At 66.8% G+C, this 57671-nt stretch carries 46 protein-coding genes and 2 pseudogenes (2 of these 48 running past the window's edge); 29 read left to right on the top strand and 19 right to left on the bottom strand.

Translation table 11 applies throughout. The features are described from left to right. The 3 genes in view from KHN96_RS00950 to KHN96_RS00940 are tightly spaced (each overlapping or abutting the next) and all read left to right on the top strand, a layout consistent with a single transcriptional unit that may run on beyond the window. On the top strand, nt 1–557 hold the 3' portion of the coding sequence (locus KHN96_RS00950; RefSeq protein WP_062738913.1) for a TonB-dependent receptor. Its footprint begins 1759 nt before the window's first position; 557 of the gene's 2316 nt are visible here — the last part of the coding sequence; the start codon falls outside the window, past its left edge; the stop codon is at nt 555–557. After that, the gene (locus KHN96_RS00945) at nt 557–1810 is read left to right on the top strand and encodes a sialidase family protein (RefSeq protein ID WP_062738914.1); all 1254 of its coding nucleotides are present in this window, start codon (nt 557–559) and stop codon (nt 1808–1810) included. Before KHN96_RS00950 ends, KHN96_RS00945 begins: the two co-directional genes overlap by 1 nt. After that, nucleotides 1807–2313, top strand: coding sequence for a TlpA family protein disulfide reductase (locus KHN96_RS00940; protein WP_062738915.1), 507 nt, complete (start codon nt 1807–1809; stop codon nt 2311–2313). The genes KHN96_RS00945 and KHN96_RS00940 overlap by 4 nt, the downstream gene beginning before the upstream one ends. 571 nt (nt 2314–2884) lie before the next feature. Here the strand turns inward: KHN96_RS00940 and KHN96_RS00935 are convergent. Continuing rightward, nucleotides 2885–3643 (bottom strand): sulfite exporter TauE/SafE family protein, encoded by a 759-nt coding sequence (locus KHN96_RS00935; RefSeq protein WP_062738916.1) that lies wholly within the window; start codon nt 3641–3643, stop codon nt 2885–2887. 130 nt (nt 3644–3773) lie between these two features. Here KHN96_RS00935 and KHN96_RS00930 point away from each other — a divergent pair, with 130 nt between their 5' ends. The 3 genes from KHN96_RS00930 to KHN96_RS00920 all read left to right on the top strand — a co-directional run bounded on the left by KHN96_RS00930 (nt 3774) and on the right by KHN96_RS00920 (nt 7126). Further along, nucleotides 3774–4658 (top strand): LysR substrate-binding domain-containing protein, encoded by an 885-nt coding sequence (locus tag KHN96_RS00930; protein ID WP_045219771.1) that lies wholly within the window; start codon nt 3774–3776, stop codon nt 4656–4658. A gap of 141 nt (nt 4659–4799) precedes the next feature. Next, nucleotides 4800–5309 (top strand): hypothetical protein, encoded by a 510-nt coding sequence (locus KHN96_RS00925; protein WP_045220450.1) that lies wholly within the window; start codon nt 4800–4802, stop codon nt 5307–5309. A 128-nt stretch (nt 5310–5437) separates the two neighbouring features. Next, nucleotides 5438–7126, top strand: a complete 1689-nt coding sequence (locus KHN96_RS00920; protein ID WP_045219773.1) for an AMP-binding protein — start codon at nt 5438–5440, stop codon at nt 7124–7126. A gap of 68 nt (nt 7127–7194) precedes the next feature. Here KHN96_RS00920 and KHN96_RS00915 read toward each other — a convergent pair whose 3' ends face one another. Continuing rightward, nucleotides 7195–7536 carry a DUF1488 family protein gene (locus KHN96_RS00915; protein ID WP_045219776.1) on the bottom strand — a complete coding sequence of 114 codons (342 nt, stop codon included), beginning with the start codon at nt 7534–7536 and terminating at the stop codon, nt 7195–7197. Between the two features lie 271 nt (nt 7537–7807). After that, on the bottom strand, nt 7808–8014 hold the full coding sequence (locus tag KHN96_RS00910; protein ID WP_082062929.1) for a hypothetical protein: 207 nt from the start codon (nt 8012–8014) through the stop codon (nt 7808–7810). Nucleotides 8015–8413: 399 nt separating this feature from the next. Between KHN96_RS00910 and KHN96_RS00905 the strand changes: the two genes are divergently transcribed. From KHN96_RS00905 to KHN96_RS00895, 3 genes and pseudogenes are all read left to right on the top strand, one after another. Continuing rightward, nucleotides 8414–9463: a serine hydrolase family protein gene (locus KHN96_RS00905; protein WP_045219778.1), complete on the top strand. Its 1050-nt coding sequence runs from the start codon at nt 8414–8416 to the stop codon at nt 9461–9463. Between the two features lie 107 nt (nt 9464–9570). Beyond that, the gene (locus KHN96_RS00900; RefSeq protein ID WP_062738918.1) at nt 9571–11160 is read left to right on the top strand and encodes a S53 family peptidase; all 1590 of its coding nucleotides are present in this window, start codon (nt 9571–9573) and stop codon (nt 11158–11160) included. Between the two features lie 24 nt (nt 11161–11184). Further along, nucleotides 11185–12762 (top strand): annotated as a pseudogene (locus KHN96_RS00895) (S10 family peptidase); the annotation flags it as partial. A 19-nt stretch (nt 12763–12781) separates the two neighbouring features. Here KHN96_RS00895 and KHN96_RS22890 read toward each other — a convergent pair. After that, nucleotides 12782–12913 carry a hypothetical protein gene (locus tag KHN96_RS22890; RefSeq protein ID WP_045219783.1) on the bottom strand — a complete coding sequence of 44 codons (132 nt, stop codon included), beginning with the start codon at nt 12911–12913 and terminating at the stop codon, nt 12782–12784. A gap of 433 nt (nt 12914–13346) precedes the next feature. On the opposite strand from KHN96_RS22890, the gene KHN96_RS00890 reads away from it, so the two are divergent. After that, nucleotides 13347–13493, top strand: a complete 147-nt coding sequence (locus KHN96_RS00890; protein ID WP_180964197.1) for a hypothetical protein — start codon at nt 13347–13349, stop codon at nt 13491–13493. Nucleotides 13494–13604: 111 nt separating this feature from the next. Here KHN96_RS00890 and KHN96_RS00885 read toward each other — a convergent pair whose 3' ends face one another. Next, entirely contained in the window at nt 13605–14219 is a 615-nt protein-coding gene (locus KHN96_RS00885) for an FMN-dependent NADH-azoreductase (RefSeq protein WP_045219785.1), read from the bottom strand. A gap of 136 nt (nt 14220–14355) precedes the next feature. Between KHN96_RS00885 and KHN96_RS00880 the strand changes: the two genes are divergently transcribed. Both KHN96_RS00880 and KHN96_RS00875 read left to right on the top strand, forming a co-directional pair. Then, on the top strand, nt 14356–15300 hold the full coding sequence (locus KHN96_RS00880) for a LysR family transcriptional regulator (protein WP_062738919.1): 945 nt from the start codon (nt 14356–14358) through the stop codon (nt 15298–15300). Nucleotides 15301–15390: 90 nt separating this feature from the next. Then, entirely contained in the window at nt 15391–16962 is a 1572-nt protein-coding gene (locus tag KHN96_RS00875; RefSeq protein ID WP_062738920.1) for an MDR family MFS transporter, read from the top strand. Between the two features lie 63 nt (nt 16963–17025). Here KHN96_RS00875 and KHN96_RS00870 read toward each other — a convergent pair whose 3' ends face one another. Next, nucleotides 17026–17931, bottom strand: a complete 906-nt coding sequence (locus tag KHN96_RS00870) for an oxygenase MpaB family protein (protein WP_373994666.1) — start codon at nt 17929–17931, stop codon at nt 17026–17028. Between the two features lie 157 nt (nt 17932–18088). Between KHN96_RS00870 and KHN96_RS00865 the strand changes: the two genes are divergently transcribed. Continuing rightward, nucleotides 18089–19003, top strand: coding sequence for a hypothetical protein (locus KHN96_RS00865; protein WP_045219791.1), 915 nt, complete (start codon nt 18089–18091; stop codon nt 19001–19003). Between the two features lie 9 nt (nt 19004–19012). Here the strand turns inward: KHN96_RS00865 and KHN96_RS00860 are convergent, their stop codons facing one another. Then, nucleotides 19013–19444: a PGDYG domain-containing protein gene (locus tag KHN96_RS00860; protein WP_062738967.1), complete on the bottom strand. Its 432-nt coding sequence runs from the start codon at nt 19442–19444 to the stop codon at nt 19013–19015. A gap of 213 nt (nt 19445–19657) precedes the next feature. On the opposite strand from KHN96_RS00860, the gene KHN96_RS00855 reads away from it, so the two are divergent. Together KHN96_RS00855 and KHN96_RS00850 are read left to right on the top strand one after the other, a co-directional pair. Continuing rightward, a complete protein-coding gene (locus tag KHN96_RS00855; protein WP_062738921.1) occupies nt 19658–21310 on the top strand; it encodes a hypothetical protein in 1653 nt (550 codons plus the stop codon). Between the two features lie 286 nt (nt 21311–21596). Continuing rightward, nucleotides 21597–22718 (top strand): helix-turn-helix transcriptional regulator, encoded by a 1122-nt coding sequence (locus KHN96_RS00850; protein WP_062738922.1) that lies wholly within the window; start codon nt 21597–21599, stop codon nt 22716–22718. 191 nt (nt 22719–22909) lie between these two features. Here the strand turns inward: KHN96_RS00850 and KHN96_RS00845 are convergent, their stop codons facing one another. From KHN96_RS00845 to KHN96_RS00835, 3 genes are read right to left on the bottom strand one after another with little or no spacing between them, the layout of a single operon-like run. Further along, the gene (locus tag KHN96_RS00845) at nt 22910–23941 is read right to left on the bottom strand and encodes a cytochrome d ubiquinol oxidase subunit II (RefSeq protein WP_062738923.1); all 1032 of its coding nucleotides are present in this window, start codon (nt 23939–23941) and stop codon (nt 22910–22912) included. After that, nucleotides 23938–25311, bottom strand: coding sequence for a cytochrome ubiquinol oxidase subunit I (locus KHN96_RS00840; protein ID WP_062738924.1), 1374 nt, complete (start codon nt 25309–25311; stop codon nt 23938–23940). Before KHN96_RS00840 ends, KHN96_RS00845 begins: the two co-directional genes overlap by 4 nt. A 26-nt stretch (nt 25312–25337) precedes the next feature. After that, nucleotides 25338–25898 carry a GbsR/MarR family transcriptional regulator gene (locus tag KHN96_RS00835; RefSeq protein ID WP_045219801.1) on the bottom strand — a complete coding sequence of 187 codons (561 nt, stop codon included), beginning with the start codon at nt 25896–25898 and terminating at the stop codon, nt 25338–25340. Between the two features lie 460 nt (nt 25899–26358). On the opposite strand from KHN96_RS00835, the gene KHN96_RS00830 reads away from it, so the two are divergent. The 10 genes from KHN96_RS00830 to KHN96_RS00785 all read left to right on the top strand — a co-directional run bounded on the left by KHN96_RS00830 (nt 26359) and on the right by KHN96_RS00785 (nt 39745). Next, on the top strand, nt 26359–27903 hold the full coding sequence (locus KHN96_RS00830) for a methyl-accepting chemotaxis protein (RefSeq protein ID WP_062738925.1): 1545 nt from the start codon (nt 26359–26361) through the stop codon (nt 27901–27903). Nucleotides 27904–28022: 119 nt separating this feature from the next. Then, nucleotides 28023–28277: a GlsB/YeaQ/YmgE family stress response membrane protein gene (locus KHN96_RS00825; RefSeq protein WP_062738968.1), complete on the top strand. Its 255-nt coding sequence runs from the start codon at nt 28023–28025 to the stop codon at nt 28275–28277. Nucleotides 28278–28442: 165 nt separating this feature from the next. Further along, nucleotides 28443–28733 carry a hypothetical protein gene (locus tag KHN96_RS00820; protein ID WP_045219805.1) on the top strand — a complete coding sequence of 97 codons (291 nt, stop codon included), beginning with the start codon at nt 28443–28445 and terminating at the stop codon, nt 28731–28733. 331 nt (nt 28734–29064) lie between these two features. Then, nucleotides 29065–30387 (top strand): MFS transporter, encoded by a 1323-nt coding sequence (locus KHN96_RS00815; RefSeq protein WP_045219807.1) that lies wholly within the window; start codon nt 29065–29067, stop codon nt 30385–30387. 14 nt (nt 30388–30401) lie between these two features. After that, a complete protein-coding gene (gene nirB, locus KHN96_RS00810; protein WP_082062931.1) occupies nt 30402–32957 on the top strand; it encodes a nitrite reductase large subunit NirB in 2556 nt (851 codons plus the stop codon). A 14-nt stretch (nt 32958–32971) separates the two neighbouring features. Then, nucleotides 32972–33310, top strand: a complete 339-nt coding sequence (gene nirD, locus KHN96_RS00805; RefSeq protein ID WP_045219809.1) for a nitrite reductase small subunit NirD — start codon at nt 32972–32974, stop codon at nt 33308–33310. Further along, a complete protein-coding gene (locus tag KHN96_RS00800; protein WP_062738926.1) occupies nt 33307–34527 on the top strand; it encodes an NAD(P)/FAD-dependent oxidoreductase in 1221 nt (406 codons plus the stop codon). Before nirD ends, KHN96_RS00800 begins: the two co-directional genes overlap by 4 nt. A 304-nt stretch (nt 34528–34831) precedes the next feature. Next, nucleotides 34832–37567 (top strand): nitrate reductase, encoded by a 2736-nt coding sequence (locus KHN96_RS00795; protein ID WP_062738927.1) that lies wholly within the window; start codon nt 34832–34834, stop codon nt 37565–37567. A 127-nt stretch (nt 37568–37694) separates the two neighbouring features. Beyond that, nucleotides 37695–38306, top strand: coding sequence for a DUF2239 family protein (locus KHN96_RS00790; RefSeq protein WP_062738928.1), 612 nt, complete (start codon nt 37695–37697; stop codon nt 38304–38306). Nucleotides 38307–38377: 71 nt separating this feature from the next. Next, on the top strand, nt 38378–39745 hold the full coding sequence (locus KHN96_RS00785) for an MATE family efflux transporter (RefSeq protein WP_045220472.1): 1368 nt from the start codon (nt 38378–38380) through the stop codon (nt 39743–39745). Nucleotides 39746–39757: 12 nt separating this feature from the next. Here the strand turns inward: KHN96_RS00785 and KHN96_RS00780 are convergent, their stop codons facing one another. Beyond that, nucleotides 39758–41026, bottom strand: coding sequence for an MFS transporter (locus tag KHN96_RS00780; protein ID WP_062738929.1), 1269 nt, complete (start codon nt 41024–41026; stop codon nt 39758–39760). Between the two features lie 89 nt (nt 41027–41115). Further along, nucleotides 41116–42549 (bottom strand): cardiolipin synthase, encoded by a 1434-nt coding sequence (gene cls / locus KHN96_RS00775; protein WP_045219820.1) that lies wholly within the window; start codon nt 42547–42549, stop codon nt 41116–41118. Nucleotides 42550–42734: 185 nt separating this feature from the next. Between cls and KHN96_RS00770 the strand changes: the two genes are divergently transcribed. Further along, on the top strand, nt 42735–44456 hold the full coding sequence (locus tag KHN96_RS00770; protein ID WP_062738930.1) for a phospholipase D family protein: 1722 nt from the start codon (nt 42735–42737) through the stop codon (nt 44454–44456). A 102-nt stretch (nt 44457–44558) separates the two neighbouring features. Here KHN96_RS00770 and KHN96_RS00765 read toward each other — a convergent pair whose 3' ends face one another. Further along, entirely contained in the window at nt 44559–44699 is a 141-nt protein-coding gene (locus KHN96_RS00765) for an entericidin A/B family lipoprotein (RefSeq protein ID WP_045219824.1), read from the bottom strand. Nucleotides 44700–44996: 297 nt separating this feature from the next. Between KHN96_RS00765 and KHN96_RS00760 the strand changes: the two genes are divergently transcribed. Beyond that, nucleotides 44997–46571 carry a methyl-accepting chemotaxis protein gene (locus KHN96_RS00760; RefSeq protein ID WP_062738931.1) on the top strand — a complete coding sequence of 525 codons (1575 nt, stop codon included), beginning with the start codon at nt 44997–44999 and terminating at the stop codon, nt 46569–46571. Nucleotides 46572–46580: 9 nt separating this feature from the next. Here KHN96_RS00760 and KHN96_RS00755 read toward each other — a convergent pair. Next, a pseudogene (locus KHN96_RS00755) lies at nt 46581–47892 on the bottom strand (EAL domain-containing protein). A 224-nt stretch (nt 47893–48116) separates the two neighbouring features. Continuing rightward, nucleotides 48117–49022 carry a flagellar brake protein gene (locus tag KHN96_RS00750; RefSeq protein WP_045219830.1) on the bottom strand — a complete coding sequence of 302 codons (906 nt, stop codon included), beginning with the start codon at nt 49020–49022 and terminating at the stop codon, nt 48117–48119. A gap of 127 nt (nt 49023–49149) precedes the next feature. Here KHN96_RS00750 and KHN96_RS00745 point away from each other — a divergent pair, with 127 nt between their 5' ends. Then, nucleotides 49150–49668, top strand: a complete 519-nt coding sequence (locus KHN96_RS00745) for a GtrA family protein (RefSeq protein ID WP_045219832.1) — start codon at nt 49150–49152, stop codon at nt 49666–49668. On the opposite strand, the gene KHN96_RS00740 is transcribed toward KHN96_RS00745, so the two are convergent. After that, nucleotides 49665–50147, bottom strand: coding sequence for a hypothetical protein (locus KHN96_RS00740; RefSeq protein WP_045219834.1), 483 nt, complete (start codon nt 50145–50147; stop codon nt 49665–49667). The two genes, KHN96_RS00745 and KHN96_RS00740, sit on opposite strands and share 4 nt — an antisense overlap. Nucleotides 50148–50790: 643 nt before the next feature. Between KHN96_RS00740 and KHN96_RS00735 the strand changes: the two genes are divergently transcribed. Then, nucleotides 50791–52158, top strand: coding sequence for a sensor domain-containing diguanylate cyclase (locus tag KHN96_RS00735; RefSeq protein WP_115044490.1), 1368 nt, complete (start codon nt 50791–50793; stop codon nt 52156–52158). Between the two features lie 64 nt (nt 52159–52222). Here KHN96_RS00735 and KHN96_RS00730 read toward each other — a convergent pair whose 3' ends face one another. The 3 genes from KHN96_RS00730 to KHN96_RS00720 all read right to left on the bottom strand — a co-directional run. Next, a complete protein-coding gene (locus KHN96_RS00730) occupies nt 52223–52786 on the bottom strand; it encodes an acyloxyacyl hydrolase (protein WP_045219837.1) in 564 nt (187 codons plus the stop codon). 305 nt (nt 52787–53091) lie between these two features. Continuing rightward, a complete protein-coding gene (locus tag KHN96_RS00725; protein WP_062738992.1) occupies nt 53092–54600 on the bottom strand; it encodes an efflux transporter outer membrane subunit in 1509 nt (502 codons plus the stop codon). A gap of 1 nt (nt 54601) precedes the next feature. Further along, nucleotides 54602–57671 carry the 3' portion of a multidrug efflux RND transporter permease subunit gene (locus tag KHN96_RS00720; RefSeq protein ID WP_062738991.1) on the bottom strand. Its footprint extends 32 nt past the window's final position, so 3070 of the gene's 3102 nt are visible here — the last part of the coding sequence; its start codon lies beyond the right edge, outside the window — the gene reads right to left on this strand; its stop codon occupies nt 54602–54604.

The following is a 57671-nucleotide window of genomic DNA, read 5'->3' as shown; positions in this document are numbered from 1 at the left end:
TGCGCACGAGCCTCTTCCAGAGCGACGTGCGCGACAGCATCTATACGCAGACCAACATCCTCGTCACGCCGAATGTGACGAATGTGCAGAACGTCGACCGCGTGCGCACGCGCGGCATCGAGCTTGCGTATTCCGGGCAGAACGTGCTGCAAGACCTTGGTGTGCGCGGCGTCGATGTGGAAGCCAATGTCGCGTTCACGCAATCGAAGACGCTGGCCGACGCAGCCAACCCCACGTATGTCGACAAGACGTGGCCGCGCATGCCGCGTGTGCGCGCCAACCTGTTTGCCAGCTGGCATGCGACGCCCGACTGGACACTGGGCGCGGGCGTGCGCTATTCCGGCCGGCAGTACGGCACGCTCGACAACACCGATGTGCTGCCGAATGTCTACGGCGGCACCAGCAGTTTCTTCACCGTCGACCTCAAAGCCAGCTACCGTATCGACAGGCATTTCACGCTGGCGCTGGGCGTCGACAACCTGACCGATCGGCGGTACTTCGTGTACCACCCGTATCCGTCGCGCACGTTCTATGGACAACTGAAATGGCGTCTGTAATGCACTCGATTCCGCGCTGGGCGGCCGGCCTGTTCCTGGCCCTGGCCGTGATGGCGGCCGGCGCTCACGAAGGCCACGACCACGGTGCGATGGCCGGAAAGGGGGTCGCCAAGCCGCAACTCGCGACCACGGCCGCGTTTGACAAGGCCGGTCGCCTTTGGGTGACGTGGGCGGAAGGGCAGCATGTCGTGGTGGCCTCGTCCGATGACCTCGGCAAGACGCTTTCCAGGCCGCAGCGCGTGAACCCGCAACCCGAGCCGATCTACACCGACGGCGAGAACCGCCCGAAGGTCATCGCGAGCCCGGACGGCGCGCTGTATGTGAGCTGGTCGCGGCCGCTCGATGCGCCGTACACGGGTTTCGTGCGCTTCTCGCGCTCGCTGGACGGCGGCAGGACATGGAGCGTGCCGGTCACGGTGCACCATGATCGCCAGCCCATCACGCATCGCTTCGACTCGATGGCGGTGGACAGCGCGGGCCGCATCTTCGTCACGTGGATCGACAAGCGCGACCTGCTGCGTGCGCAGGCCGCCCGGCAGCCGTATGACGGGGCGGCGGTCTACTACACGGTGTCGACCGACCGCGGCGCCACGTTCGCGCCCGAACGCAAGGTCATCGACCAGACCTGCGAGTGCTGCCGCATCGCGCTGGTGCCGGACGCCGACGGGCACATGCTGGCGCTGTGGCGCAACGTGTTTGCCGGGCAGATCCGCGACCATGCGCTGACGACATTGCCAATCGGTAACACGCCGCCGGTCATCACGCGCGCGACGTTCTCGGACTGGCGTGTGGATGCGTGCCCGCACCACGGCCCCGCGCTGGCCGTCACGCCCGACGGTGTGCGGCACATGGCGTGGTTTTCCGTGGTGAACGGCAAGCCGGGTTTGTTCTACAGCCGTCTTGCCGCTGACGGCAAACCGATCGGCGGCGCGTGGCCATTTGCCGGTTCGGCACAGGCGGGTGCGCAGGCATCGCATCCGGCGCTGCTGGCCGCAGACGGCGCGCTGTGGCTCGCGTGGAAGCAATTTGCCGGCGACCGCATGCAGATCGTGCTGCGCAAGTCCACCGACGGCGGCGCGCATTGGACGATGCCCGTAAACGTGGCCGACGCCGCTGGCGGAAGCGACCACCCGCAACTGCTCGCGGGCAACGGGCACGTCTACCTGTCGTGGCGCACGCAGGTCGAGGGCTACCGGCTGATCGACGTGGCGGGCGTGGTTCCGGCCACCGCAACCCAGGAGGCATCGCAATGACCGTACGGTACCAATCGTTGGCGTTGGGAATGGCGCTGTGGGCCGCAGCCGTTGCGGTGCAGGCCGCCGAAGCGCTGCAGTTCCGGCCGTTGCATGCACGCGATGTGCCGGCCTTGTTGCAGACGCCGCAAGCGCGGCCGCGCATCGTCGAGATCTGGTCGCTCGACTGCAGCTACTGCCGCGAGAACATCGCCCGCATCGCCCAGTGGCGGCGCGCTGCCGGGCGCAACGTCGATGTGGTGATGGTCGCCATGGACGGCCCCGAACAGGCCGAGATGCTGAACCGCGCGCTCGCGCCCCTGGCCCGCGACAGCAAGATCGGCCTTGCCCATGTGCCGCAGTACGCGAATGCGGAGGACATACCGGAGCGCCTGCGTGCCGCACTCGACCCCGGCTGGCAGGGCGAGATGCCGCGCACGATCATCCTGCGCCCCGACGGCAAGCGTCATGCATCGAGCGGCTTGCTCACGCCGCAGGCCTTGGATGCCGCGCTCAGGGATTGACCAGGAAATGGCGCAGACCCCCCTCGTTGTTGGGGTATGGCGGGGTGGGCGCCCTTTTTATAATGGCGACGCTTTGTGAATTCCGGCGCATTGCTCGTTCACAAAGCACACCCGACCATCTTTCGTCGTCAAAGGCTGAAGATGTTAAGCCCGCCCGCCCCCCGGCCCGCGGGCTTTTTCTTTGCCTCGCGTGTGCGCATGGAACGGTCCGCGCGTTGGGTATGTGAACACATCCTCATCTGCGCCGTGGCGCCAGCGACGCCGCGCGTTCAACGCGCTGGGGTCTGCGATGAAGCCGAGGATGGCGCCGATGTCGGGCCGGCTCCCTCGGACGCCGCGCCCAGGCCAAGCGCGGTTGCAGCGAGCAGGACCGCCACACCGCGTGCGAGGTAAAACACCGTCTGTGCGCCGACGCTGTCGGGCTTGCGCGGCGCTGGCTCGCCCGCGTGCCCATGCCAGGCACCCCGCGCGGCGTAGCGGGACGCATGCAAGGGGGCCACATCTCGGCAGGCGCGTGGCGCGGTTGTGCGGTGATTCGGATGCCGTGGCGCGTGCGGCATGGCAGTGCTCCTCAAGCGTGCGACCAGGCGCGCCAGAACAGCAGCGCCGTCATCGAAAAGCCGAAGGTCGAAATCAGTGCCCGAACCACGGGTGCCGGCAAACGCTTGCCCACGTGCGCGCCGAGGTAGCCACCGAGCGCGGCGGCCACCAGCATGATGAGCGTCTGCGGCCACCACACCATCCTGGCCAGCGCAAAGCACAGCACGGCGACGAGGTTGGTCGCCCCCACCAGCAACGTACGCGAGGCGTTCAATGCTCTGATGTCGTCGTGGCCGAACAGTGCCCACACCGCCATCATCATGATGCCGACCGCGCCGCCAAAGTAGCCGCCGTAGATGGCCAGGCCGCCTTGTGCGACCAGCAGCGTCGTGCGGCCGATGTGTACGCGCCGGCGCAGCCACGCACCCGCCTGCCTTCCGAAGGTAAACGCGAGCGACCCCACCAGCAGCAGCCACGGCACGATGAAGTCGAACGCGCGCGACGAGGTGTTCATCAGCAACAGCGCGCCGAGCAGGCCGCCCGCCAGGCTGACCCCCACCATGGCCCGCATCGGCACGTGCTGGAAGCCACGGTAGTCGGAGCGATAGGCCCATGCCGATGTCGCCGCGCCGGGCAGCAGCGCCACCGTGCTCGACGCATTGGCGAAGACCGACGGCACACCTGCAAACATCAGCGCCGGCAGGGTGACGAACGAGCCGCCGCCGGCCAGCGCATTCATCATGCCGGCAAGCAGGCCGGCGCCAAAGAGCAGCAGCGGGGCAGATTCCATGGGGCGCAGGGTCTCGTTGTCGTTCTGGAGGATGGCTCAGTTTCTGCCACTGGCAGCCACGAGACAATCTGCGATACATTGACCGAGCCTCAGGCTGACACTGAGGCTGATGCCTCTCCTGAGACTTGCCGTGCGCTTCGACCTGACCGATCTGCGACTCTTCCTGTACACCGCCGAGGCCGGCAGCATCACCGCCGGCGCCGCGCGCGCGCATCTCACGCTGGCCTCGGCCAGTGCGCGCATCCGCGGCATGGAAGACGCGCTCGGCGTGCCGCTGCTCACGCGCAACCGCCGCGGCGTCGAGACCACGGCGGCCGGCCGCACGCTCATGCACCACGCCCGCGTCGTGCTGCAGCAGATGGACCGCATGCGCGGCGAGCTCGGCGAGTATGCGCGTGGCCTGAAGGGCTACGTGCGGCTGCTGTCCAACACCGCCGCCATGACGGAGTTCCTGCCCGAGGCGCTCAGCGCGTTCCTGGCGGCGCACCCGGAGGTCGACATCGACCTGGAGGAGCTCGTGAGCCACGAGATCGTCGAGGCGATCGCGCAGGGGCGGGCCGATGTCGGGATCGTCAATGACGCGGTGGACCTGTCCGGGCTGGAAACCTTTCCGTTTCGGCATGACAGGCTGGTGCTCGTCACCGCGCGCAACCACCCGCTCGCCAAGCGCCGCGAGCTGGCCTTCGTTGAAACCTTGCAGGAGGATTTCGTCGGCCTGACCGGCGACAACGCCTTGCAGGCCTACCTGGCCGGCCACGCGGCGCGCGCAGGCTTCCGGCTCAAGTACCGCGTACGCTTGCGCAGCTTCGATGCCGTCTGCCGCATGGTGGAGCGCAATGTGGGCGTGGGCGTCATCCCCGAGCATGCGGCCATCCGGTTGCAGCGCTCGATGGGCATCCGGCGCGTGCGGCTGACCGATGCCTGGGCGACGCGCCTGCTGCGCATCTGCGTGCGCCGCTTCGACGACCTGCCCGCATTCGCGCGCCAGCTGATCGGGCATTTGCGCGAGGCGTGACACCGGTGCGCGTCCGCCATTCGGTGGAAGCGCGCGGCGGGCGCTCGCACACGTTCCGGGCCATCGGTACACTGCACGCAGTAGCGGCCCACGGCCATGCGATGCGGCGCCGCACCAACCTGCCTGCTGATGGAGTACACGATGGCGTCTGCCGGTGTTCCCCCGATTGGCCTGCTGCATGCGGCACGCGCGCTGCGCATCTATCGCCGCCACGAAATCAACGCGCTGGCGTGGATCGCCTGCGGTGTCTGCCTGCGCAGCCCGGCGTTCCTTGCTTCCGTCAGCATCGCGCTGCTCATGGTATGCGCGTGGTCGCTCACGCGGCATATCCAATATCTCAAACCGCTGTATGAACTGCCGGTGTTCAGCCGCGCGCTGTCGCATGGCGGCATGGCGTTTGCGGCGCTCAATGCGGCGGCGCTGGCCGCAGAGCTGGCGACAGGGGCGGGCCGCGGCGGCTGGTTCGAGGCCAGCGGCTGGCTCGGGCCCGCGTGGCCGCACATCCTGCCCGACATTGCCAGCACGATCGAGCTGATGCTCGTATGCGCACAATGGACGGCCGTACTCGGTGCCGTGGCCGCGGCAGCGGCATGGGCGTGGCTGAGCCTGGGCGGCGGCCGGACGCTGCGTTTTCCGCCACGCCCGCGATGACGCGGCGGCTCGGGTGAGTCCGGGCTGGTCTGGCGCGGAAAATCCTCCTATGAGTGGCGATGTCGGTTGCAGGTGTGTTTTGGTCGCGCCCGGACGAGGCGCGTGCAGCCAAACCACGGGAGACACGCATGACATCGCTGGACGCCTTCCTGCGGTGCCGCGACTTTCTGCTCGCGCACCGTGAGGATTACGACACCGCCGTACGCGATTTCGCATGGCCGGAGCTGGACCGCTTCAACTGGGCGCTCGACTATTTCGACACCATGGCGCGCGGCAACGAGGCCATCGCCCTCTGGGTCGTCGACGATCAGGGCAACGAGACGCGCCTGTCATTCGCGCAGATGGCCGAACGTTCGTCTCGCGTGGCCAACCACTTGCGCGCACTCGGCGTGCAGCGCGGTGACCGCGTGCTGCTCATGCTCGGCAACGTGCCCCCGTTGTGGGACGTGATGCTCGCCAGCATCAAGCTTGGCGCCGTCATCATTCCCGCCACCACGCTGCTCACCGCCGAAGACCTGCGCGAACGCATTGCCATGGGCGATGTGCGGCACGTGGTGGTGGGCGCAGCCGATTGTGCCAAGCTCGATGCGGTATCGGGCACGTTCACGCGCATCGCGGTCGGGGCCGACAGGCCGCTGGCAGGCTGGCACCGGTTTGAAGACGCGTACGGCGCACCGGCCGGGTTCGGCCCCGACGCGCCAACGCAGGCCAGCGACCCGCTGCTGCTGTATTTCACATCGGGCACCACGTCCAAGCCCAAGCTCGTCATGCACACGCATGCGAGCTACCCGGTCGGACATTTGTCCACGCTGTACTGGATCGGCCTGCGCCCCGGCGATGTGCATTGGAACATCAGTTCGCCCGGCTGGGCCAAGCACGCGTGGAGCTGCTTCTTCGCGCCGTGGAATGCAGGCGCCACCGTCTTCATCTACAACTACGCACGCTTCGACCCCAAGGCTGCGCTCGATACGCTTTGCCGCGCGAAGGTCACCACGCTGTGTGCGCCGCCGACGGTATGGCGCATGCTGATCCAGGAGGATCTGGCGGCCTGGAAGCCCGCGTTGCGCGAGCTCGTCGGCGCGGGCGAGCCGCTGAACCCCGAGGTGATCGAGCGCGTGCGCGCGGCGTGGGGCATCACCATCCGCGATGGCTACGGCCAGACCGAGACGACCTGCCAGATCGGCAACAGCCCGGGTCAGCCGGTCAGGCCCGGTTCCATGGGCAGGCCGCTGCCCGGCTACCGCATCACGCTGCGCGACCCCGACGGCAACGAGGCGGAAGAGGGCGAAATCTGCATTGAGCTGGACCCCCGGCCGACCGGGCTGATGGAAGGCTATGCCGGCAACGCCGGCAAAACGGCAGAGGCCATGCGGGACGGCGTGTATCACACCTCCGACATCGCCGCGCGCGACGCCAGCGGTTATCTCACCTACGTTGGCCGCGCCGATGACGTGTTCAAGGCCTCGGACTATCGCGTGAGCCCGTTCGAGCTGGAAAGCGTGCTGATCGAACACCCCGCCATCGCCGAGGCCGCCGTGGTGCCGAGCCCCGACCCCGTGCGGCTCGCCGTGCCCAAGGCGTTCCTCGTCCTGCGCACGGGCCACGAAGCCGGCCCGGAGCTTGCGCGCGACATCCTGCGGTTTTGCCGCAACCGGCTGGCGTCATACAAGCGCGTGCGGCGCATCGAGTTTGCCGATCTGCCCAAGACCATTTCGGGCAAGATCCGCCGCGTCGAGCTGCGCATGCGTGAAGCCGGCCGCCCGGAAGCAGCACGCAACGTTCACGAATACTGGGAAGAGGATTTTCCCGCCGACTGAGCAGACTTGGGCACTTGGCGGAACGCGCGCCCCCGACCGCACGTTCCGCCGCACCCGCGCCGTTTGCTTCAGCGCGATGATCGGGGAACCAGGCGCAATTGGCGCGCGCGGTCCAGGTCATAGGACGGTACGCCGCCATGCGGCAGCGACGCGCGGGAGGCCGCCAGGTCGCGCCCGCGCACGATGACCGGGGCCAGAGCGCCGGCGCGGATCAGATCCGACGCCGCCTGCTCGATCCAGTCACGGTAGTTGCGATACACCTCCTCGGCGGTCGCTTTCTGGTGCGCGCAGTCGCACAGCGATAGCGCTTCGGATGTGACAAAACAACTGACGGCCTTGCCGTCGACGATGGCCTGGAAAAACAGGTCGCCTACGGACCTGAATGTCTTGCCGGTGAACGAGATGTTCATGATGCTCCCCCCAATTGACCGGACACGCCAATCGGCCAACGTGTCCTACATGCCGCTTTCGCGGCGCAGTGATCACGTGCGGGAGCCTGGGTTCCGAATGGAGGGATGACGATGCTCCGGATGCAGAATCGATCCGGATGCGGTAGACCCAGTGAAGCGGGTCAGACTATCCCTCGGCGCCGTTATACGGTCTGTCAGTTCGGTGTTTGACTGCGGATTGCTCTCGCGCTGTGACCTTCCCCGTACAAATTCGTCTTCAATGACGTTATGGTCACCACCATCGGTGCAAAACAATGTGGCCCAGGCCCAAGGCGATCGAAACCGCGGCCAGCCACAGCAAAATCGTCGGAATACGCGTTGCCGGAAGGCGTGTCAGGAACAGGCGCCGCCGTGTCGGAATGACCTGCCAGTCGGCAGCATGGCGCTCCCAACCCAGGCGGGATGTCCACCCTGCCGTTCCCCGTTTGATTGCGCTCATGACCCGGAACCTCGCCTCGTGTATTTAGTTTTATTTAATTCTGCTTTTCTCTTCGGTTGCATTCTAGGAACAGTCGGTGCAGAACGCTAGTGCGCCTTGGCATGATTCTTCTCGTCCATTTGGCTCATAAACGGGTGGCCTAGGACAATTTGGGGGATGAAATATCGAGCGATTTTTCCGGTGCTAAAGTCAGTTAATCGATACGCAAACGCTTACGTTTCAAACGCCTGCCCGCAGATTTTTCAATCTGCATGCAGCCAGGCCGGTAGAGTCCGGGCTGCCCGTCGGCACCTCGGGTTTTTACCCCAGGCCCGCGCGAGGCCAACACGGAAGAAATGCGTGCCGTACGGTACAGTGCGGCCCAAAAGCCGTGGCATACCGAACAAGCAGGACATCGACATGACGCAAGCAAGACGCGCCCGGAAGGCAAGGGCGCACGTAGGGCACGTTCTACGATTGACCGCTGCCCTCGCGGCCGTGGTCACGACGACGGCGCACGCTGAACCGCCCAGCCTGGCGACGCGGCGGGCCGCCGTGGAATCCACGCTGGCGCGTGCCAGCAGTTGCCAGCATCTGGGCGACTACTACTGGGAAATCGGCGACGCCGGCGGCGTGCTGATGCACGGCCAGCATGGGCAGCGCATCGGCGCCGACAAGACGGTGCGGCTCGCATCGGCATCCAAATGGGTGTTCGGTGCCTACGTGGTCGAGCGTGCCCAGGGCAAGCTCACCAAGGCCGAGATCGACGCGCTGACGATGCGCTCCGGTTACGACGGCCTCAACCCGCTTCAATGCAACCGCAACGACACCGTGCAGAGCTGCTTTGATCGCGGACGCAACAGCACCTTCACGCCCGGCCATGTCGGCCGCTTCAGCTACAACGGCGGCCACGACCAGAAGCTGCTGATCGACCTCGGATTTGGCCGTGCCGATGCCGCCGCGCTCACCGATGAGCTCGACCGCCAGCTGGCGAACACGCCCGGCCTGCGTGACGCGGGCCTGCCGCTTGGCATCCGCTATCTGGCGCCGGAGCCGGCGGGGGGCATGATTGGCACGCCGGCCGCGTATGGGCAGTTCCTGCGTCGGCTGATTCGCGGCGAATACCGGCTCGGCAGGATGCTGGGCCAGCATGCGGTATGTACCGAACCGGGGACGTGCCCCACCGCCGTCAGTACGCCGGCCTCGCTCCCGTGGCACTACGCGCTCAACTACTGGATCGAAGACCACCCCGGCGGCGACGGCGCCTTCAGTTCGGCCGGCGCGTTCGGCTTCTATCCGTGGATCACTGCGGACAAGCGCCACTACGGCATGCTCGTGCGGGAAACGCTCGCGCCCCGCGCCTACGTGCGCAGCACCGCCTGTGGTGCGCTCATGCGCCGCGCCTTCGCCGAGGGGCGGCCGCAGCATCCTCCCGCAGACACTTCCGCCAACACCGAACCGGCCGACTGATCAGCCGGGCAGGGTATCGCCTACCTTGAAGACGATGGCCCTGCAGCGGCGTGCCAGGCGGCACGCCAGTTGCGACGCACGGGCCACCTATCTGCATGGAGAAGGCGATGGCTCGGCAACCCCTGCGCGGCAGCGAACGGACGATCCCGCAAGACGCACGCATCCTGGGCGATGCGCCGCCCGCGGAGCAGCTTCGGGTGCTGGTGCAATTGCGCCGCCCCAATCAGGCCGCGCTGGAGGCGCACCTGTCCGGCTTTGCGCAATCCCACGCGGCCGGCACGCCGCCGCCCGCTCCGCTCACGCGTGAAGAATGGGCCGCGCAGTTTGGCCCCTCTGCGGGCGACGTCGATGCCGTGCGTGCCTTCGCGCGCGACCATGGCCTGCACGTGGCACAGGTCGATCCGGCAGCCGCGACGGTCACGCTGGAAGGCTCGGTCCAGCAGTTCTGCGGCGCGTTCGACACGCACCTGCACCGCGTGATGCACGGCACGTGCGAGTACCGGGGGCGGTCCGGGCCGCTGCGGCTGCCCGAGAGCCTCCAGGATGTGGTCGTCGCGGTGCTGGGGCTCGATTCCCGTCCGCAGGCCGATCCACATTTCCGCTTCATGCCGCTGCCGCCCGCGCCGGTGTCCTTGCGGCCCGCACGCGCCGCGCCCATGGCGTCGTATACGCCGGTGCAACTGGCAAGGCTCTACGGTTTTCCGCAGGGCGACGGTGCGGGCCAATGCATTGCACTGATCGAACTGGGCGGCGGCTATCGGGAGGAAGACCTGCGCGCGTATTTCCATGAACTCGGCGTGCCGATGCCGAAGGTGACCGCCGTGCCGGTCGGGCAGGGCGCCAACCGCCCGACCGGCGATCCCAACGGCCCCGACGGCGAGGTCATGCTCGACATTGAAGTGGCGGGCGGCGCTGCACCGGGTGCCACGCTGGCGGTGTACTTCGCGCCCAACACCGATGCGGGCTTTCTGCAGGCCATCAACGCGGCCGTCCACGACACCACGCTGCGGCCGTCGGTCGTGTCCATCAGCTGGGGCGCGCCGGAGAGCCGCTGGACGCCGCAGGCCATGCAGGCCGTGAACGCGGCGCTGCAAAGCGCGGCCACGATGGGCGTCACGGTGTGCGTCGCTTCTGGTGACAACGGCTCCAGCGACGGCTTGTCCGATCACGCGGATCACGTCGACTTTCCTGCCTCAAGCCCCTACGCATTGGCGTGCGGAGGGACCAGCCTGCATGCCACCGATGGCCGCATCGCCGAGGAAACCGTCTGGAACGATGGTGCGCAGGGCGGTGCCGGGGGCGGCGGTGTGAGCAGCGTGTTTGCGTTGCCGGCTTGGCAGCGCGGGCTGAGTGCCCCGCAGACGCATGGCAAGAGCGTGCCGCTGGAACGGCGCGGCGTGCCCGACGTGGCGGGCAATGCCGACCCGCTCACCGGCTACGTCGTGCGGGTCGACGGAGAGACGGGCGTCGTAGGCGGCACCAGCGCCGTCGCGCCGCTCTGGGCCGCGCTTGTGGCGCGCATCAATGCCAGCAAGCGCGGGCCGGTCGGGTATCCGCACGTACGGCTGTATCAGAACCCGGGCGCCTTCAATGATATCCGGCAGGGCAACAACGGCAGCTTTGCCGCTGCGCCAGGGTGGGATGCCTGCACTGGCCTGGGCAGCCCCAAGGGCGACGCGATCGCCGATCTCTTCTAGACAGAGGCGAACATGACGACCAAAGATCAGCCTTTCTTCGACCCGACCGCCTATGGCAACGGCCCCGACGACAGCGTGACCGACACCAGCGAGGGCATGGCGGTCACGCACCACACCGTGCGCATCGGCGGACGCAACATCCCTTACACCGCGCATGCCGGCCATCTCGTCATCGTGGACCCGAGTAGCTCGCAGCCCGTGGCGAAGATGTTCCATGTGGCGTTCCTGGCCGATACGCCGGCCGCGTCGCCGGGGAGCAAGGACACGCGGCCCGTGACGTTCTTCTATAACGGCGGGCCGGGCTCGTCGGCAGTGTTCGTGCTGCTGGGGTCGTTTGCGCCACGGCGCATCGTGACGTCGATGCCGTCGTTTACGCCCCCTGCGCCGTACCGCATGGAAGACAACCCCGACAGCCTGCTCGACCGGTCTGACCTGGTGTTCATCAATCCGGTAGGCACGGGGTATTCCACGGCCATCGCGCCCAAGCGCAATGTCGATTTCTGGGGCGTGGACCAGGACGCGCGCAGCATCGCGCAGTTCATCAAGCGCTGGCTGACGGCCAACGGGCGGTGGAATTCGCCCAAGTTCCTGTTCGGCGAATCGTATGGCACGGCACGTTCGTGCGTGCTGTCGTACGTGCTGCACGAAGATGGCATCGACCTGAACGGCATCACGCTGCAGTCGTCGATTCTGGATTACACGCAGGCGGGGAACCCGGTCGGGCTCCTGCCCACGTGCGCAGCCGACGCGTGGTTCCACAAGCGCGCGAAATCCCCCAGCGGTGGGGCGCTGCCGGCCGACGTCGGCGACTTTGCCGAAGCGGCCGCCGTGTTTGCCAGCACCGATTACGAAAAGGCGCTCGCCAAGCCCGCGCATGCTGATCCGGCCGTGGTGAAGACGCTCGCCGCCTACACCGGCATCGATGCGGCGACGCTGCAGGGCTGGCGCCTGGACGTGGCTGCGTACGACGGCGCCGGCACGTCGCTGTTCCTGACGACGCTGCTGGCAGACAAGGGCCTGTCCGTGGGCGCCTACGACGGCCGTGTGACGGGCATCCACACCGGCATCGCCGCGAGTGTCGATCCGAACTCCGGTGGCAACGACCCGACCATGACGGCGGTATCGGGCGTCTACACCACCATGTGGAACACCTACCTGAACCAAGACCTGAAGTTCACTTCGAACTCCGCCTTCACGGATCTGAATGACCAGGCGTTCCGGCACTGGGATTTCGGGCACATCGACCCGACCGGGGCACAGAAGGGGCTCGATGCCAACGGCAACGTCGCGCTCTATACCGCCGGCGACCTGGCGGCGACGATGAGCCTGAACGTCGACCTGAAGGTGTTCTCCGCCAACGGCTACTACGATTTCGTGACGCCGTTCTACCAGACCATGCTCGACCTGAAGGCCATGCCGCTACTGGATGCCGACGTACGCAAGAACCTGTCGGCCGGGTTCTACCCGTCGGGGCATATGGTGTACCTGGATGGCGGCTCCCGCACGGCCTTGAAGGCGGATCTCGCGCGTCTGTACGACACCGCCACGGCGGATCACCAGGCCATGGCGCGCATCCGCATGCTGCAGATGCGCAAAGCCTGAGCGGCGGGCGGGCTGCCGCTCAGTAACCGCGGTAATACGGGCGGTAGTGCGGGCGGTCGTAGTAATAGCCGCCTGCCGGCACCACCACACACGCGCTCAGCGCGGAAGCAGCGGCGGCGGCAAGCATGAGCAGGGCGATGGTGCGTTTCATGATGAGCTCCGTGGTTGTCTTGACCTGCCTCGACTGTATGGAAACGCCTCGCAACCGCGCTTTACCGTTTGTAAGCAAAACTGCGGCGCCCGCCTACCGATTTGCCGGCCCGCCGCGTGTGCGCCACGCGTGGGCCCGGTGCCGCCGTAATCCGCCGTTACCTTTGCGCAGCGATTGTGCGGCGCCGGTGCGTGTGTCAGCGCAGCGCCACAATGTTCTACAAACTTATCGGCACGCTATTGACAGATCGTCGGGATAGGTCGGAAATAGAGCAAACGGCAAACGTTGGGCATTCAGGTTTTCCGCCCCGCGCCGATAGCCGTCCATATAGATGTCAGGGCGCTTTCAGCAATGGAGGCAAAGCCCTGCGGGGACTACACGATGCGCGCCACCCTTATCGCGCATTGGCAACATGTGTCGGGGGGAACGCATCATGACGACTTTTCTGGAATCCACCATTGCCTGGGTTGCGCCGTGCCTGGTCGCCACCGCGATTGTCGTGCCGGTCATGTGGCGCAAGCTGCGTACGCGCCGTCTGCTCGAGGCCATGCACCAGGCCCGCGAGCATCGCGACGAGTGATGCGCAGACCGGCCCGCCGGCCGATCGTTCCGGTGTCCGCCGTTTCCGTGCGCCCATAAAAAACGGGCGCTGCATGGCTGCAGGCGCCCGTCTGGTATTGCGTGGAGCGAATCAGGCGGCGACGACGTCGCGCAGGGCTGCATGGGCGGCTTCCATCGCTTGCGTACGCGCATCGGCGCCCATCCCCAGCCGCTCGGCGCGCACGAACTGCACATCGGTGATGCCCAAGAAGCCGAACACGGTCTTCAGGTACGCCTCCTGAAAGTCCATGGCCGCTGCGGGGCCCGCGGAGTACATGCCGCCGCGCGTCGAGGCGACGATCACCCTCTTGCCGCCCGCCAGGCCGACCGGGCCATTCTCGGTGTACTTGAACGTGCGGCCGGCTTGCGCCACGCGGTCGATCCATGCCTTGAGTTGGCTCGGCACCGAGAAGTTGTACATCGGCGCGCCGACCACGATCACGTCGCTGGCCAGCAGTTCATTGACCAGCGCTTCGGAGCGGGCGTGCTCGGCGCGGGTGGCTTCGTCGAAATCATTGGCACCCGTGGCGCGGAAGCCCGCCGCGATGGCGCCGTCCAGGTGCGGAATCGCTTCGACGGCCAGGTCGCGGTGGGTCACGGTGGCATCGGGGTTGACGCGGCGCAGTTCGTCGACGATGGCGGCGGTCAGGATGCGCGAGGCCGAGGCGTCGCCGAGGATGCTGGAATCGATGTGAAGGACTTGCATGGCGTCTCTCCAAGAAAAAGGTGGGTTGACGCAAAGATAGTGCGGTGCGGCGAGTCCCACTAGTGGTGCGAATCGACACACATCGTTCCATCAGTGGGACAATGCGCGGATTACCGCGATGCGCCCCGGAGCCGCCATGGAAGACCTGAACGACCTTGTCCTGTTTGCCAGCGTAGTCACGCATGGCAGCTTTTCCGGCGCGGCGCGCGCGCTTGGCATCCCCAAATCGCGCGTGAGCCGGCGGGTGGCCGATCTGGAGACGCGCCTCGGCGTGCGGCTGCTGCAGCGCTCCACGCGGGCGGTCCACGTGACCGACGTCGGCTCGGCGTTCTACCAGCATTGCGAGGCGATGACCCAGGCGGCGCGCGCCGCCTTCGAGGTGGCCGAGCATGCGGGCGAAAAGCCTTCTGGCCGGCTGCGCGTGAGCTGCCCGGTGGGCGTGGCGCACGTCTTCATCGCGCCGGTGCTGTCCAAGTTCCTGCGCGCGCAGCCCGACGTACGCCTGGAACTCGACGTCACCAACCGCCGCGTCGACGTGATCGGCGAGGGCTATGACGTGGCGTTGCGCGTGCGCTCGACGCTGGAGGATTCCAATCTGGTCGTGCGCAGTTTCGGGGTGAGCGACCAGGTGCTGGTGGCCAGTCCGGCCTTCGTGGTCGAGCATGGGCCGTTCGACACGCCGGAATCGATGCGCGGCGCTGCAGGCGTTGGCTTTGGCCGCCCCGGCGAGCGCGCACGCTGGCGCCTGACCACACCCGAGGGCGGCTCCGTCGACATCGAGTTCACCCCCGCGCTGGTGACGGACGACCTCTACCTCATGGGGCAGACCGCCCTGGAGGGCGTGGGCATCGCGCAGTTGCCCTTCAATCTGTGCGCAGACGCGATCCGCGACGGGCGGCTGGTGGTGCTGCTGCCCAACTACCGGCTGCCGGCGCACCAGTTTCATGCAGTGTTCCCGTCACGCCGGGGCCTGGTGCCGGCTGTGCGCGCCTTTATCGAATTCCTGGCTGAAGAGCTGCCCGATGTGACTGCGCGGGTCAGCCGCTGCTATGAAGACATCGCCCGCCAGCCAAATCGTTGACCCTGCAACGATTACCGATCAGCAGTATCATCGGCGGTTTCGCTCCAGCCATTTGTGTGGACGTCTGTGACGGCGTTCGCGCACGCTCCCATGTCCTCGCGCCCCAGCATCGAACCGCCCCAGCCAGACACCGCCGTCGCATCGCTGAGTGACCCGCTTGGCGCGCGGCCGGCGCCCGAGATCCCGGTGATGGCCGTCATGGGTGGCCTCATGCTGGCCATTCTGCTGGGCGCGCTGGAGCAGACGATCGTGGCCGTGGCGCTGCCCGTCATCGCTGGCGAATTCAACGGCTTTGCGCTGATGGCGTGGGTTGTTTCGGCGTACCTGGTCGCGTCGACCGTGGTCACGCCCATCTACGGCAAGTTGAGCGACCTGTACGGCCGCCGGGCCATGCTGACCACCGCCATCGTCCTGTTCGTGCTGGCGTCGGTGGCGTGCGCGATGGCCAGCAGCATGCCGATGCTGTTGCTGGCGCGCGTGCTGCAAGGGCTGGGCGGCGGCGGATTGATCTCGGTGGCGCAGGCGACGATCGCCGACGTGGTGCCACTGCGCGAGCGCGGCCGGTACCAGGGCTACGTGAGCGGCATGTGGGCCATGGCGAGCCTCGCGGGCCCCGTGATCGGCGGCTACCTCACGCATTACCTCTCGTGGCGCTGGATCTTCTGGATCAACCTGCCGCTGGGCATCGTCGCGCTGTTCGTCGTGCGCCGCACGCTGCGCCACCTGCCGGTCGCGCACCAGCGCCGCCCCATCGACGTGCCGGGTGTGGTGCTGTTTGCGCTCGGCCTGACTGCGCTGCTGCTGATGATCACGCGTGTGGGTCAGGGCGTGTCGCTGGCGCAGCCGGACAATCTCGGCCTGCTGGCGGGGGCGGTGGTGTTGCTGGGCGCCTTCGTCTGGCAGGAAAACCGCGCGGCGGAGCCCATCATTCCGCTGTCGATGTTCCGCGTGCGTACGGTCACGATCTGCTGTCTCGCGCTGTTTCTGTGCTTCTTCCAGCTGATCGCCACGTCGGTGCTGATGCCACTGCGCTTCCAGATGGTGGCGGGCGCCAGCCCCGATGCCGCGGCGCTGCGCCTCGTGCCGCTGACGCTGTCGATCCCATTCGGCGCCTTCGTGGCCGGCAAGTGGATGACGCACAGCGGCCGCTACAAGCCGCTCATGCTGGGCGGCGCATGCGTGGTGCCGTTTGCCCTCGTCGCCCTGGGCCTGCTGGACCCGCACAACGTGGCGGCCCTGACCCTGGCGATGATCGTGCTGGGCCTGGCCATCGGCGTGCAGTTCCCGACCGGCCTGGTGGCCACGCAGAACGCCGTGCCGCCGCAGACGGTGGGGCTGGCGACGGCGCTGACCGCGTTCTCGCGCCTGCTCGGCGGTGCGGTCGGGGTGGCGGTGCTGACGTCGGTGCTGATCGCGCTGCTCCGCCAGGCCGCGCCGCAGGCCGAGGTGGGCGCCGGCGGCGATGTGCTCATGGACCTGTTCCACGCCGCGCTGGCCAGCACCGGCGCCGATGCGCAGGCGCTGCAGCGCGCCGGCGAAAGCGCGTTCCGGCACCTGTTCTTTTTTGCGGCGGCCGTCTCCGTGATCTCGCCTTTGCTGGTCGGGCGGCTCAAGGAAAAGGCCTTGCGCGGCAAGGTGTCGGTGGCCGAAGCGATCGAGTAGGCGCGGCCGATGAAAGCGGCGGGGTGGCGCTTCGCTAGCGTTGTCAGCGGGGCGTGCGCGCGGTCAGGTCGTAGCCGGCGCGAGCGCACGCAGCCGTGCACGCCGCGCGACACTGCCTTCTGACAAGGCCCAGCGCAGCGTCGGCGCGACAGTCCGCATGGCCGCCGCTGCAAGCGCCGCCTGCAGAGGCGGCCGCTTCAGGTCGAGCATCTGCATGGCCCACGGCGGCAGCAGCTGGATGCCGGCGTCCAGAAACAGCCGCACGGCGGGCCGCAGCCCCGGGCGTGGCGCCTGCCACGTCATCAGGACTTCCACCACCGTTCGCGTGCGGTCGCTGGCCACGAGCTCGGCGCGCATCGCGTTCAGGTAGGCATGGACGGCCGCGCGCGATTTCGGCACATCGCGCGCGCCGAGCAGCTCAGCCACCAGCGCGGTTTCCTCAAAATACCGATCCTGCCGCGCGGGGCTCAGCTGGCTGTCGACGTAACGCAGATAGCCGGCCAGGAAGCTCGACATTTCGGCCACATGGACCCACGTGAGCAGGTCGGGATCATTGGCGGAGTAGGGCCGGCCATCCGGCGCGATGCCCTGTACGCGTTGATGGATGTCTTTGACGCGCGCAATGAGCGCCAGCGCGTCGTGGCGGCTGCCGTAGGTGGTGCCTGCCACGAACTGCGCGGTGCGGCCGAGGCGGCCTTGCAGGTCTTCACGAAAGTTGGAGTGATCCCACACGCCGGCGAGGGCGCGCGGATGCAAGGCCTGCAGCAGCAGCGCACTGATGCCGCCCGCCATCATGGCCGGAAAATCGGCGTGGACCTGCCAGCAGACCGCATCCGGCCCGAACAGCCCCGGATCGCCCGGCGGGGAGCCGATGTCGAGCGACAGGCCGCCCGTGGCACGGGTCAGGCCGCGGACCTGGTTGGCGATGCGTTCGCGAAGCGCCGTGAACGGAGAGGGCAGCGGGGGCATGGTGCCGAAGGGCGAGGCGGGAGGATGCCTGCAATTTTACCGGGCCGCACGCCTGGCGCGGATGGCGGAACGCCGCATGGCGGCGGCGCGGCTGGACCGTTTGTTGCGGGACACGTGTGCGTGCTGCCTAGAATGAAGAACGACCTACGAGAACGCCATGGATATGACGCCCCGTCAACATGCGGCCTGGCTCGGCCGCATCGTGCTGCTTGCCGTCCTGAGCCTGAGCCCCGCCGCGCGTGCCGCCGACAACGCACAAAGCCTGCGCGACAAATATGAGAGTGTTGCGAGCCAGCTGGCCGACAACGCGTTCCGCCGCCCCCTAGTGCTCGAATCGACCGAGACATCCGACAGGCTCAAGGGCGACATCTACAGCGTGGTCGATTACCCGTTTGCAACCGTCAGCGGCACCCTCGGCGATCCGGCTCAGGGCCCGGCCAACTGGTGCGACGTGCTGATCCTGCATCTGAACATCAAGTATTGCCATGCGATGCCCGGGCCCAACGGCAACGTGCTCGACGTGAACCTGGGGCGCAAGGTGGAGCAGAGCCTGTCAAGCAGCTACCGGTTGGCGTTCAGCTACCGCCCACTGGCCAACAGTGCGGCGTATTTCCGTGTCGAACTGAACGCCGCTTCGGGGCCCTTCAGCACGCGGGACTACCACATCATGCTGGAGGCCATTCCCTCGCCGGCCGGGGGCAATCGCACCTTCCTGCATCTGACCTATTCGTATGGCTACGGCACGGCCGGCCGGCTGGCGATGCGAACCTACCTGGGAACCGTCGGCAGCGACAAGGTGGGCTTCACGAAGACGGCGGAATCGTCCGCCGCCGAGCCGCAGTACGTGGGCGGTGTGCGCGGCTTGCTCGAGCGCAACACGATGCGCTACTACCTAGCGATCGATGCCTACCTGAAGGCGCTGGCGGCACCGCCCGAGCAGCGCCTGCAGCAACGCCTGACGACGTGGTTCAACGCGACGGAACAATACCCCCGCCAGTTGCACGAGATCGACCAGCAGGCATACCTCCGGATGAAGCGCAGCGAGGTGGAGCGCCAGCGGACGGCGCAATAGCGCGGCCGATCAGGCTGGCCGATACACCTTGGCGAAGCGCTGCGCCTGCACGACGCCGTAATCGCCGGGGGCGTATTGCAGGATCCAGTCGCCGGCCTGGCCGTGCAGGACGTCGCCGGCTTCGGAGCGGGCCATCGAGAACGGCCCGTGCATCTGCTTGGCGAGCACCACGCTCGGGCGGTTGCGGTAGGCGCCCGGCTGGCCGTACACCGCGGCTGCATCGGTGCAGACGTATTTCGCGTCGAAGCGCGCGCGAGAGACGACCCAGCGGTCTCCCGTCGAGCCCGTGATCAGTGCATCGCCGGCGGCGTAGCGGTTGGGGCCTTCGAGGCTCATCAGCTCGCCGGGTTCGGTGGCAAAGTCGACGTGGACGGTCTCGTCCTTGATGAAGGCGCGGGCGGCGGGGTCCGTGCGCAGGTCGACGTGTTGCAGGGTAGGCATGAAGCGGCAGGAAAAAGCGATGGGCGCGGGCGTGCGAAGGCCGTAAGCGTAGCGCAAATGAGCGGCTACGGCGTGGTCGGATGGCCGCTGCGCCGAGTTCGAACGCCACGGTGCAGCGATCGTCGTTTTCCTTCATTTGGAGGATGAATGGCGGGGTGGGCTTCCGGAGAATCGATTCCACAACACAACGGAACGACTCCGAGGGAGGGAACCATGAAGCTCACACCGGTCGCACTGAGTACTGCGGTGCTCGTCTTGTCAGCCTGTGGCGGCGGGGGGGACTCTGCGCCGGCGCAGAACCCAGCGCCGCAGTCGCAGACCATCACGGGCGTGGCGGCCACCGGCGCCGCCTTGTCGGGTGCAACGGTGAACGTCGTCTGTTCATCCGGGTCGGGCACCGCCACGACGCGTGCGGATGGCAGCTATTCGGCGCCGGTGAGCGGGGCGACCTTGCCATGCGTGCTGACCGCCACCAGCGGCGACGGCAAGACGGTGCTGCACTCGCTCATCGCGGGCTCGGGATCCGTCACCGGCGGTGCGACGGCGAACGTCACGCCCCTGACTGAGCTGCTGCTCGCCCAGCTGGCCGGCCAGGATCCCGCAAAGTACGTAGCGGGATTCACGCCGACCACGGTGGTGAGCGCCAGCGACGTCACCGCGGCACAGTCGGCGCTCGTCAAGGTGTTGCAGAACTCGGGTTTCGATGCGTCGAGCGTCGGCGACTTCCTGGGCGGCACGATCAGCGCCGGCAGCGGCCAAGGCTACGACGGGGTGCTCGACCAACTGCAGTCGACGCTGGCCAAGGCCGGTGTCACCCTCGTGGATCTCAGCACGGCGGTTGCCAGTACCAGCGGCACTTCCGCCGACGCCGCAGGTTCCACCGTGGGCACGGTGCTGGCGCCGGCCAATCCGACGTGTCCGGCGCTCAAGAGCGGGGACCATCGGTTGATCAAGTTCTCCGATGGCTCTGCACAAGTCGTCAGCATCGACGCCACCAAGCTGACCGTCGCGATGGGCGGGGCGAGCTATCAGCTCACCGCCGGCTCCACGGCCTGCGATTTCGTACTCAACGATACGGGATCGACGCGCGTGCTGGTCGCCCGATCCGGCCTGGCAGTGTGGACGAACGGCACGGGCGCCGGGGGCACGCTGTCCATTTCGATGCCCAAGCAGACACTGGATCCGAGCGCGATCAACGGCCTCTATAACTACGCTGCCCTGAGCGGCCCTGCCCGGGGCGCCTACGGTACGCACAACTATACGAAGGGCGTGACCACGGCTGCCACGGACTGCTCGGTGGGCTCCGCATGCGAGGTGGATACCAAATCGCCTTATGGTCACCTCGTCGCCACGGCAGACGGTGGCGCCGACTGGGTGGACGATGGCGATCCGGCGATCGGCGTGGATTTCCACGCCTATGGCTTCCAGAATGCGCAAGGCAATATCGTGTGGATCGCCACGATGCTGCCGGGCCAGGGCGGAGGCGTGGGCATCTTCGCTCCGCAGACGACGCTCGCTGTGCCGGCACTCAACACCGTGAGCAGCTTCTGGCAAAGCACGGTATCGGGCGCCGGACTCAGTGCCGTCTCGGAAGACAGCCACACCATCACGGCTGTGAACGGCTCCACCGTCACTCGCACCTTTGCGGACAACCACACCGACCAGATCGCCTACAACGATCCTTTCAATGGTCTGCGCCACCGCGCTCAGAATGCCTGTACCAACACCTCCGGAGCCGCGACCACGTGCCGCGAGGTCTGGCAACTGCCGTTGGGCGGACTGACGCTGGCATGGAACGGCTCGCCGTTTGTCACACCGAGCACGTATCAGGTCAATGTCTCGGTGAACAAGCCGGCCGCGCAGTAACAGCGAGCGCGCGCTGCCCCGCCTCCGATGCTGTCGGCACCGGTCCTTCATGGCCGGTGCCGATGCATTCTGCGGTGGCGCATGGGCGCAGCAAGAAGCGCGACGGTCGTGGCGCTTCGCGTCGGCACAGTGCCGACCGCATCGTTCGTTTGAATGCCCCCCAAAAAGAGTGATGCCGGTCTTCGGGCGAGCGTGCTAGCTTTGCGCAAACAGCATGCGCGTCCGCCCGCTGGGCGCAGCGCAGCGTGCATCGTGGTCTCGGTGACCATCCTTCGGGGGAGGGAGCTTGCTCAAGGACCAGCTGATTGGTGATCTGTACGAAGCTGCGGTCACACGCGACGGTTTCCTGGAGGTGTTCCATGAGGTGACCGAGGCGCTGGGCGCCAACGTCTTCCACATGTTCAGCTGGGATGCCGCGCGCAATGCGCCGCATCTGTCCACCTATTCGCCCGACCGCGGGTGGGACGAGGTGATCGCCCGCTACGACCAGTACTACGGTGCGCTCGACCCGCGCCGCGAGCATGTCGAGCGCGCCAGGCTCGGTGAGTTCGCCTTCTGCCAGGACTTTGTGTCCGAGGCCTATGTAGAGCGCAGCGAGTTCTATCAGGACTTCCAGATACCGTCGGGATTCCGTTACCTGATGGGTGTGCGTCTGGCGCGTCCGGGCGGCAGCGACATCCTGCTCGGCATGCTGCGGGCAACGGGGCGCACGCCGTTCTCCGACACCGATCGGGCCAATGCGGCCAGCATGACCGGCCATCTGCAGCGCACGATCAACCTCTGGCAGGACACGCGCGTGCTCCATCGCGACGCGGCGCTCGGTGCGGAATTGATGGAGCAGCTCGGCTTGGCGGTATTCGCACTCGGGCGTGACCAGCGTGTGCTGTTCGCTAACGCCCAGGCCGAGGCGCTCCTGCGCGCGTCGACTTGCTTGCGGCTCGAGCACGGCCGCCTGCGGGCCGCGTTTGCCGCAGACGACGATGGCTTGCAGCGCGCGCTGTCGCGCGTGGCGAAATCCCGCAAAGGCGAGAGTGTTGCGGTGCGCCCCTCGCTGGGTGCAGCGCATGAGCTCTTTCTCGGCATTTCGCTCTTGCCCGCCCATGCCGCGCATGCCGCGTTCGGCGACGCTGCCATGATGGTCACCGTGCGCCGCCGCGGTGCCGCCAGTCCTGTCACGGCGGCGCAGCTACGGCAGGCGTTTGGCTTGTCGGCGGCGGAGGCTGCCGTCGCGGAGGCATTGATCGTGGGGCGCTCCCCTGACGAGTACGCTGCCAGTGCCGGCGTTGCCGTGTCGACGGTGCGCACGCAGTTGCGCTCGATCTACGAGAAAACCGCCTCGCGCTCGCAGGCCGAAGCAGTAGGGGCGATGCTGTGGGTGTTGTCGCAGAACAAGCCGGTGGCGCAATAGCGAGGTGCCGCCTTCGGCCTGCCGCTTGGGCGACGTGCGTGGTCATCGCAGGCTGCGAAGACCGGGCGAAGAAGCCGCGTTCGTCACTGACGATGCGGCCGGTTGCGTCCGCGTATTGACGACGACGATGCATGCGACAAGCCCGGAGCGCCGCATCGTCGCGCAACGCGCAGCCGGCCGCGCCATCCATCTCAGTCATACCGCAGCTCCGTCGCCTTGCCGTGGAACACTTTGTACGAGTAGATCGTGTACGCCACGATGGTCGGCAGCACGATTGCCACACCCACCAGCATGAACTCGAGCGACTCTGGCGCGCTGGCGGCTTGCCAGATGTCGAGCCGGTCCACCACCAGGTATGGGAACAAGCTGTAGGCCAGGCCGTTGAAGGCCAGCAGGAAGATCGCGGCGGTGCCGACGAAAGGCGCCCATGCGAGGTGCTCATCGCCCTTGGCAATCTGCTGCGGCAGCCGGCGCAGCACCCAGTCGATCAGGCCGAACAGCGCGACGGTAACCAGCGGTACGGGCGCCAGCAGGATCATGTTGGGCAATGCGAACCACTTGTCGAACACACGTGTGCTGACCCACGGCGTCGCCGCCGATACCGCTGCCACGCCCAGCGCCGTGAACCACAAGGTGCCGCGCGCCCATTGCACCGCGCGCAGCTGCAGCGCACCTTCGGTTTTCATGATCAGCCACGTCGCGCCCAGCAGCAGGTACCCCGCGATCAACCCTGCCGCCGTGCAGATCGCAAAGACGACGTTGGCAGCGTCGTACCGAAAGCCCGTGATATACAGGCCCAGCATCAGGCCCTGTGAGGCGGTGGCGATGACGGACCCGGCATAGAACGCGCGGTTCCACCACGGCTTGTGGTGCGCGCGTGCCTTGACGCGAAAGTCGAACGCCACGCCGCGCAGGATCAGCCCGAACAGCATCAGGGCGACGGGCAGATAGAGCGCGCCGAGGATTTCGCCGTGCGCTGCCGGAAATGCCACCAGCAGCAGGCCGATGCCGAGCACGAGCCAGGTTTCGTTGGCATCCCAGAAGGGGCCGATGGAGGCGATCATGGTGTCCTTGTCGGCATCGTCGGCGCGGCGCAGCAGGATGCCGACGCCCAGGTCGTAGCCGTCAAGAACGACGTAGGCCAGCACGGCAATTCCCATCAGGGCCATGAAGACCACCGGCAGCCAGCCGGCGGGTTGAGTGAGGTCGGGAATCGTGCTCATGCGCGGCTCGCGAGGGAAGGGGAGAGATTAGGCGTGCGCTGGCCCGGGATGTCGGCATCGGTCGGGTCGATGGTGCCACTCGCCTTGCGGGCCAGATAGAACACGACGCCGACGTACGAGGCGATCAGGAATGCGTACAGCGCGAGATACATGGCGAGCGTGCTGCCGATCATGCGTGCGGGCACGGCCGACGCGGCCTGCGCGGTGGTCAGCACGCCGTAGACGAGCCACGGCTGGCGGCCGATTTCCGTGACGTACCAGCCAGCGACCACGGCAACCCAGCCGGAGAACGTCACAGCCACGAGCGTGCGGGCGAGCCATTGCGGCAGCGCTGCGTTGCCGCGCAGGCGCCAGGCGCTCACCCACGATACCGCCAGCATCAGCAAGCCCACGCCCACCATGAGGCGGAAGGCGAAGAACACCGGCAGCACGGGCGGATGCTGGTCGAACTGATCGAGCCCCTTCACCTCGCCATCGAACGAGTGCGTCAGGTACAGCGACGCCAGCTTGGGCACCGCGATCTCGAAGCGGTTGCTGCGTGTGGCCGGGTCCGGCACGCCGAACAGCACGGCGGGCACGCCGCGCTCGGTTTGCCAGATGCCCTCCATCGCGGCGAGCTTGGCGGGTTGATGCTCGAGCACGTTCAGGCCGTGCGCATCGCCTGCGGCAATCTGCAACGGGATCAGCACAGCCGCCATCATCACGCCCGTCTTCAGCGTGGCGCGCACGTCGGCACCCCGATCGTTGCGCAGCCAGCGGTAAGCGGACAACCCCGCCAGCAGGAACGCGACCGTCAGCCCCGAGGCCAGCAGCATGTGGGTGAACCGATACGGGAACGACGGGTTGAAGATGATCGCCAGCCAGCTTTCCGGATGCGCGCGGCCATCGATCATCACGTAACCGGCCGGCGTCTGCATCCACGAGTTGAGCGCGATGATCCAGAACACCGAGATGGTCGTACCCAGCGCGACCAGGAACGTCGCAAACGTATGGATTCGCTGGCTCACGCGCCTTGCGCCGAACAGCATGATGCCGAGGAAGCTTGCCTCCAGAAAGAATGCCGTCAGCACTTCATAGGCCAGCAGCGGCCCGGCGATATTGCCCACGGTGTTCATATAGCCCGGCCAGTTGGTGCCGAACTGAAAGCTCATCGTCACGCCGGACACCACGCCCAGCGCGAACGTGAGCGCAAAGACCTTCACCCACAGGCGGTACGCGGCCATCCAGGCTTCATCCCCCGTCTTGCGATAGCGCAGCTTGAAGAACAGCAGCACCCATGCGAGCGCGATGCTGATGGTGGGAAAGAGGATGTGGAACGTGATGTTGGCGCCGAACTGGATGCGCGCCAGTACAACCGGATCAAATGACATGGTTCTTCTTTCTTTTTGGGGGCGTGCTACTTCGATTTGCCGCCAACCACAACGGCAAGCCTGTCCTTCATCTCCAGCAGCTTGTGCACCTTGGCGCCCATCTTCATGAGCTGCTGCAGGGAGCCGGCGTCCAGCTTCTGCACGTCATCAAACCAGTTGGTCATGAGGGTGATGAGCTGATACATCTCCTTCATGCGGGCCTGGGCGTGGCGGTCGTCCGGGTCGGTGGGGGATTCGAGCATCACGTCGCGCAGCAGCGAGAGGGTGGGGTCGATCTCGCGCTTGCGGCGTTCTTCGGCCAGCGTGCGGAAGATGGTCCAGATGTCGTCGGGGGCGGCGAAGTACTCGCGCCGGTCGCCCGGCCTGTGCGACAGCCGCACCAGCTTCCACGCTTCGAGTTCCTTCAGCCCGATGCTCACGTTGGAGCGTGAGAAACCCAATGCCTCGGCAATCTCGTCCGCGTTGATCGGCTCGCGCGCCGCGTAGAGCAGGGCGTAGATCTGCCCGACCGTGCGGTTGATGCCCCAGCGGCTGCCCATCTCGCCAAAATGCAAGACGAAGCGCTGTTTCAAGGGGGAGAGTTGCATCGTTTTGATCTTTCTCAAATTTCAGGAATTTGTGAAAGTTTAGCTGCCCGGCCTGGCGGTGCAATGTGACGTGCTGTCGCGGGGCGGCACGAAGCGCAACGCGGGGCGTTCAAATGGCGATGTGAATGTTGCTCACAAGCAAACGCGTGCAGATTAGGAGGCGCCTTCTATTCTCCCCTTGACACGGGAAAAATAACGCAAACAAGGGATTAATTGGTTTTGCAGGTTGATATATGACGCGACGGCGCTCCCTGCGGAAAACGGAGATACCCAAGGATTTTCGCGCTGGGCCGCCCTGAGCGGCAGGCAAAAATCGTTTTCGTTGAGCAGTATCTGCTCGGGCAGTTTAATCGAGGACTTCGTCTCACACTCTGCGTACGAAGGGCTGTCTCGTCCTTAATAAATCGGGTTTTCTGCCGAAAACCTCGTTGCTAAGCAAAATCGCCAGAGGAGCCCCCCCATGCGTGTCAATGAACCTGTCACCCAGCGTGAATACGAGTTCCCGGAAAACGCCACGCTCATGTCGACGACCGACACCCAGAGCTACATCACTTACGCGAATGCTGCCTTTGTGGAGGCGAGCGGATTTTCCCGCGAGGAAATCGAGGGCCAGCCGCACAATATCGTGCGGCACCCCGATATGCCCCCAGAAGCGTTTGCGGACATGTGGGCGACGTTGAAGTCGGGCCAGCCATGGACGGCGCTGGTCAAGAATCGCCGCAAGAATGGCGACCATTATTGGGTGCGTGCCAACGCGACACCCGTGGTGCGCAACGGCCGCACGACGGGTTACATGTCCGTGCGCACCAAGCCGACCCGCGATGAAATTGCCGCCGCCGAAACCCTCTACAAGGATTTTCGGACCGGACAGGCAGGCACGCGCAAGTTTTACAAAGGACTGATCGTGCGCACCGGCCTGATGGCCTGGCGCTCCGTATTCCAGGTGATGCCGGTGCGCTGGCGCATCCGGCTGACGTTCCTGATGCTGCTGCCCGCACTGCTGGGGGCCGCGTGGGCGTCCGGCCTGTCTGGCGCCGCCCTCGGCGGCTTCGCGGCGGCATTGGCGGTGGCGCTGCTGGTCGCTGCGTGGTCGCTGAAGGTGCAGATCGCCACGCCGCTCGAAAAGCTGCAGGCGCTGGCACTGAGCGTGGCATCGGGCGAAAGCCGGAAAGTCGCCATCGCAGACCGCGTGGACGAGATCGGCATGACGCTGCGCTCCGTCAGCCAGCTTGGTCTGATGTTCCGATGGCTGATTGACGACGTGGCCGAGCAGGTGGTCAACGTGCAGGCGGCCAGCCAGGAGATCGCCAGAGGCAATGGCGATATCAACACGCGCACCGAGCAGGCGGCCGCCAGCCTGGAGCAAACCTCGAGTTCGATGACGCAGATGACGGCCACGGTGGCGAGCAATGCCGAAACGGCCGGTCAGGCGAATACGCTGTCCGGCACGGCCACCCAGGCCGCGCTCAACGGCGGCCGCGCGATGGAAGAGGTGGTGGCCACGATGAGTTCGATCTCGCAGAGTGCCAGGCAGATCGCCGACATCATCGGCGTGATCGACAGCATTGCGTTCCAGACCAACATCCTGGCCCTCAACGCCGCGGTAGAGGCTGCCCGGGCGGGTGAACAGGGGCGCGGTTTTGCGGTGGTGGCGGGCGAAGTGCGTGCGCTCGCGCAGCGCAGTGCTGGCGCGGCCAAGGAGATCAAGGCACTGATCGGCTCCAGCGTCGACAAGGTGGAATCGGGCTCCCAGCTGGTCGACCAGGCGGGCAAGACCATGGAGGACATCGTTGCGCAGGTGAAGCGGGTCTCGGCCATGATCGCCGACATCAGCCTGGCTACCGCGCAGCAGACCGAAGGGATCACGCAGGTCAGCCAGGCGGTCAGCCACCTTGACCAGGTCACGCAGGAAAACGCGACGCTCGTGGGGCAGAGTGCTGCCGCTGCCGAAAGCCTGCGTGTGCAAGCGACGCGCCTGGTGGAGGCGGTGAACGTGTTCCGCTGAAATCGGCCCGCGCCGGCAATTGCAAAAACCGTGTGGGACGGACGTGGCGATTGTGCGGTGTTCGCCCTACTATGCCCAGGCAGCAGTACGTCGAAACGCACGTTTTCGGGAGCGGCAAGATGGCCTCACACGGTTTGTTTGCATGGCTGATCATCGGCGCGGTCGCGGGTTGGCTGGCCGGCTGGATCACGAAGGGCGGCGGCTTTGGCCTGCTCGCCGACATCGTCGTCGGCATCGTCGGCGCGTTTGTTGGCGGATGGCTCGCAGGGGCGCTGGGCCTTTCGTTTGGCGTCGGGTGGGTGGGCTCCATTGCCACGGCGGTGGCGGGCGCGCTGGTGCTGTTGTTCCTGTTGCGGTTCATCAAACGCGCGTAGCCGCACGGCAATGCGGCATCGGCCGGGCACTCGCGCGTGCGCGGCCGATGTCATCCAAACCGCCGGATTCCACCGCGCGGCACATCACCTAGACTGGTGGGTACAAGACACCAAGCCGCGCCACAAGCGTCGGTGCGGCAGGCAAACGTCACAAGCGAGACCGCCATGTCTGATCTGCTCACTTCGCCCGTCGAACTCTACGAAGGGTTCGAGATTCACGTCGCGCTGTCTCCGGCGCGCACCGATCCTGCCCGCTACACCTATACCGGCTACGTCTGCCACCCCGGCGCAGATGCGTCGCTGCCCGGCCATGTCGTGCCGTTCCATGCCGACGGCGACGACAGCTTCCGCACCGTGGAAGACGCCGTTGACGAGGCGGTGCACGTCGCGCGCAGCATCGTCGACGGCACGCACCCGGATCTGTCTGTCCTCTCCATCGTGACGCACGGCTACTGAGCCCCACGGCGCATCACCTGACGCGCCCCACGCATTTGCTGTGCCGCACCATCCCAAGCCGCCGCTGCACCGAAAGCGTGCGGCGCGGTGCTCGCGCTTGAGGCATGCAGCGCTGCGCGCTGGGCGCACATTTCCCGCAGAGCTTTATCTCACAAGGCTTCGCTCGCCTGGCATACCTGTTGCATAGCACCATTGCGCGGGTCAATGGCGATTCGCTCTCTTCGTGGTGAAGGCCCTGCTGCCCAGGGTCACTTGGACAACGGCGTCCCAGAACCCGGCCAATGCGGCCTGGTTCTCGGACGCCTTTCTTTTTTTGGATGCGGGATTCGACATGACCGGCAAAGCCACCCGAATCGATCTGTTCAGTCTGCGTACGCCGCAGATGCGCGCCTTTCATCTGACGTGGCTCGCGTTCTTCGTGTGCTTCTATGCGTGGTTCGCCTGCGCGCCGCTCATGCCGGTGCTCAAGGGCGAATTCCACCTCACGCCCGGGCAGATCGCCAACATCAACATCGCCGCGGTGGCGGTGACGATCCTCGTGCGCTTGCTCGTCGGCCCGCTGTGCGACCGCTTCGGCCCGCGCAAGACCTATACCGGCCTGCTGGTGGTGGGGGCAATTCCGGTGCTCGGTGTGGCGCTGGCGCAGAGCTACGAGGCGTTTCTCTTCTTTCGCCTGGCGATCGGCGCGATCGGCGCGAGCTTCGTGATCACGCAATACCACACGTCGGTCATGTTCGCGCCCAACGTGGTCGGCACAGCCAACGCTGCGGCAGCGGGCTGGGGCAATGCGGGCGGTGGCGTGGCGCAGGGCACGATGCCGCTGCTGCTCACCGCCATCGTGATGATGGGCGTGACGCAGAGCATGGGCTGGCGTTTGGCCATGGTGGTGCCGGGCGTGGCGATGCTGATCGTGGCGGCGCTGTACTGGCGCTATACGCAGGACTGCCCCGAGGGCAATTACGCAGAACTGCGTGCCGCCGGCAAGACCATCGACGGCGGCAAGAAGGGCGGCTGGGGCAGCTTCGTCGCGGCCGCGGGCAACTACCGCGTGTGGCTGCTCTTCATCACCTACGGCGCGTGCTTCGGCGTGGAGATCTTCATCCACAACATCGCCGCCACTTACTACGTCGATCACTTTGGCCTGTCGCTGTCGGCAGCCGGGATGGCCGCGGCCAGCTTCGGCCTGCTTGCGCTGTTTGCGCGCGCGCTGGGCGGCATCGTGTCGGACCGCGTGGCAGCCAGGCGCGGCCTGGATGCGCGCACACAACTGCTGTGCCTGCTGATGCTGGGCGAGGGCCTCGGCCTGTTCGGTTTTGCCCATGCCGGCAGCGTGCCGGTGGCGATTCTGGCGATGCTCGGCTTCGGCCTGTTCACGCATATGGCGTGCGGTGCGACGTATGCGCTGGTGCCCTTCATCGATCGCCGTGCGCTGGGCGGTGTGGCCGGCATCATCGGCGCGGGCGGAAACGCGGGCGCGGTGGCGGCGGGCTTCCTGCTGAAAGGCATGGCGGATACGCAGGCCACGCTGTCGATGCTCGGCGTGCTGGTGGGGCTGTCGGCCATCTGCGCCATCGCGGTGCGCTTCTCGGCAGAACACAAGGCGCGTGAACAAGCGCTCTACGACAACACGCTGGCCGCTGCCGGCAACGCCTGAAAGAGGACATCACCATGACCATGAAGATCGTCGTCATTGGCCACGGAATGGTGGGCCACAAGTTTCTGGAGAGCCTGCTGCAGGCGCCCGGGCACCATCTGGAGGTGACGGTGCTGTGCGAAGAGCCGCGCCCCGCATACGACCGCGTGCACCTCTCTGAGTTCTTTACCGGCAAGACGGCGGAAGACCTCTCGCTGGTGGCACCCGGCTTCTTTGACCGCGATGACGTGGTGCTCAAGCTCAATGCCCGCGCCACGGCCATCGACACGATCGCCAAGACGGTGACGGCTTCCACCGGCGAGGTGCTGCCTTACGACAAGCTCGTGATTGCGTCGGGCTCGTCGCCGTTCGTGCCGCCCGTGCCGGGCCGCGACCGCAAGGACTGCTTCGTCTACCGCACCATCGAAGACCTCGAGGCGATGGCCGAATGCGGCCAGCGCGCCAAGACCGGCGTGGTGATCGGCGGCGGCCTGCTCGGCCTGGAATGCGCCAAGGCCCTGCGCGACATGCAACTGCAAACACACGTGGTCGAGTTTGCCGGCCGCCTGATGGCGATGCAGGTGGACGACGGTGGCGGCCGCATGCTGCGCCGGAAGATCGAAGACCTGGGCGTGACGGTGCATACGCAAAAGAACACGGTCGAGATCGTCGACGGCGAAACCTGCACGCACCGCCTGAACTTTGCCGATGGCACTCACCTGGAAGCCGACATGGTCGTCTTCTCGGCCGGCATCCGCCCCCGCGATGAACTGGCGCGTGCCTGCGGCCTCGAAGTGGGCGAGCGCGGTGGCATCGTGATCGACTCCGAATGCCGCACGTCCGCGCCGGACGTATACGCGATTGGCGAATGCGCGCTGTGGGGCGGCAAGGTCTATGGCCTGGTGGCACCGGGTTATGAAATGGCGCGCATCACGGCCAGGCAGATCCTCGCGGCCGACGACGAAGCGACGTTCAACGGCGCGGACATGAGCACCAAGCTCAAGCTGATGGGCGTGGACGTCGCCAGCCTGGGCGACGCGCAAGGCCTGACGCCGGGCAGCCGCAGCGTGCTGTTCACGGATGAGCGCAAGCAGATCTACAAGAAGCTCGTGCTGTCGGAAGACGGCAAGTACCTGCTCGGCGGCGTGCTGGTGGGCGACGCATCGGAATACGGCACGCTGCTGCAGATGATGCTCAACCGCATTCCGTTGCCTGAGGCGCCGGAATTCCTGATCCTGCCGCAGGCCGATGGCAACGCGCGCCCGGCCATGGGCGTGGATGCGCTGCCGGACAGCGCGCAGATCTGCTCGTGCAACGACGTATCGAAGGGCGCGCTGTGCCAGGCCGTGTGCGCCGGCGCCACCACCGTGGGCGCGCTCAAGGACGCAACGAAGGCCGGCACCTCGTGCGGCGGCTGCGTGCCGCTCATGACGCAGGTGATGAAGGCCGAGATGAAGAAGCAGGGCCTGGCCGTCAACAACCACCTGTGCGAACACTTCCCGTACTCGCGCCAGGAGCTGTATCACCTCGTGCGCGTGGGCCGATTCCAGACCTTCGACGCGCTGCTGCAGGCGCACGGCCACGGTTTGGGCTGCGACATCTGCAAGCCGACGGTGGCGAGCATCCTGGCCTCGTGCTGGAACGACTTCGTGCTCAAGAAGGAGCACGCCAGCCTGCAGGATTCCAACGACTACTTCCTCGCCAACATCCAGAAAGACGGGACGTATTCCGTCGTGCCGCGCATGCCGGGTGGCGAGGTCACCGCCGATGGCCTGATCGCCGTGGGCCAAGTCGCCAAGAAATACGGCCTGTACACAAAGATCACCGGCGGCCAGCGTGTCGACCTGTTCGGCGCGCGCCTGGAGCAGCTGCCGCTGATCTGGGAAGAGCTCATTGCGGCCGGGTTCGAGTCGGGCCACGCGTATGGCAAGTCGCTGCGCACGGTGAAGTCGTGCGTGGGTTCGACGTGGTGCCGCTACGGCGTGGGCGACTCGGTCGGTTTTGCGATTGCGCTGGAGAATCGCTACAAGGGCCTGCGCTCGCCGCACAAGCTGAAGTTTGGCGTGTCGGGCTGCACGCGTGAATGCGCGGAGGCGCAAGGCAAGGATGTCGGCATCATCGCTACGGAAAAGGGATGGAACCTCTACGTATGCGGCAACGGCGGCATGAAGCCGCGCCACGCCGAACTGCTGGCGGCCGACCTCGACCAGGACACGCTCATCAAGTATGTCGACCGCTTCCTGATGTTCTACGTGCGCACAGCGGACCGCCTCCAACGCACGAGCACGTGGCGCGACAACCTCGAAGGCGGCCTAGACTACCTGAAGGACGTCATCGTCAACGACAAGCTCGGGATTGCGACCGAACTCGAAGCCGAGATGCAGCACGTCGTCGACACCTACCAGGACGAATGGAAGACCGCCGTGACGAACCCCGATGTGCGCAAGCGCTTCCGCCACTTCGTCAACAGCGACGCGAAGGACGCGAACGTCGTCTTTGTCGAGGAACGCGGGCAGATCCGCCCGGCCACGGTGGAGGAGCGCGCGAAGACACGTCCCGTGCGCATTCCGGTTGTTGCAGAAGCCGCTTGAGAGAGGAGCCCGACATGCAAGCATCGCGCTGGATTCCTGTTTGCCCGCTGGACGACATCGTGCCCAACACCGGCGTGTGCGCGCTCGTGGACGGCGAGCAGGTCGCCGTCTTCCACGTTGCGGGCAGTGCACCGCAGCCGGTCTATGCCATCGGCAACTACGACCCGAACTCCGACGCGGCCGTGCTCTCGCGCGGGCTCGTCGGCAACCTCGGCGACCGCATCGTCGTGGCCTCGCCGATCTACAAGCAGCACTTCGATCTGGCAACGGGCGAGTGCCTCGAAGCGCCGGCCAACTCGGTGCAGGCCTACGCAGCCAAGGTGGAAGGCGGAACGGTGTGGGTGGCGCGATGACTCGCCCCAAGCTCGTCGTCATCGGCAACGGCATGGCCGGCATGCGCACGGTCGAAGAGCTGCTCAAGCTGGCGCCCGACCTGTACGACATCACCGTCTTCGGCGAAGAGCCGCACGGCAACTACAACCGTATCCTGCTATCTCCTGTGCTGGCGGGTGAGAAGCAGGTCGACGACATCATGCTGAACACGCGTGAGTGGTACGCGCAGAACCACATCACGCTGCATGCGGGCGATCCGGTGGTGAGCATCGACCGCCCGCGCCGCACGCTGCGCTCGCGCGACGGCGTGGAGGTCCGCTACGACCGTCTGCTGATCGCCACCGGCTCGCGGCCGTTCATCCTGCCGGTGCCGGGGCACCTGCTGCCGGGCGTGATCGCCTTTCGCGACATCCAGGACGTGGAGACGATGCTGGAGGCAGCGCGCAACCATCGGCATGCCGTCGTCATCGGCGGCGGGCTGTTGGGGCTGGAAGCCGCCAACGGTCTGATGCGCCAGGGCATGGATGTGACGGTCGTGCACCTGCCCGACACGCTGATGGAGCGCCAGCTCGACAAGCCCGCCGCGCAGCTGCTGCAGAAGGCACTGGAAGCCAGGGGCCTGCGCTTCCTGCTCGGCGCGCACACGGCGGAGCTGCTCGGCACCGACCGCGTGACCGCCGTGCGCTTCAAGGACGGCACGCAGATCCCGGCCGACCTCGTGGTCATGACGGCCGGCGTGCGCCCGAACATCGAGCTTGCCAAGGCGGCCGGCCTGCGTTGCGAACGCGCCATCATCGTGGACGACACCCTGCAGACCTACGACCCGCGCATCTACGCCGTGGGGGAATGCGTGCAGCACCGTAGCGCCACGTTCGGCCTGGTGGCGCCTATCTGGGACCAGGCCCGCGTATGTGCCGCACACCTGGCGGGGGCCGGCCACCGCCGCTATGTCCAGCAGGCCACGGCCACCAAGCTGAAGGTCACCGGCGTGGACTTGTATTCGGCGGGCGATTTCATCGGCGGCGACGGCACCGAAGACATCGTGCTGCGCGACCCGCGCCGCGGCGTCTACAAGCGCCTGGTGCTGAAGGAAGACCGTATCGTCGGCGCAGTCCTGTACGGCGATGTCGCCGACGGCCCGTGGTACTTCGACCTGATCCAACGCGAGGTGCCTATCACGTCGATCCGCCAGCGCCTGTTGTTTGGCCGCGCGCTGTGCGAAGCGGAAGCGGCGTAATGAACACCGGCAAGATACGGAACCGGCATCACCCTTCGTACGCCGCCGGTGTGGCCTTTGACGTTCCTGCCCTTGATGGCGCCTTGGGTTTTTGTAACCGGGCGGAGACGGGGAAAACTCGCTGCGCTCAGACAGTTCCCCGTCTTGTTTCCGCCCGCTTACAAAAATCCAAGGGGAAGTCGCCATCTCGGGCGCGCCTTTCTTTTGCTTACTTTTCTTTGGCAAGACAAAGAAAAGTGAGTCAGCCCCGGCAGGGGATGAAACAAGGGATGCACCAATCAAGCAAAGCACCACAGAGACGACGATGACCACCATCCCCCTCCACCCCGCAACGAACGCCGTGCGCACCACCTGCCCCTACTGCGGCGTCGGCTGCGGCGTGCTGGCAACCCCGCAAGCGGATGGCAGCGTCGATATTCAAGGCGATCCAACGCACCCCGCCAACGCAGGGCGCCTGTGCGTGAAGGGCTCCGCGCTGGGGGAAACCGTCAGCCTCGAAGGCCGTCTCCTGTATCCCGCCATCCGCGAACGTTCGCATGACCTGGATGCCCCCATTGCCCCGCTGCAGCGCGTCTCATGGGACGCCGCGCTCGACACCGTCGCCCAGGGCTTTCGCCGCATCATCGATGAACACGGCCCCGATGCCGTTGCGCTGTACGTCTCCGGCCAGCTGCTGACCGAGGACTACTACGTCGCCAACAAGCTGATGAAGGGCTTCATCGGCACGGCCAACATCGACACCAACTCGCGCCTGTGCATGTCCTCGGCCGTGGCGGGGCACAAGCGCGCGTTTGGCGAAGACCTCGTCCCGGTCTGCTACGACGATCTCGAAGCCGCAGACCTCATCGTGCTGGTGGGCTCCAACACCGCGTGGTGCCATCCGATCCTGTTCCAGCGCATCATGCGTGCAAAAGAGGCGCGGCCGCAGCTGAAAGTCGTGGTGGTCGACCCGCGCCACACCGCCACGTGCGAGCTGGCAGACCTGCATCTGCCCATCAGGCCGGGCACCGACGTGTGGCTCTTCAACGGCCTGCTGTCGTTCCTTTCCCGCCGCGGCGTGGTTGACCGCCACTTCGTCACCCTGCACACCAACGGCCCCGACGCCGCGCTGCAAGCCGCCGGCACGCACAGCGAAGACGTGGAAGCGGTGGCCAAGGCATGCAAGCTCAAGCTCGACGACCTGCTCACGTTCTACAACTGGTTTGCCGACACGGAGCGCACCATCACGGCGTTCTCCATGGGCGTCAACCAGTCCAGCGCGGGCACCGACAAGGTCAACAGCATCATCAATTGCCATCTGCTCACGGGCCGCATCGGGCGCGCCGGCATGGGGCCGTTCTCGATTACCGGCCAGCCGAACGCGATGGGCGGGCGTGAGGTGGGCGGCCTGGCGAACATGCTGGCCGCGCACCTGGAACTGAACGAGCCCACGCATCGTGAACTCGTCCAGACGTTCTGGAACGCACCGCGCATGGCCGACAAGGCGGGCCTCAAGGCGGTGGACCTCTTCCAGGCCATCGAAGACGGGCACGTGAAGGCCGTGTGGATCATGGGCACCAACCCGGTGGTCAGCCTGCCCGACGCCGACCAGGTGCGCCGCGCGCTGGCCAAGTGCGAACTCGTGGTCGCCTCCGACATTGTGGAAGCCACCGACACCACGGTGCTGGCCGACATCGTGCTGCCCGCGCTCGGCTGGGGCGAGAAGGACGGCACCGTGACGAACTCCGAGCGCCGCATCTCGCGCCAGCGCGCCTTCCTGCCAGCGCCCGGCGAGGCCCGCGCAGACTGGGACATCATCGCCGACGTGGCGCGCCGCATGGGCTACGACGGCTTCGACTTCACCAGCCCGCGCGATGTGTTCGACGAACACGCGCGCCTCTCGGCCTATGCCAACACGGCGGGCGGTGTGCCTCGTGCTTTCCACCTCGGCGGATTGACGGGGCTCGATGCCGATGCCTACGACAGCATGTCGCCCGTGCAATGGCCGGTGACCGCGCCCGGCAGTGGCGAAGCGCGTCTCTTCAGCGACGGCCGTTTCGCCTACGCCGATGGCCGCGCACGCTTTGTGCCGACGCCGGCACGCGCCCCCGCGCATGCAGCCGATGGCGAATACCCGCTCGTCCTCAACACCGGCCGCGTGCGTGACCAGTGGCACACCATGACGCGCACCGGCCGCGCGCCCAGGCTGGCCGACCACATTCCCGAACCGTTCGTCGATCTGCACCCGCACGATGCGCTGCTGGCCGGCGTGCGCGAGGGCAGTCTCGCGCGTGTGTCGTCCCGCTGGGGCAGCGTGGTGGCGCGCGTGCGCATGACGGGTGGCATCGCGCGCGGCAGCGTGTTCGTGCCGATCCACTGGAATGGCCAGTTTGCGTCGGACGCTCGCGTGGGCGCGGTGGTGAACCCGGTCGTCGACCCCGTGTCCGGCGAGCCCGAGTTCAAGCACACGCCCGTGATGGTCGAGCCGTTCGACGTGGCGTGGCACTGCTTCGTGCTGTCGCGCCGCGCGCTCGACACCGACGACGCCACGTGGTGGACGCGCATCCAGGGGAAGCAGTTCGTGCGTTATGAACTGGCCGGGCGCCAGCAACTCGGCAACGTTCATGACTGGGCGCGCAAGCTGCTCGGCGTGACCGACCCGCATGCCGACTGGCTCGAATACGAAGACACCACCGCGCGCGTCTACCGTGCCGTGCACGTCGTGGATGACCGCATTGAGGCGTGTGTGTTTCTGTCGCCGCGCCCCGATCTGCCGTCGCGCAACTGGTTGGCCGGGTTGTTCGCGCAGGCGCGCCTGGAAGATCTCGACCGCGCCGGCGTCCTGCTCGGCCAGCCGATTGAGGCCGGCGCGGACGTCGGGCCCACGGTGTGCTCGTGCTTTGGCGTGGGCCGCAACACCATCTGCGACGCCATTCGGGACAAGGGCCTGCAATCGACCGGAGAGATCACGGCCTGCCTGAAGGCCGGGGGAAATTGCGGCTCGTGCGTGCCGGAACTCAAGCGGCTGCTGGTGGAGGCGCGGGTACAGCAGGCCGCGTGACCAGCACGCCAAGGGTGGTGAGAGCATCACATCCGATGGCCTGTCTATTTCTACCCGGAAGATATTGACGTCTGATTAAATCCGGGTAGAATTCGTTCCTGATAAAAACACATCAGGAACACCATCCATGGATCCCACCGCAGTCAACGCGTGCACGGCCTTTGCTGGCGCGCATCGCCTGGCCAGCGGGCCGACGCGCGACGTCGCCCGGGCCGTCAAAACGTATCTCGATGCGCACCCCGAATCGCAGGTGCTGGTGTTCGACAACACCAGCGCACAGCCGGTGGAACTCGACCTGCGCGGCACCGTTGAAGACGTGCTTGCGCGCCTGGATCAGGCCGCCCCAGCTGCCGAACCCGGCGAATCCGAAAGTCGCCCACGCGGCCCTGGCCGCCCAAGGCTGGGCGTGATTGCCCGCGAGGTGACCTTGCTGCCGCGCCACTGGGACTGGCTTGCCGCCCAGCCGGGCGGGGCGTCGGTGACGCTGCGCAAGCTCGTGGAAGACGCTCGCCGCGCTGCCGAAGGGGCGGATCGCCGCCGCATCGCGCAGGAAGCTGCCTATCGCTTCATGTCGGCCATGGCTGGCAATGCGCCGGGCTTTGAAGAGGCCACACGCGCGCTGTTCGCGCTCGATGCGGGCGCATTCCAATCATTCACCCAACCGTGGCCGGCCGACGTGCGGGATTTCGCACGCCAGCTGGCGCAGGCTGCATGGGCTTCACACGAGGAGGCAGCATGACCAGTCAGAACGGCCCCCGCGCCACCGACGAGGGCACGCCCGCGAGCGGCCAGCAGTCGCCCGTGGCGCCCGTGCCCGCGGCGAATGCGCGCCCGCTGTGGCGGACCTTCGTTGCATTTCTGGGGCCGCTCATCGTGGCGAACATCCTGCAATCGCTGTCGGGCACGCTCAACAACGTGTACGTCGGCCACATGCTGGGCGTGAAGGCGCTGGCGGCGGTATCGGCGTTCTTCCCGATCCTGTTTTTCTTCATCGCGTTTGTCATCGGGCTGGGCTCGGGCGCGGCGGTGCTGATCGGGCAGGCGTGGGGCGCGAAGAAGCCTGACGCGGTAAAGACCGTGGCGGGCACCACGCTGTCGGTGGGGCTGGTCGCCGGCGCGGTGGTGGCGCTGCTGGGTGGGCCGTTCGCGCATGCGCTGCTGCGCCGGCTTGGCACGCCGGCCGACATCCTGGGCGACGCGACGCTCTATGCCAGCGTCATGCTGTATGCCATGCCGGGGCTGTTCGTCTTCCTGCTCGCCACGGCCATGATGCGCGGCGTGGGTGACACGCGCACGCCGTTGCGCACGCTGCTGCTGTCCACGGCCATCGGGCTGGTCCTGACGCCGTCGTTCATCCGTGGCTGGTTTGGCCTGCCGCAACTTGGCGTTGCCAGCGGCGCCGTGGCGACGACGATTGCGTTCCTGGTGGCGCTCGCGTGGCTTGGGTTCTTCCTGCGCCGGCGCAATCATCCGCTCGCGCCGGATGCCGCCCTGGCGCGCCATCTGTGGATCGACTTTGCCGTGTTGCGCACGGTGCTGAAGATCGGCGTGCCGACGGGCATCCAGCTCGTGGTGATCTCGATTGCGGAGCTGGCCCTGCTATCGCTCGTCAACGGCTTCGGCTCCGATGCCACGGCGGCTTACGGGGCCGGCACGCAGATCATCAGCTACGTGCAGTTTCCGGCCATGTCGATTGCGATCACGGCGTCGATCCTCGGGGCACAGGCCATCGGCTCCGGCAACACCGAACGGCTCGATGCCATCACGCGCACCGGGCTGTGGCTGAACGTGGCGGTCACGGGGCTGATGGTGGTGATGGCGCTGCTGTTCTCGCGCGCCGTCATCGGATGGTTCACCACGAATACCGAAGTGATGGACCTCGCGCAGAGCCTGCTGCATATCTCGCTGTGGAGCTCGGTCATCTTCGGCATGGCGAGTGTCTTCTCAGGTGTGATGCGTGCAAGCGGCACCGTGATGGCGCCCACGGCCATCTCGATCCTGGCCATCGTGGCGGTAGAGGTGCCGGTGGCCTGGGCGTTGAGCCGCCACATCGGCACGGACGGCATCTGGGCAGCGTATCCGGCGGCGTTCATCGCCATGTTCGTCATGCAGGGCGCGTACTACGGGTTCGTTTGGCGCCGCCGCGCGCAGCGGTTTGGCATTCGCCGCATGGTGTAAAGCGATGGGCGTTCAGGCTGGCTCGCCGCGCGTCGGCCCGAACGCCATGTCCGCACCGGCGGCCGTCGGCTGACGCAACAGCCGCACCGCGGGCGACTGCAGGATGCACAGCAACTGCAGCGCGAAGCCTGCAAGTGCCGCCACCAGGCAAGCGCCCATGCCGGCCCGCGCCGCCAGCCACGCGGCCAGCGCAGCGCCCAGCGGCCGCGCCCCATACGACATCACGTTCACCGCCGAGACGCGTGCCAGCAGCGCGGGCGGCGTCACGGTCTGCCGCAGCGTCGTTGTGCTGACCACCCACAGGATCGGCCCACAGCCCAGCAGGAAGAACCCCGCGTGGGCCAGTGCGGGCCACGGCTGCCACAGCGTGGCCGCGAGCAACACGCCGCCGGCCAACCCGCAGACCGGGCCCGTTGCCACGACATGGCCGAAACGCCAGCGCGCCAGGATGCGCGCGGCCAGCAGCGCGCCGACCACCATGCCGGCGCCGTACATCGCCAGTGTGAATCCGATCGCCTGCGCCGACAGCCCGAGCCGATGCGCGGCATATGGCACGAAGATCGCAAACACCATGAAGATGGCCGTGGTGAAGAGGAACTGCGTGGCAAACACCGGGCGCAGCAACGGATGACGGAACACAAAGCGCGCGCCTTCCGCGATGTCCTGCAGCGGATGCGATGCACGCCGTGCGTCCGGCGCAGGCGACGCCACACCCCGCAGCAGCACGGCCGCCACCGCAGATAGTCCTGCGGCCAGCAGGAACGCCGCCGTGGCCCCCGTCCAACCGATCAGCGCGCCGCCGATCGCCGGCCCGCAGGCAAACGCCACCGTGCGGGCAAGTTCGATGCGCCCGTTGGCGCGTGAGAGCATGGCGGATGGCACGAGCGATGGCATCAGCGCGGGCGCCGCCACGCTGAACACCACCGTGCCGCACACCGCGACAAACCCGAGCAAGCCGAGCATCGGCAGATTCAGCAGCCCGGCCGCCAGCAGCCCGGCGACTGCAAGCAACGCCATCGCCCGCACTGCTTCTGCGCTGGCCATCAGCGCGCGTTTTGGCCAGCGGTCGGCCAGCATGCCAATCGGAATGGCAAACAGCACGAACGGCAGCGTCAGGGCCACTTGCAGCCAGCTCGCCGTACTGGCGTCGGCGTGCAGCGCGAGCACCGCCACCATCGGCATGGCGGCCAGCGCAATCTGCTCGGCGGATTGTGCCGCCAGGTTCGAACCGGCCAGCCGGTTGAAGCCCGCCGGCAGCGGCTTGGCAAAGGACTCGGACATCGCGCTTCTCCTGAAGACGTTCGCTTCAGGCTACGGATGTCGACGCGGGGATGCGCTCCGCTTCTTGCTGCCAAATTCGGCCGGGGGGGCTACAGGATCGGCGCGAACAGCTTGGCGACGTGCATGATCACGCGGCGCAGCGGATGCGCGTGCTCGTATTCGTCGCGGCCGACGCGCGTGGCCTGGCCGAAATCGGCTTCGAGCATCTGGGCCACGTCGTTGGCGAAGCGCGCGTCGGCCGTCATGATCATGAGCTCGAAGTTCAGGCGGAACGAGCGGTTGTCGAGGTTCGCGCTGCCCACGGCGGCGGCATCGTCGTCGATGAGCACGACTTTCTGGTGCAGGAAGCCCGGCAGGTAGCGGTAGATCTTCACGCCCGCGCGGATGGCCTGGTATGCATACAGGGTGGAGGCCAGGAACACCACGCGGTGGTCCGGCCGCGACGGGATGAGGATGCGCACGTCCACGCCACGCAATACGGCCAGGCGCAGCGCGGCAAACACCGCCTCGTCGGGAATGAAGTACGGCGTGGTGATCCACAACCGCTTGCGCGCCGACTGGATGGCCTCCATGAAGAACAGCGAGCAGGTTTCCTGTTTGTCGGCCGGGCCGCTGGCGACGACCTGGCAGACCATGTCCTCATCGGGGCGCAGCTCAGGCACGATCAGCTGCGGCACTTCGCGCGCGGCCCAGTACCAGTCTTCGGCAAAAGTCAGCTGCAGGTCCATCACGGCCGCGCCGACTATCTCGATATGCGTGTCGCGCCACGGCGCCAGCGGCGGCTTCTCGCCCAGGTATTCGATACCGACGTTGTGGCCGCCCACGTAGGCGCGTTCACCGTCCACCACCACGAGCTTGCGGTGGTTGCGGAAGTTGAGCTGGAACCGGTTGACGAACCCGGCGTGCGTGGAGAACGGCTTGGCGAGCACGCCGCCCTCCGTCAGCCGCTGCACGTAGTGGCGGGGCAGGGCATGGCAGCCGATGCGATCGAACAGGAAGTACACGCGCACGCCGGCGCGGGCCCGTTCGACAAGCAGTTCGGCCAGGCGGCGGCCGAGCGCGTCGTCATGCACGATGAAGAACTGCACGATCAGCACCCGCTGCGCCTGGGCGATGGCCGCGAAGATGGCTTCGAACGTCTCCGCGCCGTTGACGAGCAGCCGCACCCGGTTGTGCGACAGGCACGGCATGCCCGTGAGCCGGGGCAGGGCCTGCATGCAGGCATGTTGCGGCACGACCACGCACGATTCATGGTCGCGCAGGCGGCGCCAGTCGTCCGACAGGGTGATCTCGCGCATGCGCGCATTGTTGAAGCGCCGCGCATCCACGTAGCCGGCGAACGTGCTACGTCCGAAGATCAGATACGGAATCAGCGTGAACTCGGGCAGCGTGACCAGCGAAATGGCCCACGCAATGGCGCCCTGCGATGTGCGCACCGTCAGCACCGCGTGCACGGCGGCGAGCACGCCCACGCAGTGCATGACAAAAATGAAGGCGGCGAACGCCGTGGTATTGGTCAGCATCAGAAGCAGCAGAGTAAAGCCCACCCTGAGTCATTTTGACATGGCCCAGGTGGCGTCGGACAAACACGGATACTTCCGCCCCGCCCGGTTGGCGTAGGCTCGCCGCATCGGGGACGGCCGGCATGCGGCTTGCTAATGTGCCGTTGCCGTCCTGTCGAGCAGCGACGACAACCATCAGGACGATCATGCAACCGCTTCCGAGACTCCCTGTGCAGCATTCGCGCGGCTGGTTCGCCTGGCTCGTCGTGCTGCTGGCCGCCTGTGCAAGCCTGCCAGACCATGTCGACCGGCCCGTGACGACGGCGCTGGCCGCCCCGGCGCCCGCCACCTCGCTGGGGCGCCTCGTGCAGGCCAATGCGCCGTCGCCCGACGTGTCGGGGTTCCGGTTGATCGCCTCGGGCGAGGAGGCCTACGCCACGCTGCTCACGCTGGCCGACCGTGCCGAGCGCACGCTGGATCTGCAGTACTTCATCATCGAAAGCGACAACAGCGTGCGTGAGCTGATGCGCCATGTGCTCGCCGCCGCCGAGCGCGGCGTGCGCGTGCGCATGCTGGTCGACGATCTGCACAGCGACGGGCGCGACGTGGCGTTCCTGAAGTTCTCCTCGCACAAGAACATCGACGTGCGGCTGTTCAACCCGTTTCCGGGCGGGCGCATGTCGAACGTGACGCGCTACCTGAGCGGCGCGGCCGAGTTCCGCCGTGTCAACCGTCGCATGCACAACAAGGCCTTCATTGCCGACAACGCGCTGGCGGTCACGGGCGGCCGCAATCTCGGCGCGGAGTATTTCACGCAGGACAAGAACACGAACTTCGTCGACCTCGACGTGCTGGCGGCGGGGCCTGCGGTGCGGCAGTTGTCGGCCGCGTTCGATTCGTACTGGAACAGCGAATTCGCCTATCCGGTCCAGGCGCTGGCGCCCGAACCCAGCAACGCGCATCCGCCCGAGCAGAAGGACGGCAACTATCCGCCGCCCGTGCCGGCCGCCCGCACACCGGAAGGCCCACCGCGGCATATCGACGTACCGACTGCGCCCCTCGATTTCGGCTCGGGTCCGCAGGAATCCGCACGCAGCGTGGCCGACGTCGAGCAGCAGCGCATGCGCAACGAGACGGATCTGGCCCACCCGACGCCGACTGAGTCGCTGCCCCTTCGCCCTGCGCTGCGGGACTGGTTCCTGGCCGATCAGATCGCGCGCCGCCGGCTGCGCCTGGAGTGGGTGCCGGCGCAGGTCATTGTCGATCGCCCGGCCAAGGTTTCCGGCGAAAAGGTGGAACCGGGCGGCGAGCGCCTCGCCCAGACCCTGCTGCACCTCATTGACGAAGCGAAGAGCGAGGTGGCCCTGATCTCGCCGTATTTCGTACCCGGCAAAGCCGGCGTGGACGTGATCCGGCATCTACGGGAGCGCGGCGTGCGGCTGCGCGTGCTGACCAACTCGCTGGCCGCCACCGATGCGCCCATCGTCCACGTGGGCTATGCGAAATACCGCAGCGCGCTGCTCGACAGCGGCGTCGAGCTGTACGAACTGCGCCCGACGCTCGGCGATCGCCCGAAGGCGGTCGGTTCGTTCCGTTCGTCCCAGGCGAGCCTGCATGTGAAGTCGATCATCATCGACCGCAACACGCTGTTCGTCGGCTCGATGAACATCGACCCGCGCTCCATTGCACTCAATACCGAGACCGGGTTGATCATCCGCAGCCCGGTGCTCGCGCAGGCGGTCGCCAGGCTGTTCGACGACTCCATCGGCGACAGTGCCTACCGCGTGACCCAGGTGGAGGGCCATCTGCGGTGGACCACTCACCAGAACGGCAAGGAGGTCTCCGTCGACCACGAGCCCGACGTGGGTTTCGGGCGTCGGGCATGGATCCAGATGCTGGCGCCGTTTACGCCGGAGGAATTGCTTTAGGCCCACCGCCCGGTCAACCGATGCGGGGCGTGGCCAAAGAAAAACGCCGCAATGCGCGGCGTTTTCTTATTCAGGCGGGATTGGCCTTCGGGGTTGGCCCCATTACATCTTCTGCTTGGTGCTATCCGCCGCGCTTTCCAGCTTCTGGCCGCCCGTTTGGATGTCCTTGCCCATGCCGGCCATCGTGTTGCAGCCCGCCAGGACAACGCAGCCCAGGGCCAGCAGTGCGATCAGTGTCTTCATCTCGATCCCCTTGAGAGCAGTGCGGCATACCGCACGGTTTCGCGTGATTGCCATCCCACGGGATGGCGCAACGTGCATTCTAGAGCCACCCCACGCCGGCGGGGTGCGCCCGGGGCATCTTTTTTACAGTCCGGGTATCACGGCCGCCACATCCGAGACATTCAGGCGCCGGCCCTCCATTTCTGTCCGACGCTGCCGTTAGAACCTTTCAGGAGTGAACCCGGATCGCCCACGCCGTGCTGCAAGCAGGGGAGCACGACAGTACCGGACGGCCGAACCAAGCAAGGGAAACGACATATGTGGAAGTGGATGGATACGAGCATTCGGACGCGGCTGACGATCCTGGTGGCCGCATTTGCTTTGATGATTGCAGTGGTGGGCGCGGCCGGCATCGCGTCCGGGCGGGCGACCAACGCCGATCTGCGCGCGGTGTATCTGGAAGACGCCAAGGGGCTGGACCTGCTGGCCAAGGACACGATCAATCTGCTGTGGGCGCGCATTCACCTGACGAACTTCGATTCGGTTTCGTCCCCGGAGGAGCTCAAGAAGCTGCTTGCCGATGCGCACGGCATGGTCGATTCGGCCAACGCCGCCTGGGCCGAATTCATGAAGCTGCCCGTGCCCGAGGCTGACCGCGCCCAGCTGCAGGCGGCCGATGCCGCGCGCAGCAAGTTCGTCAAGACCGCGCTGGAGCCCGCCATCGCCGCGCTTGAGCGCAGCGACCTCACCACTTACCGAGATCTGAACACGACGCAGGTGCCGCAACTGTTCAACGCCTACGACGTGGCGCTCGCCCCGCTGGTCAAGGCGAGGTTTGCCTATGGCCAGGCGCGGTTCGACCGCTCGCAGTCGCGCTACACCATGAGCATCTGGATTTCGGGCGGGCTGCTGGCGGCCGCGCTGTTGCTCTCGGTGGTGGCGCGCGGCGTGCTGGGTCGCACCGTGGTGCGCCCGTTGGAGCGCGCCATCCAGGTGTTCGAGCGCATGGCCGCAGGCGACCTTGCCACGCGCGTGGAAGGGCAGACCGCCGCCGGCCGCCGCGATGAGACCGCGCGCCTGATGCACGCCGTGTCGCAGATGCAGGCAAGCCTGCAGCGGATCATCGGGCAGGTGCGGACGGGGTCGGACTCCATTGCGAGCGCCACCAAGCAGATCGCCGCGGGCAATGCCGACCTGTCGCAGCGGACCGAACAGCAGGCCTCGTCGCTGGAAGAAACGGCGTCGAGCATGGAAGAGCTGACCAGCATCGTCAAACAGAACGCCGATAACGCGCGTCAGGCCAGCGCGCTGGCGGTCAATGCGTCAGGCATCGCCGCCAAGGGCGGGGAGGTCGTCGGCCGCGTCGTGGAGACCATGGCCGGTATCGACGAGAGCAGCCGCCGGATCGCCGACATCATCGGCGTGATCGAGGGCATTGCCTTCCAGACCAACATCCTTGCGTTGAACGCTGCCGTGGAGGCCGCCCGCGCCGGAGAGCAGGGCCGCGGCTTTGCCGTCGTGGCCGGCGAGGTGCGCAGCCTCGCGCAGCGCAGCGCGACGGCGGCCAAGGAGATCAAGGAGCTCATCAGCGATTCGGTCGGCCGCGTGCAGAACGGCACCACGCTGGTGGCCGAGGCCGGCAGCGTGATCGACGAGGTGGTCGTCGCCGTCAAGCGCGTGACCGACATCATGGGCGAGATCAGCGCGGCGTCGGAAGAGCAGAGCAGCGGGATCGAGCAGGTCAACCAGGCCGTCACGCAGATGGACCAGGTGACCCAGCAGAATGCGGCGCTGGTCGAGCAGGCCGCGGCCGCTGCAGAGTCCCTCGAAGAACAGGCGGAGGCGCTGCGCAGCGCGGTGGCCGTCTTCCGCGTCGACCACGCGCAAGCGTAGGGGCCGCGTTCAGGGCAGGAGGTCGCGCGCGCGTTCGGCGATCACGTCTTGTGTATCGTCGATCCAGCGTGCCGGAAATGGCTGTGAGAGCAGGTAGCCCTGGAGCACGTCGCAACGGCATGCGCGCAGCGCGTCGAGCTGGGCAGCCGTTTCCACGCGCGTGGCCGTGACGGGCACGCCGGCGGCGTGGGCGGCCGCCACCAGCTGATGCAGGGCAGCGTGATCACCGGCATTGGCCACGGCGCTCACGACGGCCTGATCGAGCTTGACCTGGTCGGGGCGGAAGGTTTCAAGGCACGCCAGGCTGTAGCTCGTGGCGCCGAAGTCTTCGACGGCCACGCGTGCACCGCACGCATGCAATGTCGCGGACGACGTCGCTCAACTGCGGGTCGAGCAACTGCGCCGCCGACAGGTTGACCGCCGCATGCACCTCGGGCTGGCGCCGGGCGCCACTGTGCGGTGCACGCTCGGACTCTTCGCGTTGCAGGCCGGCGAGCATCTGCGCGGCGTTGTCGAGTACCCAGCGGCCCACCTCGCGGATGTCGCCGGTCTGCTCCAGGATCGGCAGGAAATCCGCCGGTGGCACGCCGCCCAGCTCGGGCGAGATCCAGCGCAGCAGGAATTCATAGCCGACGATGCTCCCGTCGGCGAGGCTCAGCTGCGGCTGCAGGTTCAGGCTGAACTGGCGCCGAGCCAACGCGTGGCGGACATGGGCTGCCAGCCGCGGGCGTTCGGCCATGGGGTCGTGCCGGCCAGGTGCGGCTGCGTCGTTGCTGCCGCGCTGTGCCGTTGCGGCCGGCGGGTAGAGGGCGGGGCTTTGTTGCCTGCCGTGCTGAACCCCGTAGAGGGCGCGGTCAGCCTGTTCGATCAGGCGCGCCGCATCGTATGGCGTGCTGTCGAACAGCGTCATGCCGATGCTGCACGAGCACACGAGTTCATAGCCGTGTGTGATGAAGGGCCGCGCGAGCGCTGCCGAGATGCGCCGTGCGAGGTCGTGCACGTCCTGCGCGGAGTCGAACTCGGCCGAGGCAATGGCAAACGTTTCTGCACCCACGCGACCAACCACCGGCGCGCCTTGTGCCCCCGGCGGGCACAAGGCCTGCAGGCGCGCTGCGCATTCCACGATGACCGCGCGTGCGGCCAGCGGCCCGAGCGTGGCCGTCGCCTCGGCAAAATGGTCAAAGCCGATCAGCAGCAACGCGCCGACCGCGTCCCGGCGTGCGGGTCGCGGCATGGCTGCCAGCGATTGAACGAATCGTTCGCGGTCCGGCAATCCGGAGATGGGGTCCAGACCCAATGGCGCAGACCTTGCGCGATTCATAGATAGGGCCGTCCTGCAAATACCTTTGATGCGGAAATGCGTGCGCCCGATTGTGCTTTGGCGATTGTGTCGCGGCTGACAAGCGGGCCTGCGGCGATCATAAGCCCAAAGCGCGGCTCGGGGGCCAGTCCATCGTCTGCTGTCGCGCCAACCTCACGCGTGTTTTTAACGTTTTAACGTTGCTTAATGCTGATCCAAATCGTGTGTACATCGCGCCGCTTTGCTCAGACCATGCGCTGGCCGCCCCACAGCAACTGCTCGTAGATGAAGCACTGCAGCAGCATCTTCTGCGCGGCGACGAGCTCGATGAACTCCACGCCGTATTGATAGACATTGGGCAGGTCTGCGGGCTTTTCGCTGCGGATGAGCGCGGCCGCCACCAACTCGGAGTGATAGTCACGCGTCTTCACCCGGAAGCGCAGCCGCGCCGGCGCCCCACTCACGTGCAACCGGTGCGCTGAACGGAACGAGGCGCCCGTCGTGCTGATGTCGGAAATATGGATCATGCGCGGCGGCTCGCCGCTGACGAGCATCTTGCCGACCACGTTGGCGCGCACGCGCAGCGATTTGCGCAACGCGCGGTTCTTGATGCGCCGCGGCGGCGAGAGCACGACGTACTCGAACGGAATCCGGCATACCGCCATCACTGTGCATTCGAAGCTCGCAATGCCTTCGCCCGAAAACGCGTGGATTTCCACCAGCTCGTCCTTGACCGGCATGACGGTGCGGCCGTTGTCGGTGGGCATGGTGATCAGGAGGTGGCGCTGAGGGCTGTAACCCATGACGCGTGCGGCGCCCTTGGTGTGGCCGGCGCCGGCCGTGAGGCGCACGGTGAGCATGCCGCCGGGGCGCAGCCCCAGCAGTTCCATGGCGACCGTACGCTCGGCCTCGGTGTCGCCGCCCATGTCCGGGAAGAGCGTGTTCGGAAACGCCGTGTTCGGAAATGCAGGCGCGGCCGCCGGCGCGCCCTCGGCCTGGCGATGCGGGCGATGCAGCGTGAAGAGCAGCTCGATCTCTTCCGGCGAATGGATGACGTCTCCCTTCGGGACGAGCAGCTGTCCGTCGGCGTCCAGCATCGGCCACGGCAGGGGAATCGCTAGCGGAATGTCGAGAGGTTGAAGTTCGAGCATGGCAAGACAGCGTGGAGCCCGCGGTAGCGCGGCGCCCCACGTGTCTATACGGCCAAATCTTGCACAACTTTAAGCGCACTTGCGGTGCCGGCGGCCGGTATGGCACGCGGGTTGCGGCGGCGCCCTCATGATCGAGCACAATGGCGATTCCAACGTGAATGGGGCTGGCGCGGCGATGGGCCATCGACGGCATTTCTGGGCAGCGGTGGAGCAGTTCACACGCTACGTCGTGATCGGCTTCGGCGCGACATTGGTCCACTACGTGGTGCTCTTCGGGCTCGTGCAGGCAGGCGTCTCGCCGTGGCGGGCGTCGGTGACGGGAAGCGTGCTCGGCGCCACATTGAACTACTTCATCAGCCGGCAGGCCGTGTTCAACAGCACGCGCGGCCACATGGGTGCCATGGTGCGCTTTGGGATCGTCGCGTTCCTGGCGCTGGGCTGCAACGCCACCATCATGGCGATCGGGCTGGGGCTCGGCCTGTACTACCTCATCGCGCAGGTCTTCGCCTCCGCCATCACCGCGATCTTCAATTTTCTTGTGCACCGGCACTGGACCTTCCGCGATGCGGCGGCGGTGGGTGCGCCAACCGAGCCGCAGCCGGTCATCGCGCCGCGGCGCGCGCGCGGCAGGCAGCCGGATGCCTAGTGCTGGCTGGCGGGGCGGCGGGCCGTCGGCCGGATCGCCGGGCTGCCGGTGGCCAACATGACGTCATCGATGCGGGTCGCGGGCGTACCGGGCCCGTCGTCATCGGGCAAACGCTCCACCACGAGATGCACGTCGATCACATCGGCCAGGCCTGCCGCTTCCAGCGAGACGAGCGCCGCCAGTTGCGCGATCGCAAACGTATCCGCGAGCAGCGGTGTGTCGTCGTGCAGGTCTCCGCCGACCCGCCTGCGCGCGGGGCCGTGCTCGGTTCGGTGGGAACGCTGCGCCGCATCACGCGCGCGGTAGGCGAAATAGGCGTCGGCAAAATGGACGCGATGTGCATCGAATACGCGCACGGCGGCGGTCAGGGCATCGTCGATCCAGGCCGGATCGACGGGCGGGGTGCTTTCGGGCAGACCCGCCAGCTTGAGGGCATAGCGGTGCGTTTGCGTGCCGGGGGCAACGAAGCTCAATTCCATACGATCTCCTGCAACCGCGTGTTGGTGCCGCGGCTCGCCGTGTTGGACTCGCCCCCCGAGGCGATTTTCAAGAATAGTAACGGAGTCAGCCGGTCGTGGCAGCGTTTCGTGCGTCCGGAGGAGCGTCCGTGGCCTTGTTTCGAACTGCAGACATCCGCATAGCCGTGTGCGCGGCGCGGCCTGCGGCAAACGGCTGCCACCGTGGGGGTCTGCGTACCTAGCCGAAAGGTTAGCTGCCGCCCGATGAGCCGGCGGTGTACAGTTGCCGCACGTCTGGGACCGCCGGGCGCCTGCCGACAATCGGCATCAACAAAACGCTGACGGGGATGACGCGGGGCGCGTTTCCTTCGCGTCGACTTGTACTCGAGGGCATGCTGCATCTGTGCCCCTCGCGGGAAGGGATTGCCCCGTTAACTCGCGGCGTCTATAGTCCGCCTCGATTCGCGCGCATGGGTTGCGCGCGACAGGTCTGTCCACCGCCAGCCGTCAACGGGCCCGGCAGACTACGAGACCGGTTACGGGGACCTCCGCCGACCACCGCCGCATCCAGCCCACGCAAACCATTGCACCGTGGAGCCCGGCGACGGGACGGCCATCACGCCAGTCGCTCCCTGGACTGCCGCATTCGCGAAACTGCATCGCCATGCTTGAGGACCACCACTTGTACAAGGCTGCGATCGAACATTCGCCGATAGGGATCGGCCTGTGCGCGCCGGAGGGTCGCTTCCTCGACGTCAATCGTGCGCTGTGCGCGCCGACGGGCCACGAAGCGCAGGCACTGCGCTCGCGCGCGCTGTTCGACCTCTGCCATCCGGACCATGCGGAGCGGACGCGGCGCGGTGTGCAGGCGCTGCTCGCGGGCGAGCGCGAGGCGCTTTCGATGGAAACCCGCCTGGTGCGCCATGACGGCAGCACCGTCTGGGTGCAGGCCGATCTCGCCGTGGCGCGCACCGACACCGGGAGCGGCGGCAGCCACCTCATCGTGCAGCTTCAGGATGTGACGGCGCGGCGCCTGGCGCTGGAGGCGCTGCGGGCATCGGAGCAGCGTCTTGCCTATGTGCTCGACGGCGCGGGGCTCGGTACGTTCGACTGGTCCACGCGCGCGCGACACGTCTCGTTCAACCGCCGCACCGCCGACATGCTGGGCTACGAGCCGGCCGACCTTCCCACCGATCCGGATGCATGGTTTGCGATGGTGCATCCGCAGGACGCCGTGCTGAGCGTGCGCCGCATTTACCGGCACCTGCGTGGCGATGCAGACAGTTTTGAAGTCGAGCAGCGCATGCGGGCCCGCCACGGCCAGTGGATCTGGGTGGCGGCGCGCGGCCGCGTGACCGAGCGCGATGCGCGCGGCGTGGCCACGCGTGTGAGCGGCACGCTGCTCGACGTCACCAAGCGGCGCGCCGCACTCGACCAGGCGCACCATCTGGCGCTGCATGACCCGCTGACCGACCTTCCCAACGCGCGCCTGCTGCGCGACCGGCTGTTCGTCGCCATCCAGGCCGCACGCCGCGCACGCAGCCAGGTGGCCGTGGTCTTCATCGACCTGGACCGGTTCAAGCCCGTCAACGACGAATACGGCCACGCCGTGGGAGACCTCGTGCTCAAGGCCACGGCAATGCGCCTGCGCAGCGCCCTGCGTGCGTCGGATACGGTGGCGCGCCTGGGCGGCGACGAATTCGTGGCTATCCTCACGCATTGCGCCACGCGGCAGGACGTCACGCAGACGATTGAACGCCTGATCGAGCAGTTGCAGACGCCGTTTCGCGTGGAGGGCCACGTGCTGTCGATGGGCGTGAGCGCCGGTGTGGCGCTGTACCCCGCAGACGGCCGCGACGCGCAGACGCTGATCCGCAATGCCGATGCGGCCATGTACGAAGTCAAGCGCGCGGGCGGCAATGGCTTCGGCTTTCATGCCTCGCTCAATTACGAGCGGCTGATGGGCATGCGATCGCGCGAGCGCGGCCGTGATCGCGATCGCGATGTCGACGGCGAGGCCGGCGCGCGCTGAGCACGGCGCGCAAAACAAAACGGCCCGCCGCAATGGCAGGCCGTCTTCTTCGGGGTGAAGCCGTTCAGAACGTGTAGCGCAGGTACAGCTCGTTCAGGTCCGTCCCCGGGTTCGGACGCTTGATCGAGGCGTTCGACAGGTGCTCGAAGCGATAGCCGACCTGGAACTGCTGCTTGCTGCCAAAGGCGACGCCCACGCCGATCATGTCGGAGAACTGGAAGGCCGTGCTGAAGTTGTGCTCATCCGACGTGCGCGTGTGCGACAGCAGGCGCGGGCCGATGCCCACTTCCACGAACGGCACCCACGAGCTGCCGCGCTTTTCGATGCGGAACAGCGGCGTCACGCCGAATTCGGTCAGGTTCTGGCGGTTGGTGCCCTGCGTCGAGCGCCATTGGCCGAGCGCGACCTCCCAGTCCAGGTTCACGAACCAGCCTTGCGGGTTGCCCCAGTGGAAACCGGAGTCGAAATCGATATCGACGCCGTACTTCTCGATGCCGTGGCGGTTGTCCTTGCCGTAGATCACGCGCACGGACGGGTCGGCCTGGGCAGGCACGGCGGCGAAGAGCGTAGCGGCGCCGAGCGCGGCGGCCAGCAGCTTGGCGGGGCGGGAAATTGCGGATCGGATCATCAGAGAGAGCGCCAGAAATCAATTGAGCCGCGCGCGTGGGTCCAGGCAACAGGGTCGGCCAACCACGCGCGCGGCGGACATGGCGGCAGGCAAACAGACGGTCAGGATGGCACGGCGACACACCTGCAAGGCACCGGGCGAAGCAATTTGCGCGCCCGGCCCCGCACGGCATGCCCACGCGATCAGGGCAGCCTGAAGCAAATTCCGACGATTATAGGGGGAACGATCGGACTGCGTGCGTGCTTACGCACAAGGGGATATTGCCGGCGGCGAAATATCGTCGGCCACCGGCAACACGGAGCGCGTTACTGCGCGGCTGGTGCCGAGGCAGCGGGCCGCATCGCCGCCTGGCCGACCACGGGCACTTCGCCGTGCCAGCCGCCGCCGAGCGCCTTGACCAGCAGCACCGCGGCCGAATAGCGCTTGCCTTGCAGCGTGAGCAGCGTGCGCTCGGCGTTGTAGGCCGTGGCTTGCGCGGTGATCACCTCCAGGAAGCTGATCGTGCCGGCGCGGTAGCGGTTCAGGTCGAGCTGCGCGGCTTCCTGCGCCGCCTTGACGGCATCGGCCTGGGCGTCGAACTCGCGGGCCTGCCAGCGCAGCGCGGCGAGGTTGTCCTCCACGTCCTGGAAGGCGCCCAGCACGGTTTGCCGATACGTCGCGACAGCCGCGTCGTAGGCCGCGCCGGCCTTGTCGACGGCCGCCGAACGCGCCCCCGCATCGAACAGCGTCGCCGCCAGCGAGGGCCCGATCGACCAGACGCGGCTCGGCAGCGTGGCCAGGCGCGACAGCGTGTTGGCGGCCAGCCCAGCAGATGCCCCCAGCGTCAGTGTGGGGAAGTAGGCGGCCTTGGCTACGCCGATCTGCGCATTGGCCGCAGCCATGCGGCGCTCGGCCGCGGCAATGTCGGGCCGGCGCTCCAGCACGGCCGACGGAATCTCCAGCGGAATGTCAGGCAGTGCGGGCAGGTCGTACACGGTGGCCGCAGTCGTCGGCGCCAGCGAGAACTCCGCGGGCGGCTTGCCGATCAGCACGGCGATGGCGTGCTCTAGCTGCGCGCGCGTGACCTCGGCATCGAGCAGCAGCGCCTGCGCCTGCTTCAGTTGCGTCTGCGCGGTCAGCACGTCCGAGCGCTGCGCGACGCCCACGGCGTACTGGTTTTGCGTGAGCTTCAGGAACCGTTCGTAGTCGGCCACCGTGCGTTGCAGCACCGCCTTCTGGGTATCCGTGACACGCAATTGAAAATAATTCTGCGCAAGCGTGGCCTGGGCCGAGAGCAGCGCAGAAGCCAGGTCGCCTGCGCTCGCTTCGGCGCTGGCCTTGTTGGACTCCACCGATCGGCGGATGCGGCCCCACAGGTCCAGCTCCCAGCTTGCGTCCAGCGACAGGCTCTGCGAGTTCAGCAGGCTCGGGTTGCCGGTCGACAGGCTGCCGTCCGGGTTCACCGTTGTGCGCACCGAGCGGCTGCGCGTGGCCGACGCGCTGGCGCCCAGCGTTGGGAAGAACGAGGCTCGCGCCGATTGCACCAGCGCCTGGGCCTGCCGGTACTGCGCTTCGGCCACGAGGATGTTCTGGTTGGCGGCGGCCACCTGTTCTTCCAGCGCATTCAGCTGCGGGTCGTTGAAGATCTCCCACCACTTGCCGCGCGCGATGGCGTCGTTGGGGCTGGCGACCTTCCAGTCGCCGGCTTCCTTGTATTGCTGCGGGACTTCCGCGTCGGGGCGCTTGTAGTCGGGGCCCACCGCGCAGGCAGAGACAAGCGCGCACGCAGCCAGCGCGAGCAACGGGGTGCGGAGGGCTTGGTGGCCTCTTTTCATATCAGCTTCCTTGCGAATCCAGTGCGGGCAACGGTGCGTCCTTGCTGCGCCCGGCACGGCGCAGGCGCAGCCGGTCGAGCGCCAGGTAGACGACCGGCGTGGTGTAGAGCGTGAGGATCTGGCTGACCAGCAGCCCGCCCACGATGGAGATGCCCAGCGGCGTGCGCAACTCCGCACCGTCGCCGTGGCCCAGCGCCAGGGGCAGGGCGCCCAGCAGCGCGGCCATCGTCGTCATCAGGATCGGCCGGAAGCGCAGCACGCAGGCGTGGAAGATGGCGTCCGCGGGGCTCATGCCCTGGCTGCGCTCGGCCTCCAGCGCGAAGTCGATCATCATGATCGCGTTCTTCTTCACGATGCCGATGAGCAGGATCACGCCGATCAGCGCGATGATCGAGAAATCCGTGTCCGTAATGATCAGCGCCAGCAGCGCCCCCACACCGGCCGAAGGCAGCGTCGAGAGGATGGTGATCGGGTGCACGTAGCTCTCGTACAGGACGCCCAGCACGATGTAGATCGTGATGAGCGCAAACAGGATCAGCACCGGCTGGCTTGAGAGCGAATCCTGGAACGCCTTGGCGGTGCCCTGGAAACTGCCGTGCACCGTGATCGGCACGCCGATGCGGTTCATGGCGTCCTGGATGTCGCGCGTGGCGCCCGACAGCGACGCGCCCGGCGCCAGGTTGAACGAGATCGTGCTGGCCGCGAACTGGCCCTGGTGGTTGACCGCCAGTGGCGTGTTGGTCGGCTCGTAATGCGAGAAGGTCGACAGCGGCACCTGCGCGCCGGTCGAGGTGATGAGGTAGATGTCGCGCAGGCCGTCGGGGTTCTGCCAGTACTGCGGCGCGGCTTCCATCACCACGCGGTACTGGTTGAGCGGATTGTAGATCGTCGAGATCTGGCGCTGGCCGAAGGCGTTGTTCAGTGCGTTGTCGACATCGCTCGGGTTGATGCCGAGCGCCTTGGCCTTGTCACGGTCGATGACCAGCGACGTCTGCAGGCCCTTGTCCTGGGCGTCGGTGTTCACATCGGCGAGCGACTTCACCTGCGAGAGCGCCTGCTTGATCTTCGGCTCCCATGTGCGCAACTCATCGAGGTTGTCGGCCTGCAGCGTGTACTGATACTGCGCGTTGCTGGCGCGCCCCCCAACGCGGATGTCCTGCACCGCCTGCAGGAAGAGGCTCGCCCCGGGCTCGCGCGCAAGCTTGCCGCGCAGGCGGTTGATGACCTGGTCGGCGGAAATCTTGCGCTCGGCCAGCGGCTTGAGCTGGATGAACATCGAGCCGCTGTTGCGCTGCGAGCCGCCCGTGAAGCCGACCACGTTTTCCACCGCCGGGTCCTGCTGGACGATGTGGATGAAATCCGTCAGCTTGGTGCGCATGGCCTGGAACGAGATGGCCTGGTCCGCCTGGATGAAGCCCATCACACGGCCCGTGTCCTGCTGGGGGAAGAATCCCTTCGGCACGATGATGTACAGGTACACGTTCAGGCACACCGTGGCGAGCAGGATCAGCAGCGTCAGCCAGCGATGGCGCAGCGCCCACGCGAGCGAGCTGCGGTACATGTCGAGCAGGAACGTGAAGAAGCCTTCGGTCTTGCGGTGGAACCAGCCGTGCTCCTGCTCGGCGGCGGGCTTGAGCAGGCGTGCGCACATCATCGGCGTGGTGGTGAGCGAGATCACCAGCGACACCAGGATGGCCACCGACAGCGTGACGGCAAATTCGCGGAACAGCCGCCCGACGATGCCGCCCATCATCAGCAGCGGGATGAACACGGCGATCAGCGAGAAGCTCATCGAGACCACCGTGAAGCCCACCTCGCGTGCGCCCTTGAGCGCTGCCTGCATGGGCCGCATGCCGTTCTCGATATGGCGCGAGACGTTCTCCAGTACCACGATGGCGTCGTCCACCACAAAGCCTGTCGCGACGGTCAGCGCCATGAGCGACAGGTTGTCGAGGCTGTAGCCGCACAGGTACATCACCCCGAACGTGCCGATGAGCGAGACCGGCACCGCCACGCTCGGGATGAGCGTGGCCCGCAGGTTGCGCAGGAACAGGAACACCACCATGATCACCAGCGCGATCGAGAGCACCAGCGTGCGTTCCACATCCTTGAGCGAGGCGCGGATGGTGGGCGTGCGGTCCATCATCACGTCGAGGTTGATCTGCGCGGGGATGGTGTTGCGCAGATAGGGCAGCACGTCGTTGATGCGATCGACCGTGTCGATGATGTTGGCGCCCGGCTGCCGGCTGATGATGAGCAGCACCGACGGCTTGCCGTTGGCCGAGCCATAGTTGCGGATGTCCTGCACGCTGTCGGTCACTTCGGCCACGTCCGACAGCCGCACCGGCGAGCCGTTGCGCCAGGCGATGACGAGTGGCCGGTATTCGGCGGCCTTCTTCGCCTGGTCGTTGGCGTAGATCGTCCACACGCGGTCGCCCGATTCCAGCATGCCCTTGGGCTTGTTTGCGTTGGTGCTGGCGATGACGGTGCGCACGGTCTCCATCGAGATGCCGTACTTGTTCAGCGCCGTCGGGTTCAGCTCTACACGCACCGCCGGCAGCGATGCGCCGCCGATGTTGACCTGGCCCACGCCGTTGATCTGCGAGAGCTTCTGCGCAAGGATCGTCGACGCCGCGTCGTACAGCTGGCCGCGCGACATGGTGTCGGATGTCAACCCCAGGATCATGATCGGCGCATCGGCCGGGTTGACCTTGCGATAGGTTGGATTGCTCGGTAGCCCCGAAGGCAGCAGGCTGCGCGAGGCATTGATGGCAGCCTGCACGTCGCGCGCGGCGCCGTCGATATCGCGCGACAGGTCGAACTGCAGCGTGATGCGCGACGAGCCCAGCGAGCTCGACGACGTCATCTCCGTGATGCCCGCGATGCGGCCCAGCGAGCGCTCCAGCGGCGTGGCCACGGTGGCAGCCATCGTCTCGGGGCTGGCGCCGGGCAGCGACGCGCTGACGGAGATGGTCGGAAAATCCACCTGCGGCAGGGGCGACACCGGCAGCAGGCGGAACGCCGCCATGCCGGCGAGGGCCACGCCGATGGTCAGCAGCGCCGTGGCAACC

The organism is Ralstonia mannitolilytica (assembly GCF_905397375.1).
GTDB classification, from domain to species: domain Bacteria; phylum Pseudomonadota; class Gammaproteobacteria; order Burkholderiales; family Burkholderiaceae; genus Ralstonia; species Ralstonia mannitolilytica.
Note: the sequence above shows the minus strand (reverse complement) of the source record. Positions and strands in the feature narration are given on the sequence as shown.

Excerpts from the sequence above, each read along its gene's own strand:
- KHN96_RS00945 (WP_062738914.1), top strand. The coding sequence starts at position 557 with ATGCACTCGATTCCGCGCTGGGCGGCCGGCCTGTTCCTGGCCCTGGCC.
- KHN96_RS00940 (WP_062738915.1), top strand. The coding sequence starts at position 1,807 with ATGACCGTACGGTACCAATCGTTGGCGTTGGGAATGGCGCTGTGGGCC.
- KHN96_RS00935 (WP_062738916.1), bottom strand. The coding sequence starts at position 3,643 with ATGGAATCTGCCCCGCTGCTGCTCTTTGGCGCCGGCCTGCTTGCCGGC.
- KHN96_RS00925 (WP_045220450.1), top strand. The coding sequence starts at position 4,800 with ATGGCGTCTGCCGGTGTTCCCCCGATTGGCCTGCTGCATGCGGCACGC.
- KHN96_RS00920 (WP_045219773.1), top strand. The coding sequence starts at position 5,438 with ATGACATCGCTGGACGCCTTCCTGCGGTGCCGCGACTTTCTGCTCGCG.
- KHN96_RS00915 (WP_045219776.1), bottom strand. The coding sequence starts at position 7,536 with ATGAACATCTCGTTCACCGGCAAGACATTCAGGTCCGTAGGCGACCTG.
- KHN96_RS00910 (WP_082062929.1), bottom strand. The coding sequence starts at position 8,014 with ATGAGCGCAATCAAACGGGGAACGGCAGGGTGGACATCCCGCCTGGGT.
- KHN96_RS00905 (WP_045219778.1), top strand. The coding sequence starts at position 8,414 with ATGACGCAAGCAAGACGCGCCCGGAAGGCAAGGGCGCACGTAGGGCAC.
- KHN96_RS00900 (WP_062738918.1), top strand. The coding sequence starts at position 9,571 with ATGGCTCGGCAACCCCTGCGCGGCAGCGAACGGACGATCCCGCAAGAC.
- KHN96_RS22890 (WP_045219783.1), bottom strand. The coding sequence starts at position 12,913 with ATGAAACGCACCATCGCCCTGCTCATGCTTGCCGCCGCCGCTGCTTCC.
- KHN96_RS00890 (WP_180964197.1), top strand. The coding sequence starts at position 13,347 with ATGACGACTTTTCTGGAATCCACCATTGCCTGGGTTGCGCCGTGCCTG.
- KHN96_RS00885 (WP_045219785.1), bottom strand. The coding sequence starts at position 14,219 with ATGCAAGTCCTTCACATCGATTCCAGCATCCTCGGCGACGCCTCGGCC.
- KHN96_RS00880 (WP_062738919.1), top strand. The coding sequence starts at position 14,356 with ATGGAAGACCTGAACGACCTTGTCCTGTTTGCCAGCGTAGTCACGCAT.
- KHN96_RS00875 (WP_062738920.1), top strand. The coding sequence starts at position 15,391 with ATGTCCTCGCGCCCCAGCATCGAACCGCCCCAGCCAGACACCGCCGTC.
- KHN96_RS00870 (WP_373994666.1), bottom strand. The coding sequence starts at position 17,931 with ATGCCCCCGCTGCCCTCTCCGTTCACGGCGCTTCGCGAACGCATCGCC.
- KHN96_RS00865 (WP_045219791.1), top strand. The coding sequence starts at position 18,089 with ATGGATATGACGCCCCGTCAACATGCGGCCTGGCTCGGCCGCATCGTG.
- KHN96_RS00860 (WP_062738967.1), bottom strand. The coding sequence starts at position 19,444 with ATGCCTACCCTGCAACACGTCGACCTGCGCACGGACCCCGCCGCCCGC.
- KHN96_RS00855 (WP_062738921.1), top strand. The coding sequence starts at position 19,658 with ATGAAGCTCACACCGGTCGCACTGAGTACTGCGGTGCTCGTCTTGTCA.
- KHN96_RS00845 (WP_062738923.1), bottom strand. The coding sequence starts at position 23,941 with ATGAGCACGATTCCCGACCTCACTCAACCCGCCGGCTGGCTGCCGGTG.
- KHN96_RS00840 (WP_062738924.1), bottom strand. The coding sequence starts at position 25,311 with ATGTCATTTGATCCGGTTGTACTGGCGCGCATCCAGTTCGGCGCCAAC.
- KHN96_RS00835 (WP_045219801.1), bottom strand. The coding sequence starts at position 25,898 with ATGCAACTCTCCCCCTTGAAACAGCGCTTCGTCTTGCATTTTGGCGAG.
- KHN96_RS00830 (WP_062738925.1), top strand. The coding sequence starts at position 26,359 with ATGCGTGTCAATGAACCTGTCACCCAGCGTGAATACGAGTTCCCGGAA.
- KHN96_RS00825 (WP_062738968.1), top strand. The coding sequence starts at position 28,023 with ATGGCCTCACACGGTTTGTTTGCATGGCTGATCATCGGCGCGGTCGCG.
- KHN96_RS00820 (WP_045219805.1), top strand. The coding sequence starts at position 28,443 with ATGTCTGATCTGCTCACTTCGCCCGTCGAACTCTACGAAGGGTTCGAG.
- KHN96_RS00815 (WP_045219807.1), top strand. The coding sequence starts at position 29,065 with ATGACCGGCAAAGCCACCCGAATCGATCTGTTCAGTCTGCGTACGCCG.
- nirB (WP_082062931.1), top strand. The coding sequence starts at position 30,402 with ATGACCATGAAGATCGTCGTCATTGGCCACGGAATGGTGGGCCACAAG.
- nirD (WP_045219809.1), top strand. The coding sequence starts at position 32,972 with ATGCAAGCATCGCGCTGGATTCCTGTTTGCCCGCTGGACGACATCGTG.
- KHN96_RS00800 (WP_062738926.1), top strand. The coding sequence starts at position 33,307 with ATGACTCGCCCCAAGCTCGTCGTCATCGGCAACGGCATGGCCGGCATG.
- KHN96_RS00795 (WP_062738927.1), top strand. The coding sequence starts at position 34,832 with ATGACCACCATCCCCCTCCACCCCGCAACGAACGCCGTGCGCACCACC.
- KHN96_RS00790 (WP_062738928.1), top strand. The coding sequence starts at position 37,695 with ATGGATCCCACCGCAGTCAACGCGTGCACGGCCTTTGCTGGCGCGCAT.
- KHN96_RS00780 (WP_062738929.1), bottom strand. The coding sequence starts at position 41,026 with ATGTCCGAGTCCTTTGCCAAGCCGCTGCCGGCGGGCTTCAACCGGCTG.
- cls (WP_045219820.1), bottom strand. The coding sequence starts at position 42,549 with ATGCTGACCAATACCACGGCGTTCGCCGCCTTCATTTTTGTCATGCAC.
- KHN96_RS00770 (WP_062738930.1), top strand. The coding sequence starts at position 42,735 with ATGCAACCGCTTCCGAGACTCCCTGTGCAGCATTCGCGCGGCTGGTTC.
- KHN96_RS00765 (WP_045219824.1), bottom strand. The coding sequence starts at position 44,699 with ATGAAGACACTGATCGCACTGCTGGCCCTGGGCTGCGTTGTCCTGGCG.
- KHN96_RS00760 (WP_062738931.1), top strand. The coding sequence starts at position 44,997 with ATGTGGAAGTGGATGGATACGAGCATTCGGACGCGGCTGACGATCCTG.
- KHN96_RS00750 (WP_045219830.1), bottom strand. The coding sequence starts at position 49,022 with ATGCTCGAACTTCAACCTCTCGACATTCCGCTAGCGATTCCCCTGCCG.
- KHN96_RS00745 (WP_045219832.1), top strand. The coding sequence starts at position 49,150 with ATGATCGAGCACAATGGCGATTCCAACGTGAATGGGGCTGGCGCGGCG.
- KHN96_RS00740 (WP_045219834.1), bottom strand. The coding sequence starts at position 50,147 with ATGGAATTGAGCTTCGTTGCCCCCGGCACGCAAACGCACCGCTATGCC.
- KHN96_RS00735 (WP_115044490.1), top strand. The coding sequence starts at position 50,791 with ATGCTTGAGGACCACCACTTGTACAAGGCTGCGATCGAACATTCGCCG.
- KHN96_RS00730 (WP_045219837.1), bottom strand. The coding sequence starts at position 52,786 with ATGATCCGATCCGCAATTTCCCGCCCCGCCAAGCTGCTGGCCGCCGCG.
- KHN96_RS00725 (WP_062738992.1), bottom strand. The coding sequence starts at position 54,600 with ATGAAAAGAGGCCACCAAGCCCTCCGCACCCCGTTGCTCGCGCTGGCT.